This is a genomic window from Streptococcus infantis ATCC 700779 (assembly GCF_000187465.1).
Lineage (GTDB): Bacteria > Bacillota > Bacilli > Lactobacillales > Streptococcaceae > Streptococcus > Streptococcus infantis.
Map to the genome: position 1 here is coordinate 68,195 of NZ_GL732439.1, position 56,344 is coordinate 124,538.

Below are 56,344 nucleotides of genomic sequence, written 5' to 3' on the forward strand. Positions count from 1 at the left end.
ATAAGCGGGTGTAGTTTAGTGGTAAAACTACAGCCTTCCAAGCTGTTGTCGCGAGTTCGATTCTCGTCACCCGCTTTGAACTTTGTTCAATTACCAAGTTTTTAACTTGGGCGCGTAGCTCAGGTGGTTAGAGCGCACGCCTGATAAGCGTGAGGTCGGTGGTTCGAGTCCACTCGTGCCCATTTTTATAAATATGGTCCGTTGGTCAAGGGGTTAAGACACCGCCTTTTCACGGCGGTAACACGGGTTCGAATCCCGTACGGACTATTTTGTTGGAGGATTACCCAAGTCCGGCTGAAGGGAACGGTCTTGAAAACCGTCAGGCGTGTAAAAGCGTGCGTGGGTTCGAATCCCACATCCTCCTTTATTTATTATTAACGCGGGATGGAGCAGCTCGGTAGCTCGTCGGGCTCATAACCCGAAGGTCGTAGGTTCAAATCCTGCTCCCGCAATATTTGGCTCGGTAGCTCAGTTGGTAGAGCAATGGATTGAAGCTCCATGTGTCGGCGGTTCGATTCCGTCTCGCGCCATTTCTTATATAACACGGAAGGGTAGCGAAGAGGCTAAACGCGGCGGACTGTAAATCCGCTCCTTCGGGTTCGGGGGTTCGAATCCCTCCCCTTCCATCTTATACGGGCATAGTTTAAAGGTAGAACTAAGGTCTCCAAAACCTTCAGTGTGGGTTCAATTCCTACTGCCCGTGTTAAACGTTATGGCGGGTGTGGTGAAGTGGTTAACACATCAGATTGTGGCTCTGACATTCGGGGGTTCGATTCCCCTCACTCGCCTATTTTATATTATTGGGGTATAGCCAAGCGGTAAGGCAAGGGACTTTGACTCCCTCATGCGTTGGTTCGAATCCAGCTACCCCAGTTACTATTTGCCGGCGTGGCGGAATTGGCAGACGCGCTGGACTCAAAATCCAGTGTCCGCAAGGACGTGCCGGTTCGACCCCGGCCGCCGGTATAGTAATAAAGACAAGGTTTTCGGACCTTGTCTTTTTTTCTTTGTTGTGTGTCGAGTTACCAATTTTTTCCATTTTAAAATAAATCATCAAGTTTATTAGCCAATGTTTTCTGTTTGCTAGGGTACAAATGAGAATAAGTATCAATTGTTGTTGTAATAGATGCGTGTCCTAATCTTTCTTTGACAACAAGATAATCTTCTCCTTGATTTATAAGTAATGATGCATGAGAGTGTCTCAAATCATGAATTCTTATTTTCTTTAAATCTTTATCCCTTTCTAGTATTTGCTTAAACTTCTTATCAATCATATTTTTTGTAATTGTTATTGGTGTACTCTGTATTATTTGTAGTTCTTCAGTATTTTTCGTAAATTCCTCAAGTTTTTCTTTTTGTTTTACTTTCCAATCTTTTAGCATTTCTGCTAATTTCTGATTTATTGTTATATTTCTAGTTCCTGATCGTGTTTTTGTTGTATTAATGTAGCTTGTATTATTGACAAAGTATACCGTTTTGGTAACGTATATTGTATTTGTTAAAAGATCTATATCATTCCAGTTCAATGCGAGGATTTCTCCCATTCTCATCCCAGTAAAGAAAGCAATCACGAAAAACAGGTCATAGCTTATTTCATCATCTTGAATAAGTTCTCTAAATCTCGTGAATTCTTCTATACTCCAAAATTTGATATTAGGCTTCCTAATTGGTAATTTTCTCAGATTCTCAACAGGATTTTTATCAATGAGGGATTTTCTTATACCAGTATCAAAAATTTTTTTAAGTAGAATTAGAATTTTATTAATTGTATTGTAACTTAATGTTTCATTTTCATTTTGTTTTTTAGGTTTTGTTTTTAGGTATTCACGAAATTCGAATATATGGTCATACGTTAATTTATTTAAATTTGTATCTTTAAAATAAGGCTTAATATGACGCTCATAATTGTTTCTTTGTGTACTTGTATAGCTTATTTTTCTGCCATTTTTCAGATCATCTTCTTCAAGTAAGTCGAATAACATATCTGTTGTCACTACAAAGTCAAATTGTTTTTCTTTCAATTCTACAATTCGAATATGTTGTTCTAGCTCTAGGGCTTCCTTTTTAGATTTTAATCCTTTCCGAATGATACGTATTCTTTTTTGTGTGACTGGGTGGAATCCATTAGAAACATCAACGGTCCATTTACCACTTTTAGTTTTACGAATAGTCATTCATTATGCTTCTTTCTGGAGTTCAATTCCTAATAGTTCTTCAGCGACACTGGCTGGAATTGTACCAATACGTTTGTTATCATAGATGTTAAAACCACGATTCACTAATAGTAATTTGCCAGTATGGATAATCTTTCTTGCAGTTCCTGGAGCAAATCCAAGTTCGATAAGGTCATCTTTTGTTACAGTTTTAATCATGTGATCTCCTTTTCTAATTAGATTAAGTAAGGGGAGGATTAACTCCCCTTGTCTGATACTTATTTTTGTTTTACATCTACTAGATGGATTGCATCCGCCTTGTAATACATTGTCGTGCTAATCATAGTAGCTTGTAAATTGTCAAATGTAACTGGTACCTCGTCCATTGCTTGGATATAGTCATTATCAACTAAGGCATCTGGATTGTCTACTGAGACTTGGGTTGATTTCTTTTTGAATTGTCCATCCTTGATTGTTACATTGTATTTCCAACCAATGATTTTATCGGTATTAAAACGTCTTTCGCTACCATCTCGGTTTTTGATAATTTCTCCGTTTGCATCTGCTCGGACTTCCGTTTCAAATTTTGGAATGACTTCATCCAATTCAAATTTTGTTCCAATGTTATTAAAATTCCAGTCATTTTGTGAAAGCATTTTTGCCATAGTTAATTTCTCCTTTTAATATTTTCTTTTATTGTAGGGATCAAATCCTCTCTTTTAAAGAGGATTGCCCTTTCTATTAATCCACTTGCTAAATCTGGTGGATATTCCATATTGTTGAGTGCGAGATAGTTAGATTTCTCATACTCATGCAGTAAATTATTGTCGTATAGAAATTTATACGCTTTTAGAATAGCCCCAGAACCTTTATAGGTAAACCATTCTAATTTTTGTTCTAGTTCTGTTTTTGGTTTTGAAATAATGATAGAGACAGGTTTTGAGTGACCTAAAAACTTTTCCCAAGCTCTCAAAGGTTTTGAGAAGTGACTATCACTATAGAACCTCACTTTTTCTTTGAGATATCCCTTGGTAAAGTTGAGAAGATCTATTTCCGAATGCAACCATTCTTGAATGAAGTAGTGAGCTTTTTCTTTCCTAAGTTCTAACTCAGTTCTTATCCAATTTTCTATATACCGCTTGCTGATGCCGAGCTTCTCAGCTCGTTCTAAGCGTTTATCGTAAATTCTAAGTCTTTCATCATCATTGGGTTTTCTCAAATATAAGGTTTGACCGATTGTTTCATCTCCGTAGGTATTGTAGTAAGTGCTTTTTCCATATATAAAGCGTTTCTTCTGACAAATCTTTAGAAGCTGATTAGGAGTGAAGTAGGGTGTTTCATTAAAATCATCTATTGCAATATCAATTCGTCTTACTGAAAACTGATTGTAATTGTAGTAGAGGTTGTTCAGAAACTGTCTTTCGGACAGACTATTTGGATCTAATACCATATCTCTAAAGAACTCGAGTGCCTGTCCTGACATGACAAGCATGTAGGACGACTCTTTCGCTCCATAGTAGATACGGATATTCCCATGATGAAGCTGGCTATCATAGTTATAGTATTTAAGGCTCCCTTTATTCTCAATAAATAGGTCATAATCAAGAAATAGAATGTCTTCGATTATTTCTCTTGGCGAAAATTCAGTCTTATCAAACTGAATTTGAATCCAGTCAAATACAGAACGTAAATGTTCATTTTTTGCCATAGATTTTGATTCAACTTTTTGCCTAATTTTGCCACTCTTAAAATCTCCGAAACCCTTGGAAATACTGAATTCTTTCGATGGTACACCTAACTTGCAGAGGGTGGTGTTACTACACACCCTTTCGGTCAAAAATGATCCGTCCGCATCTACGCTCGTTTTCGGCTTTCTGCCTCATGGCTCAGCCGAAAATTCGCTATTAGCCGAACCTATTTTTTGACCTCTTCTGAACAAACCCTAGTAAGCCGGTTTGCATCGACTCTTCAATATCTTGGATTTTCTTTTTTAGATTGGCATTCTCATTTTTTATCAGTCGTATTTCTCGCTTAAATTCCTGTTTTAAGGCGCTCAGTTCATCATAGAGCTCATCTATTACTTGGTTTAGGAGTTCTTGTTCATTGTCTGCTAGACTCCCAAATACGGCTTGTATAGCCTCTTTTAGACCTATTTCAAGTTTTAGGTTAGCTAACTTTTGAAATTGTCTAAGGTCTTCGTCTGTAAAGTCATAGGCAAGTGTATAACTTAATTGATGAGTTCTTGGATTTCTACTGATAGGAATTTTAATTTTCTTAAATTCCTTGCCACTTATCTCTTTAATCAGTTGGATCCAATTTTTAAGAGTAGAGGTAGAGTTTAGGCCAGAAATTTGATTGACTAACTCTTTATTGGTCATCTTTTTGTGAAACCTCCGAAATTTTTTTGTGCAACTGAGGAGTTTTCTGTGGTATAATTGTTACATAATATGTTTTGATCTTGGAACGAACGGCACATTTGTTTCAAGATTTTTTTATTTTGTCGAATCTTACCTCCTTTATTAAAATTTTTAAAATCGACTACTAATTACATACGCTTTTACCCCCTTTTATGCTATAATATTCTCAATGGAATATTTAATTTCAAAATAAATATTCCTTATGGAATAATTCTATTTTATACCGTTTAGAATATTTTGTCAAGAAAAAATATACGAATAAGAATATCTATAGGAGAATTATGTATACAGAGGATTATAAATTTTCAGAGAGGTTAAAAACTCTCAGAAAATCAAAAAAGTTAACTCAAGTACAAATATCGGAATTAATTGGAGTTCAACAAGGGACATATTCTCGGTGGGAGAATGGAACGTTAGAACCAGGATTAGAATTCGTTGTGAAATTAGCAAATATCTTTGGTACTACTACAGATTATTTGCTGGGACAAAAACCTTATTCAATTATCAGTAGTTTACCTCTAGAACAATTAGATCTTACCAATATTGCAAACTTTTCAAAGGATGAGTTTGATATTTTGAAACATTCAATAGCAGTTTCGGTGGCAAGAAATAAAATAAAGGCAACAGAACTAAAAGATAGAGTTATAGAAAAAAATCAGTTGTCAGAAAAAGATGCAGAACTTTTGAATAAGATTTTTGAAGAAGTTAAAACTTATTGGGAAAAATAGAAGGACGCTAGTCTTCAAAATTTCCTCCCAAAATGTGTCTAAAATATTAACGGAATTCCATATAAAGAGGTTTATGATTATTTTAATGCAGATTGATGGTTTGTTTTTTAGATTTTAAATTCACCATAGGTGCTAGTATTATTTATCATAATGCTTGACACCGCTTTTAAGTGGGAGTACAATAATATTGAGGGCAGGATGGCTTATCTCTTTTATTTAGGAGGTGTCCAATATGCAAATCTATTTTATTTATTCTATTTTCTTTCTATTATCACTTGTAGTTCTAGCTTATCTTATTAAGTTACTCATTGCTCATTTAAAAAGAAACTAAGTAACATTTTGCCCAAATAGTAGTTATTTGGGCTACTTGGGTAAGGAACTGAAAAAACGATTGGAAGCCAAGGGAATAGACTTTTTGACGCCGATTCGTAAAAATATGAAAGGAGCAGCTGAGCACAACAATCCTGCTATCCTGGCAATCCGAAGGACCATCGAAACTCGGATCTCTGTCCTAAATGCATTGTTTAACATTGAACATCCGCTTGCTCGCTCTTTAGCAGGTTTGCAATTAGAGATCGAACGGGCTATTTTGGTCTATAATTTAGGATTTTTTATCAACTAGCAACACGGGTATTATATATGATAGATTTTGATTTTAAAGGAGGATTTATGAATTTGAAAGGTATAATCTTCGATATGGATGGAGTTATAGTTGATACGGAGTACCAAGATTTTCTAATACAGAAAGATTTTATCAAACACCTTAATCCAAAATCTAGTTACGAAGATTCTGAGCTATTGGTATTAGTTGGTAAATCATATTTTAATCTTTATAGGCTTTTACAGCAATTTATTGGGAAACAATATGATATAAAAACTATAGAAAAAGAATATGCTTCTTTTAGTGATGAGAGATATGAAAAAATTGATTATTCTTTACTTTTTAGAAAAGAAATTCTAAAAATTATTGACTATGCATTGAAAAACGGAATCAAATTAGCTGTAGCATCATCATCAAAATATGAGCATATTAATGAAGTTTTAGAAAGGTGTGACATAAAAAAATATTTTGATGTCATCGTTAGCGGAGAGAATTTTGTAGAAAGTAAGCCAAATCCGTCTATCTATTTAACAACGCTACATAAGTTAGAATTGCAAGCAGAACAATGTATTGCAATTGAAGATTCATACTCTGGAATTGAATCTTCAACTAGCGCCGGAATTGCAACTATTGGTTATTATGATAGCCGATTACCATTTTTTAATGACAAAGCGCAATGGAAAGTTGAAAATATGAAAGAAGTTTTACAAATAATAGAATCACAGAGTCTTTGAGTTGAAAGGCGATGAGGTTCTTGAGGACGTTAGAAAGAAATAAACTTGTTTCATAACGAAATTTAAGGTAACAGCGAACCGCTGAGTGTGTAGCTTTGTTGGTAAAAACGTAAATATTTTTGAGCGAAAGGTATTATGAAGTCACTGGAAACAGTGGCTTTTTGATATTAGTAGGGATGTATTATAGTAACCAATCAAGTTGAGATAGTTGCTTTGATACTAATACATTTTATTTTAATAATGAAGTTTATTACTATAGACACTTGATAGATATGTAAACTAACTACGATACCTCTAATTTTTAACGGACTATAGTTTAATTTGTTTTTTCTGTACTTGATAAGCGAAATCGAATCCCAAGGAAGTCCTTGAACTACCAAACTCCGTATCAAGTTTTTCTGAGTCAGGTGAAATTGTCTAGCTTAATTTGACAAATGAGATAACTAAGAAATAAGATTATCGACTCACTATTTATGGAAGTAGTTATTTAAGTGAGAAAGATGAGTTACAAAAAAGTTACCAAAATTTGAAAAAAGAGTCTATTTTGCAAGATTTAAAAGTCGCTATTTTACTGATGAAGTAAAAAATATTGGTATTACAGCGAAACACAAAAAAGAATACAGGACAAACAAATTCCTGTATTCTTAAAATAACTTAGAGCAGCTTTAACAAAACATCGACTAATATGATTATAGTGCAAATTATTTTTCCGATTTTTTCATGTTGCTTGAACAATTTTTCAGAGAAAAGAATCAATACAAGCGCAACACACATCAACACAGTGCTTAAAGTTTGAGTAGTTATGGTACATACTCCTTTCGTTATTTTGTTGATCCAGTAAATAAGTTGAATAGTAATTATCTAATTTTCAAACATATCCATCTGCCCTGGTAAAGCCTTTGTTCTTTGATTATTAATCGGTATCTCTATCTATCTTTATTATAGCACAAATATCCTTATTAAACCGATAAATGCAATTTTTTTATAGACTGCTACTATTTACTTTATTTTCTCCTGAAATTGAGTTTTTACCTGGTATTGTTTTACTTCCGATTAGAGATAACAAATTTATCAATGAATAGTAAGTTATATAATGCAAGTACAAATCCCCAGGAACTACCCTGAAGAGAAAATTCTTGATGATTAAGAGGAAGAAACTCCTGGTTTCCTATATGGATGCATATCAAAATAACAAATAGAATCCAAAATAAATCAGTCCATTTATATTTTGAAAAATATTTTTTTTGCAATTTTTTTAGCATAAGAACACCTTCTTTCTTTACTACATTTTTATTATACAATAAAATGTAAGCGGATACAAATAAAAAGGAGGATTGATCTTATGAATGAAAAAAACGTACATATTTTATTTGTGCAAGTATTATTATTTCATCTATAATTTTGGGACTCTTTATTTATAAAGGAATTTATGACGGATTTAACGTTTTGGGTCAATTTATACACGATGGCCTCAGGATAATTAGTAGTAATATTAGTAATACTAGTAGTATTAGGTAGTTAATAGTAATAGAATTTAAATAAAAAACGGGAATTTAGTGAATGCTGATTGCCGTTTTTCCATATGTTTAAGGCGGTAACAATATGCTTAATGTGAAAATTTTTTATATATTTTTCTTTTTGATCTTTGTCGAAACTACAGGCTTGTTGTTGTTGAAAAACGGTCTTGAAAGAGGTTATTTAGATACAGGAGCTATCATCCTTGCAGTTTTTTCATTTGCTTTCTACAACCTATGTTCATTCGGTTGGGTCTACTTTACAATAAAAAACCATAAAAAATAAATAGGACAAATTGGAGGCTAACACCTCCGATTTTTTTGTATGCAGACCTCGAATTTTCGTTTTTTCATGCAAAAATAGCGCATTCTCGTTGCTGACACAGCAATTCTGAGAGTTTTTCAGAACATTTTGCGACCTATCAACTATGAAGAATCCTTAAAAAATAAAATAATTGTCTCACTGTTTATGGAAGTAGTTATTTAAGGGAGAAAGATGAGTTACCAAAAAGTTACAAAAATTTGAAAAATGAGTCTATTTTGCAAGATTCAAAAGGCTTAAAACCCTATTAAATCAAGGTTGTAAGATTTAAATAATGTAGTTATTGAACTCAAAATCCAGTGTCCGCAAGGACGTGCCGGTTCGACCCCGGCCGCCGGTATAGTAATAAAGACAAGGTTTTCGGACCTTTTTTTTTATTTTTCTTTCTTTTTTTCTAAATTTTATTTTAAACCTCAATGTTCACTATTACTTTACTATATATTTACTAAATCTTAATTTATTTCATTATAAATTTAACTATAATAGGTCTATACCATTTACAAATTACACAGAAAGGTTTATAATGTAATTGACATAATAAATATTAGAAAAATGAATTACGGAGGTTATCATTATGCCTAAATATATTAAAGCGGATCAATTTTTCTATCCTCATGGTGTTCGCCGTGGCGGTTTTCTAGAACTAGTTGATGGTAAATTTGGTAAGCATGTGGATCAAGTATCTGAGGACGCAGAAATTATTGACTATACTGGTTATAGTATTGCTCCTGGTCTTGTTGACACACATATTCACGGATTTGGTGGGGTTGATGTTATGGATAATAACATCGAAGGTACTCTTCATACAATGAGTGAAGGTCTTCTTAGTACAGGTGTTACAAGCTTTTTACCAACAACTTTGACATCTTCATATGAGCAGTTATTAGCAGTAACTGAAAACATTGGGGCTCGTTACCAAGAAGCTACTGGTGCTAAGATTCGTGGTATTTATTTTGAAGGTCCATACTTTACTGAGGAATTTAAAGGAGCTCAAAACCCTGCTTACATGAAAGATCCTCGCATGGATGAATTTCGTGCTTGGCAGAAGGCTGCTAATGGTCTTCTAAATAAAATTGCCCTTGCACCTGAACGTGAAGGTGTTGAGGATTTTGTACGTACGGTTACTGGTGAAGGTGTAACTGTTGCTTTAGGTCACTCAAATGCAACTTTTGATCAGGCTAAGAAGGCTGTTGACGCTGGTGCAAGTGTTTGGGTTCATGCTTATAATGGTATGCGTGGGTTAACTCACCGTGAGCTTGGTATGGTTGGTGCTATGTATGAATTGCCACATACTTATGCTGAATTGATATGTGATGGGCATCACGTTGATCCCAAGGCCTGTGACATCCTACTTAAACAAAAAGGTACTGAAAATATTGCTCTTATCACTGACTGTATGACAGCGGGTGGTTTGCAGGATGGTGACTACATGCTAGGAGAATTCCCAGTTGTGGTTGCAAATGGTACTGCACGTCTCAAATCTACTGGGAACTTGGCAGGTTCTATTCTCAAACTTAAAGACGGTTTGAAAAATGTTGTTGAATGGGGTATTGCAAATCCACATGAAGCAGTTATGATGGCCAGTCTCAACCCAGCAAAATCAGTTCATATTGATGACGTTTGTGGACAAATCCGTGAAGGCTACGATGCTGACTTTATCGTTCTTGATAAGGATTTGGAATTGGTAGCAACTTACCTTGATGGTGAAAAACGTTATCAAGCATAATCTCTAAAGTAGAAACTAGTTTAGTTTCTACTTTTTTTAATTTAGTTTGTTAATTTCTTCACATATTACTTGATTTTATTTATGAAAAGGCTTACAATTATGATATAAACAATACAAATAAAAAAACGGAGGTAAGCTTTATGAAAGCCTATACTTATGTTAAACCAGGACTTGCTTCATTTGTTGATGTTGACAAACCAGTTATTCGCAAGCCAACTGACGCTATTGTGCGTATTGTAAAAACTACTATTTGTGGAACAGATCTTCATATTATCAAAGGAGATGTCCCTGCATGTAAGAGTGGAACTATCCTTGGACATGAAGGAATCGGGATTGTAGAGGAAGTTGGAGCAGGCGTTTCAAACTTCAAAAAAGGAGATAAGGTTTTGATTTCTTGTGTTTGTGCCTGTGGTAAATGCTACTACTGTAAAAAGGGAATCTATGCCCACTGTGAAGACGAAGGAGGTTGGATTTTTGGACATTTGATCGACGGTATGCAAGCAGAATATCTTCGTGTTCCTCATGCTGATAATACTCTCTATCACACTCCAGCTGATTTGTCTGATGAAGCCTTGGTTATGTTATCTGATATCCTACCAACTGGTTATGAAATTGGTGTCTTAAAAGGAAAAGTAGAGCCTGGTTGTAGTGTGGCAATCATTGGTTCAGGTCCAGTTGGTTTAGCAGCTCTATTGACTGCTCAATTCTATTCACCTGCTAAATTGATCATGGTAGACCTAGATGATAACCGTTTGGATACTGCAGTTTCTTTCGGTGCTACTCATAAGATTAATTCTTCAGACCCTGAAAAAGCAATTCAAGAAATTTATGATTTAACAGATGGTAGAGGTGTAGATGTTGCTATAGAAGCTGTTGGTATTCCTGAAACGTTTGATCTCTGCCAAAAGATTATCGGTGTAGATGGAACAGTAGCCAACTGTGGTGTGCATGGTAAGCCAGTTCAGTTTGATTTGGATACTCTATGGATTCGTAACATTAACGTAACTACCGGTTTGGTTTCTACCAACACAACTCCTCAGCTTTTGAAAGCTTTAGAAAGCCATAAAATTGAACCAGAAAAATTGGTAACTCATTACTTCAAACTAAGTGAAATTGAAAAGGCCTATGAGGTATTTGGTAAGGCTGCAGATCATCATGCGATTAAGGTTATCATTGAAAACGATATTTCAGAAGGTTAATCGAATTTGAATCCAGTTATTCTTTTTAGAATAGCTGGATTTTTTGAAAATATTAGATAATTCGTGAAAGCAAGCAAATTTCTTTCATTGTTCTTAAAATTTCGCTATAATATACGATACAAAGGAAATGAAACTATGTATCGAGTTATAGAAATGTACGGGGATTTTGAACCTTGGTGGTTCATAGAAGGATGGGAAGAAGACGTCATCAGTAGTAAGAAATTTGAAAATTACTATGATGCCTTGAAGTATTATAAATCTTGCTGGTTTGAACTGGAAAAGAAAATTCCACTATATAAAAGTCGAGGAGACTTAATGACCATATTTTGGAATCCGGAGGATAAGCGTTGGTGTGAGGAATGTGATGAATTTCTGCAGCAATATCATTCCTTGGCTTTACTGGAAGATGGTCAAGTTATACCAGTTGAAAAATTCAGACCGGGTTATGAAAAACAAACTGGTTTAGAAATCCACCGGACATGTCGCATCAAAAAAGATGGAACAACTTTTTAATAAAGTTGTTCTTTTTTTGTATTTTCTTCGAATAATAAACTGAGGAGGAAATATGGTACAAGCACTTGCACAAGAATTGATTAGTCTCGCAAAAAAGGATGGAGCTCAGGATATCTATTTTATTCCCAAGGACAAGGGTTATGAGTTGCATATGCGAATAGGTGATGAAAGGCGTTTGATTAATAGCTATGACTTTGAAAAGTTGGGCGCAGTTATTAGTCATTTTAAATTTATTGCGGGGATGAATGTTGGAGAAAAGCGTCGTAGTCAGCTTGGGTCCTGTGATTATCAGCATGATGGCAAGGTTTCTTCACTACGCTTATCGACGGTAGGAGATTATCGTGGTCATGAGAGTTTAGTTATTCGCCTTTTGCACGATGAAGAACAAGAGTTGCGCTTCTGGTTTCAAGACCTTAAGGAACTGGAAAAGGGCTTTAGACAACGCGGCCTTTATCTATTTGCAGGACCTGTAGGAAGTGGTAAAACTACCTTAATGCATGAATTAGCTAAGTCATTGTTTAAGGGACAACAAGTCATGTCCATTGAGGACCCAGTCGAGATTAAGCAAGAAGAGATGCTGCAATTACAACTCAATGAAGCTATTGGACTGAGTTATGAAAATTTGATAAAACTTTCTTTGCGACACCGCCCAGATCTTTTAATCATTGGAGAAATTCGGGATAGCGAGACAGCCCGTGCTGTTGTAAGAGCGAGCTTAACGGGAGCTACAGTGTTTTCGACCATACATGCAAAGAGTATTCGTGGGGTCTATGAGCGTCTTTTAGAACTTGGTGTCAGTGAAGATGAACTCGCAGTTGTTTTACAAGGTGTTTGCTACCAGAGACTAATCGGGGGAGGAGGAATTATTGATTTTGCAAACCAAAATTATTCAGAACACCAGGCAGAAAAGTGGAATGAGCAAATTGATCAGCTTCTTAAAGACGGACATATCACTGCCCTTCAAGCTGAAGCGGAGAAAATTAGCTACCAGTAAGCAGAAGAAAATTATCACTCTCTTTAACAATTTGTTTTCTAGTGGTTTTCACTTGGTAGAAATCATTTCCTTTCTTGATAGAAGTCTTTTGTTGGAGAAGGAATATGTTTCACAGATGCGCCTAGGACTATCGAAAGGAAAATCTTTCTCGGAAATGATGGGGAATTTAGGTTTTTCGAGTGCGATTGTCACTCAACTTTCATTGGCTGAAGTTCATGGAAATCTCCATTTGAGTTTGGGGAAAATTGAAGAATATTTGGATAATCTTGCTAAGGTCAAGAAGAAGTTAATTGAAGTTGCGACCTACCCACTTATTTTGCTAGCTTTCTTACTGCTCATAATGTTGGGGTTGCGAAGTTATCTCTTGCCCCAACTGGATAGTAGTAACATAGCTACCTTAGTGATTAGTAACCTGCCACAGATTTTTCTTGGGCTTGTTCTATCGTTAGGTCTACTATCTTTAACAGGTCTGATTTTCTACAGGAAATCTAAGAAGATACAAGTCTTTTCTTGTCTGGCTAGAATCCCCTTTCTAGGTATGTTTGTTCAGTATTATCTAACTGCCTATTATGCTCGAGAATGGGGCAATATGATTGGACAAGGTTTAGAGTTGGCACAGATTTTCCAGATGATGCAGGATCAAGGAGATCCTCTTTTTAAGGAAATTGGATACGATTTAGATCAATCTTTGCAAAATGGGCATGAATTTTCTAAGGTTGTTCAGATCTATCCCTTCTTTAGAAAGGAGTTGGGATTAATCATTGAATATGGAGAAGTTAAATCCAAGTTGGGAAGCGAATTGGAAATTTATGCGGAAAAAACCTGGGAATCCTTCTTTACCCGAGTCAATCGGACCATGAACCTTGTTCAACCACTGGTCTTTATTTTTGTAGCACTGCTAATCGTTTTATTGTACGCAGCCATGTTGCTGCCAATGTATCAAAATATGGAGGTAAATTTTTAGATGAAAAAAATGATGAAATTAAAGGAAACGAAGGCAAAAGCTTTCACTCTGGTAGAAATGTTGGTGGTGTTGCTTATCATTAGCGTCCTACTTTTGCTTTTTGTGCCAAATCTGACTAAGCAAAAGGATGCAGTCAATGATAAGGGGAAAGCAGCTGTCGTCAAGGTGGTAGAAAGCCAAGCAGAACTGTATAGTCTGGATAAAAATGAAGATGCTAGTCTAAGCAAATTACAGGCAGATGGACGTATCACTGCTGAGCAAGCAAAAGCCTATAAGGAATATCATGCAAAACAAAAGACAAGTCAAACAGTTTCGGATTAGGGCTTTTACTATGCTAGAAAGTTTATTGGTCTTAGGAATAGTTAGCCTGTTAGCCTTGGGTTTGTCAAGTTCAGTTAAATCAACTTTTGCAGCTGTGGAAGAACAGATTTTCTTTATGGAGTTTGAGGAACTTTATCGAGAAACCCAGAAGCGAAGTCTGGCTAGTCAGCAAAAGATGAACTTAATGCTAGAAGAGAGAAGTATTGGAAATGGCTATCAGAAATTGGCTATTCCTAAAGGAGTTCAACTGCAGTCAAATCAGTCAATTACCTTTGATAAGGCTGGAGGGAATTCGTCTCTAGCTAGCGTGAGATTTCAAACAAGGAAAGAAGTGGTTCGCTACCAACTATATCTAGGAAATGGAAAGATTAAACGTATTCAAGAAGCAAAAAATTAAGGCGGTTATTCTACTGGAAGCAGTGTTTTCACTCGCAATTTTTGCTAGTATTGCAACCCTCTTGCTGGGACAGATTCAAGAAAGTAGAAAAAGAGAAGTAGAACTTCTAAAACAAGAAGAAGTTTTGCGAGTGGCTCGTATGGCTTTGCAGACTGGACAAAAGCAGTTAACTGTCAATGGCCTTACGGTTCATGTTGTCTCGAATGAGCAAGGTTTGGAGGTATACCATGGAACGGAGAAATTACTGGCGATTCAAGACAAGTAGGGTCAGAGCTTTTACACTTTTAGAATCCTTGGTTGCCCTTATCGTTATTAGTGGTAGCTTACTCCTCTTTCAAGCTATGAGTCAGCTCTTGGTTTCAGAGGTTCGCTACCAGCAGAGAAGTGAGCAAAAAGAGTGGCTCTTATTTGTGGATCAGCTGGAAGCAGAGCTGAATCGAGCCCAATTTGAAAAAGTGGAGAATGATAGGCTTTACCTTAGACAGGAAGGTAAACCCATTTCCATGGGTAAATCAAAGTCAAATGATTTCCGGAAAACAGATGCTAGTGGACGTGGTTATCAACCCATGGTCTACGGTCTAAAATCAGCTCGAATTTACCAAGAAGGTCAAGTAGTTCATTTCCATTTTCATTTTGATAAGGGACTAGAGAGGGAATTTATCTATCGTGTTGAAAAAGAAAAAAGTTAGAGCAGGAGTTCTCCTATACGCTATCACTATTGCTGGAATTTTTAGCCTTTTGTTGCAGTTTTATCTAAATCGTCAACTAGCACATCATCAGGATTATGCCTTAAATAAAGAAAAACTTCTTGCATTTGCTATGGCTAAGAGAACCTATGAAAAAGCTACTTCTGAAAATGGAGAGCAGTCATTTAATGTAGGGAAGTCAACTTATCGAAATGACGAAAAATTCTTCACAACGACTATTGACACAGGAAAAAATAAGTTTGAATTTCACTTTTCTCCTTTAAAAAAGACCGGTCAAAAGTCTGAGAAAACAGAAAACAAGCCCAAAGAAGGAAATGAGGAGAAAAAAGAAGAAGGGGGCAAAAAAGAGACTGCTAGATCTTCAAAATTAGCACCTTCAAAGAACGGCACAGAGTAGTTTGGACGAGGTTTTTACCTGAAATCATGCTATAATAGATACATATGGAGGACCAAAAATGGCAAGTGTAAAATTGTATCTAGTGCGTCATGGGAAAACAATGTTTAATACGATTGGGCGTGCTCAAGGCTGGAGTGATACTCCTTTAACAGCTGAAGGTGAGCGAGGTATTCACGAATTGGGAATTGGTTTGCGTGAATCAGGCTTAAGCTTCGAACGTGCTTATTCAAGTGACTCAGGGCGGACCATTCAGACTATGGGAATTATCCTTGAGGAACTAGGTTTAACAGGGCAAATTCCTTATCGGATGGATAAGCGAATCCGTGAATGGTGCTTTGGTAGTTTTGATGGTGCTTATGATGGGGACTTATTTATGGGGATTATTCCTCGTATCTTTAATGTCGATCATGTGCATCGTTTGTCCTATGCGGAGCTAGCTGAGGGTCTGGTAGAAGTAGACACAGCAGGTTGGGCTGAAGGCTGGGAAAAACTAAGTGGTCGTATCTGGGAAGGTTTTGAAGCCATTGCCAAGGAAATGGAAGCTAATGGGGGAGGAAATGCTCTCGTTGTCAGTCATGGAATGACAATTGGAACTATTGTTTACCTCATTAACGGCATGCATCCACATGGTCTTGATAACGGAAGTGTGACGATTCTTGAGTACGAAGATGGTCAGTTTTCAGTAAAAATTGTTGGGGACTGTAGCTACCGTGAAATTGGACGAGTTAAGCTAGACGAGCAAGATAGTTCAGAACAATAAAATTCAGCACTAAATTTAGAAGAATTTTTAAAGGATTGATAGAATGCTAATGTCGTGCTTGCACAAGCTTCTGAGAGCTGAGTGCTTTGACAATAGCATTCTTTTTTGTTAGAATAGTATCAACATGAAAGCATAAGAAGGGACTGACAGAACTGTCGTCCCCTTTTGTCTATCTTATAAGGGGGAAATATGCTGTTTCAGAAAATAAAAGCCTATAAATGGCAGGCCCTGACTTCCTTGGTCATGACAGGTCTAATGGTAACGAGTTCACTCTTGCAACCACGTTATTTGCAGGAGGTTTTAGAGGCACTGTTAACGGGTGATAATGAAGCTATTTATACTATCGGTTTTTGGTTAATTCTTGTTGCCTTGATTGGTTTGGTTGCAGGTGGGATCAATGTAGTGTTAGCAGCTTACATTGCTCAAGGAGTTTCGTCTGACTTACGTGAAGATGCCTTTCGTAAGATTCAAACTTTTTCATACGCCAATATTGAGAAGTTTAATGCAGGGAACCTCGTTGTGCGTATGACCAACGATATCAACCAGATTCAAAACGTCGTTATGATGACCTTCCAAATCCTCTTTCGACTACCGATTTTATTTATCGGTTCCTTTATTCTAGCAGTTGTCACCCTACCTTCTCTGTGGTGGGTGCTAGTTCTCATGGTCGTTCTGATTGTTGCCATAATGGGTTTTATGATGGGAGTTGTGGGACCGCGCTTTGCAAAATTCCAGACCTTACTAGAGCGTATCAATGCCATTGCTAAAGAAAATTTGCGTGGTGTGCGCGTGGTTAAGTCTTTTGTCCGAGAAAAAGATCAGTTTGATAAATTTACGCAGGTGTCAGATGAATTGTTGGGAGAAAACCTTTATATCGGTTATGCCTTTTCTGTTATGCAACCTGCAATGATGTTGATTTCTTACGGGGCTGTTTTTCTCTCAATCTGGCTTGTAGCAGGTATGGCAGAGTCAGATCCATCAGTAGTTGGTTCCATTGCTTCCTTTGTGAACTATCTGAGTCAGATTATCTTTACCATCGTCATGGTTGGTTTTTTGGGGAATTCAGTCACTCGTGCCATGATTTCCTTCCGTCGTATTCGTGAAATCCTTGATACAGAACCAGCTATGACTTTCAATGATGTGGAAGATGAAGAATTGGAAGGAAGTCTCAGTTTTGAAAATGTTACCTTTACCTATCCAAATGATGAAGAACCTATCCTAAAAGATGTATCCTTCGATATCGCAGCTGGTGAAATGGTTGGGGTTGTCGGAGCAACTGGTGCAGGGAAATCAACCTTGGCTCAGTTGATTCCACGATTATTTGATCCTCAGCAAGGTTCAATCAAGATTGGTGGAAAGGACATTCGAACAGTTAGTGAAGGGACGCTTCGTAAGACAGTTTCTATCGTCCTACAAAAAGCCATTCTCTTTAGTGGAACCATCGCAGATAATCTCAGACAAGGTAAGGGAGATGCGACAGTTTCAGAAATGGAGCGCGCAGCTCGCATCGCCCAGGCCAGTGAATTTATTAGTCGTATGGACTTGGCCTTTGAGAGTCCGGTTGAGGAACGTGGGACTAACTTTTCTGGTGGACAAAAACAAAGAATGTCTATTGCGCGTGGGATTGTCAGCAATCCTCGTATCTTGATTTTTGATGATTCAACCTCTGCCCTTGATGCCAAATCGGAACGTTTGGTTCAAGAAGCCCTCAACAAGGATTTGAAGGGGACGACTACGATTATCATCGCACAAAAGATTAGCTCTGTTGTTCATGCTGATAAAATTTTAGTGCTTGACCAAGGTCGCTTGATTGGTCAAGGCAAACACGCTGACTTGGTTGCAACAAACCCAGTTTATCGTGAAATTTACGAAACGCAAAAAGGAAAGGAGGAGTAGGATGAAGACATTTGAATTCTTTTGGAACTATTTTAGAGTTTATAAGATATCTTTTGTCGTTGTTATTGCTATGATTATCATTGCAACGATTGCACAAGCCCTCTTTCCAGTATTTGCAGGTCAAACAGTCACGGAACTAGCTAATTTAGTTATAGCTTATCAAAATGGAAATCCTGATATGGTTTGGCAAAGTCTATTAGGACTCTTGATTAATCTTGCTTATATTTTGATTGTGCTCGTGGTGTCGAGTCTTATCTATATGGTTTTGATGAGCCGTATTATTGCCGAATCGACAAATGAGATGCGTAAGGGACTTTTTGGCAAGCTTTCTCGCTTGACTGTTTCCTTCTTTGACCGCCATCAAGATGGTGATATCCTGTCACGTTTTACCAGTGATTTGGATAACATCCTACAGGCTTTCAACGAAAGTCTGGTGTCTGTTATGACCAATATTGCCCTTTATATTGGTTTGTTGATTGTCATGTTCGCAAAAAATGTGACCTTGGCTTTGATTACGATTGCTAGCACTCCGATAGCTGTCATCATGTTGATTGTCATTTTAAAATTGGCAAGAAAATACACCAACCTCCAACAAAAGGAAGTTGGGAAGCTCAATGCTTATATGGATGAGAGTATTTCGGGTCAGAAAGCCGTTATTGTTCAAGGCATTCAAGAAGATGTAATCGCTGGTTTTGTCGAGCAAAACGAGCGTGTTCGAAAAGCAACCTTTAAGGGAAGAATGTTTTCAGGAATTCTCTTTCCTGTCATGAACGGAATGAGCTTGGTCAACACAGCAGTAGTTATTTTTATCGGTTCAGCTGTCTTACTGAATGATCAGAATATCGAGACAGCAACTGCTCTGGGTTTGATTGTCATGTTTACACAGTTTTCTCAGCAATATTACCAACCCATTATCCAATTGGCAGCGAGCTGGGGAAGTTTGCAACTGGCCTTTACAGGTGCAGAACGTATCCAAGAAATGTTTGATGCAGAAGAAGAGATTCGTCCTCAAGATGCTCCAGTTTTCACAGAATTGCGAGAGGGTGTAGAGATTCGCAAGGTAGACTTCTCCTACCTGCCAGGGAAACCGATTCTAAAAGATGTCAGCATTTCAGCTCCAAAAGGGAAAATGATTGCGGTTGTTGGTCCGACAGGTTCGGGGAAAACGACCATCATGAACTTAATCAATCGTTTTTATGATGTGGATGCAGGTGGTATCAGCTTTGATGGAACAGATATTCGCGAGTTTGATTTGGATAGCTTGCGAAGCAAGGTGGGAATTGTCTTACAGGATTCAGTTTTATTTAGCGGAACTATTCGTGACAATATTCGATTTGGAGTACCGGACGCTAGTCAGGAGATGGTAGAAGCAGCTGCTAAGGCTACGCATATCCATGAATATATCGAAAGTCTGCCAGACAAGTATGATACATTGATTGATGATGACCAGAGTGTCTTCTCGACCGGTCAGAAGCAGTTGATTTCTATTGCTCGTACCTTGATGACAGATCCACAGGTCTTAATCTTGGATGAGGCAACATCAAACGTTGATACTGTAACAGAAAGTAAGATTCAAAATGCCATGGAAGCTATCGTGGCAGGAAGAACTAGTTTTGTAATTGCCCATCGCTTAAAAACCATTCTCAATGCAGATCAGATTATTGTCCTTAAGGACGGTGAAGTTATTGAGCAAGGAAACCATCATGAATTACTCAAGCTTGGAGGCTTTTACTCCGAACTTTATCACAATCAATTTGTCTTTGAATAAGCAAAAAAGTTGTCCTGATTTTGGGCAACTTTTTCTGATAAAAAAATTTTATCACGGACTTAAAAAATACATATTAGACAGGAGTGGGCAAGGATGATAAGATAAGATTATCAATGGACAAGGAAAGGAAATCAGTGATGGCAAGAACAGTTGTTGGAGTAGCGGCAAACCTATGTCCTGTGGACGCAGAAGGAAAAAATATTCATTCATCAGTCTCTTGTAAATTTGCTGAGAGTATTCGTCAGGTTGGCGGACTTCCTTTGGTCATTCCGGTTGGTGATGAGTCGGTGGTCCATGACTATGTAGAAATGATTGATAAACTCATCTTGACTGGGGGACAAAATGTTCATCCTCAGTTTTATGGTGAGGAAAAAACAATTGATAGCGACGACTATAACCTAACTCGCGACGAGTTTGAGCTAGCTCTTCTACAAGAAGCCTTGCGTCAGAACAAGCCAATCTTAGCCATTTGCCGTGGTGTTCAGCTTGTCAACGTTGCCTTTGGTGGGACACTCAATCAGGATATTGAAGGTCATTGGCAAGGCCTACCTTTTGGGACTTCACATTCTATTGAGACAGTGGATGGCAGTGTTGTATCTAAATTGTTTGGCAAAGAAAGTCAGATTAATTCAGTGCATCGTCAGAGCATTAAAAATCTGGCACCCAATTTCCGTGTGACGGCTGTGGATCCACGTGATCAAACTGTTGAAGCAATCGAATCTATCGATGAACACCGTATTATTGGTCTCCAGTGGCATCCAGAATTCTTGGTCAATGAAGAAGATGGCAACTTAGAATTATTTGAGTATTTATTGAATGAACTATAACGACTAGAATCCTAGTCGTTTTATTATTCGTAGGGTTTGATGCCTCAAGTTTTTAAATTTTGTAAGATTCTATGCAAACGTTTGAATTGTGATAAAAATTGGAAATTTTTAGTATAAAAACTTGAAAAAATTGTTAGTAAGCGTTATGATAGAAAAGAAGAAATTTTGGAGGAATACTATGTCACATATTAAATTTGATTATTCAAAAGTATTAGACAAATTTGTTGCACCACATGAAGTGGAATACATGCAAGCACAAGTTACAGCGGCAGACGAATTGATCCGTAAAGGAACTGGTGCTGGTAGCGACTTCTTGGGTTGGTTGGACCTTCCTGAAAACTATGACCGCGAAGAATTTGACCGCATCTTGAAAGCTGCTGAACAAATCAAATCAGACAGCGATGTTTTGGTGGTTATCGGTATCGGTGGATCATACCTTGGAGCAAAAGCTGCCATTGACTTCTTGAACCACCACTTTGCAAACTTGCAAACAAAAGAAGAACGTAAAGCACCACAAATCCTTTACGCTGGGAACTCAATCTCATCTACTTACCTTGCTGACTTGGTAGAGTACGTTTCAGATAAAGATTTCTCAGTAAACGTGATTTCTAAATCAGGTACAACAACTGAACCAGCGATTGCTTTCCGTGTCTTCAAAGAACTTTTGGTTAAGAAATACGGACAAGAAGAAGCTAACAAACGTATCTACGCAACAACTGACCGCCAAAAAGGTGCTGTTAAGGTTGAAGCAGATGCTAACGGTTGGGAAACATTTGTGGTTCCAGATGATATCGGTGGACGCTTCTCAGTATTGACAGCAGTTGGATTGCTTCCAATCGCTGCGTCAGGTGCAGACATCAAAGCCCTTATGGAAGGAGCTAACGCAGCTCGTAAAGACTATACTTCAGATAAAATTTCTGAAAACGAAGCTTACCAATATGCAGCTGTTCGTAATATCCTTTACCGTAAAGGTTATGCAACTGAAATTTTGGTAAACTATGAGCCATCCCTTCAATACTTCTCAGAATGGTGGAAACAATTGGCTGGTGAGTCAGAAGGGAAAGACCAAAAAGGGATTTACCCAACTTCAGCTAACTTCTCAACAGACTTGCACTCATTGGGTCAATTTATCCAAGAAGGAACTCGTATCATGTTTGAAACAGTTGTCCGTGTTGACAAACCTCGTAAGAACGTGATTATCCCTACTTTGGAAGAAGACCTTGACGGACTTGGCTACCTTCAAGGAAAAGACGTTGACTTCGTTAACAAAAAAGCAACTGACGGTGTTCTTCTTGCCCACACTGACGGTGACGTACCAAACATGTACGTAACTCTTCCTGAGCAAGATGCCTTCACTCTTGGTTACACAATCTACTTCTTCGAATTGGCAATTGCCCTTTCAGGTTACTTGAATGCCATCAACCCATTTGACCAACCAGGTGTTGAAGCATACAAACGCAACATGTTTGCCCTTCTTGGTAAACCAGGATTTGAAGAATTGAGCAAAGAACTTAACGCTCGTCTATAATAGAATAAAAAGAGTGGTAAAACCACTCTTTTTGCTTTTTCTCGAAAAGAGAAATTGGACTCTGGCAAGACTTGTGATATAATATAGAGAGCAAAAAGGCAGACGCCTAGAGACTTTATAGGAGAAGATATGTCAAAAGATATTCGTGTGCGTTATGCACCAAGTCCAACAGGACTATTACACATCGGTAATGCTCGTACAGCATTGTTTAACTACTTGTATGCACGCCACCATGGTGGAACTTTTATCATCCGTATCGAAGATACTGACCGCAAACGTCATGTCGAAGACGGAGAACGTTCACAGCTTGAAAACCTTCGTTGGTTAGGCATGGACTGGGATGAAAGTCCAGAGACTCATGAAAACTACCGCCAGTCTGAGCGTTTGGAACTCTATCAAAAATATATCGACCAACTCTTAGCTGAAGGAAAAGCCTACAAATCTTACGTTACAGAAGAAGAATTAGCAGCAGAACGTGAACGTCAAGAAGCAGCAGGTGAAACACCTCGTTACATTAACGAATACCTTGGTATGAGCCAAGAAGAAAAAGCAGCTTATATCGCTGAACGTGAAGCGGCAGGCATCATCCCAACGGTTCGTTTGGTTGTTAATGAGTCTGGTATTTACAAGTGGCATGATATGGTCAAAGGTAATATCGAATTTGAAGGTGGCAATATCGGTGGTGACTGGGTTATCCAAAAGAAAGATGGCTACCCAACTTACAATTTTGCCGTTGTCATTGATGACCACGACATGCAAATTTCTCACGTTATCCGTGGAGATGACCACATTGCCAATACACCAAAACAGCTCATGGTCTATGAAGCACTTGGATGGGAAGCACCAGAATTCGGTCACATGACCTTAATCATCAACTCTGAAACTGGTAAGAAGTTGTCTAAACGTGACACTAATACCCTTCAATTTATCGAAGATTACCGTAAGAAAGGGTACCTTCCAGAAGCAGTCTTTAACTTCATCGCCCTTCTTGGATGGAATCCTGGAGGGGAAGATGAAATCTTCTCTCGTCAAGAACTCATTAACCTCTTTGATGAAAACCGTCTCAGCAAGTCTCCAGCAGCCTTCGACCAGAAGAAAATGGACTGGATGAGTAATGAGTACATTAAGAATGCGGATCTTGAGACTATCTTTGAAATGGCCAAACCATTCCTCGAAGAAGCGGGACGTTTGACAGACAAGGCTGAGAAATTGGTGGAGCTCTACAAACCACAAATGAAGTCAGTGGACGAAATTGTTCCATTGACAGACCTTTTCTTCTCAGACTTCCCAGAATTGACAGAAGCTGAGCGAGAAGTCATGGCTGGCGAAACTGTTCCGACTGTACTTGAGGCTTTCAAAGCGAAACTTGAAGCCATGTCAGACGATGAGTTTGTGGTAGAAAATATCTTCCCACAAATCAAAGCGGTCCAAAAGGAAACTGGTATCAAAGGGAAAAATCTCTTCATGCCAATCCGTATCGCTGTTTCAGGTGAAATGCATGGTCCAGAATTGCCAGATACCATTTACTTGCTTGGACGTGAAAAATCCATCCAACACATCGAAAAAATGTTGGCAGAAATCGCAAAATAGCATACAAAAAGAGCTTAAATATTAAGCTCTTTTTATATGTATACTTGTTTGAAAATGCAAAGATTTTAGTGTATAATATGAATTGACAGGGCAAGGAAATAAGTTGGTGAGATGGTATTTTTACAACTAGACTCGGCTTAGTCTAACATTATTCCTAATGTTGGTCAGTCTACTTATTTTTTCTTTGCGTTTTGCTGAATGGAAGCAGAAATTCTTTTGTTCATGCAGTTACCATCCCTTACAATGACTTTGTTTTCGATCACCAGAGTTTCTCTACAAAGATTTTGGTCCAATTTGTCCAGCTTTTTAGAGAAGTATATCTACTCTTTCTTCTCCAAAAATAGAAAGAAATCGACTTTGCTCTGTTACCTTGCATAATGCAAGGTTTTTTTGTGGAATAGTACTGAGAAATTTACGATTTCGTTTTTGAGTGGTATAATATTAACTATCCTGATGAATAGAGGAACTCGAATGAAAGAATTTAACAAATCAATAAAATTAGAGCATGTGGCTTATGATATCCGTGGTCCAGTTTTGGAAGAAGCTATGCGCATGCGCGCAAATGGAGAAAAAATTCTTCGTTTGAATACAGGGAACCCAGCTGAGTTTGGGTTTACAGCTCCAGATGAGGTTATCCACGACTTGATTATGAATGCCCGTGATAGTGAAGGCTATTCAGATTCAAAAGGTATCTTTTCAGCTCGTAAGGCCATCATGCAGTATTGCCAACTAAAGAAATTCCCCAATGTGGATATTGATGATATCTACCTTGGAAATGGGGTTAGTGAGCTAATCGTTATGTCTATGCAAGGGCTTTTGGATAACGGCGATGAAGTCTTGGTTCCTATGCCTGACTATCCTCTTTGGACTGCTGCAGTTAGCTTGGCTGGAGGAAATGCCGTTCACTACGTCTGTGATGAAGAAGCGGAATGGTATCCAGACCTAGATGACATTAAGTCTAAAATTAGTTCCAATACTAAGGCTATTGTTTTGATCAATCCGAATAACCCAACGGGGGCTCTCTATCCTAAAGAACTCTTACTAGATATCATCGAGATTGCTCGTCAAAATGACTTGATTATTTTTGCGGATGAAATCTACGACCGTATGGTTATGGATGGCAATGTCCACACACCAGTCGCAAGTTTGGCTCCAGACCTTTTCTGTGTCAGCATGAATGGTCTGTCTAAATCTCACCGTATCGCTGGTTTCCGTGTAGGTTGGATGGTCTTGTCTGGACCTAAACATCACGTAAAAGGCTACATTGAAGGTCTCAACATGCTTTCAAACATGCGACTTTGTTCGAATGTGCTTGCTCAACAGGTTGTTCAAACTTCACTAGGTGGTCACCAGTCAGTGGATGAGTTGCTTCTTCCTGGTGGTCGTATCTATGAACAAAGAAACTTTATTTATAATGCTATTCAAGATATCCCTGGTTTATCAGCTGTTAAGCCAAAAGCGGGTCTTTATATCTTCCCTAAAATCGACCGCAATATGTACCGTATCGATGACGATGAACAATTTGTCCTTAATTTCTTGAAACAAGAAAAAGTGCTTTTGGTACATGGACGTGGCTTTAACTGGAAAGAGCCAGATCACTTCCGTATCGTTTATCTACCACGTGTCGATGAGTTGGCCCAAATACAGGAAAAGATGACTCGCTTCTTGAAGCAGTATCGTAGATAAGGCTTTCATAGCAAAAAAGCTGGAAACATTTGTCAGAGCTATTGACAAATACGTAAGAATCAGATAGAATAGTAAAGTATGTTTAGTAACTGATCACTTTATAGCCGGCTAAACGAATACAAAATCTATGAGGAGGTATTCATCGTGAAACGTACTTATCAACCAAGTAAACTTCGTCGTGCGCGCAAACACGGATTCCGTAACCGTATGTCAACTAAAAACGGTCGTCGCGTATTGGCAGCTCGTCGTCGTAAAAGACGCAAAGTTTTGGCTGCATAATCCAAACAAATGAAACAAAGAAGTCAGTAGGAACTCGAGCCTACTGATTTTTCTTTTATCTAAAAGATAGAATTTTCTAAAGTTATTGATTGAGAATAAACATTTTAGAAGACGTCTTGAAAAAATCACATATAGAAAAAGCTCAAGATCAGAAGATAATTTCTCTGATTTTGAGCTTTTCTTTATTCTTTCAAATGATAAGAGTAGCTAGCAATAACGACATCTTCGTGCCATCTGAGAGCATATTTTAATTTAAGGCTCATTTGATTGTGGAGGATATTTTGCCAAGGTTTGTTAGGGATAAATTGGGGTACTAGAACTGTAACCGTGTAGTTCTTTTTCTTGGCTTCTTGAGAAATCTTTCGAACATATCGAACTGTAGGTGTGATAATATCGCGATAGCTGGTATTAATGTTTTTAAGAGTAATATTTGGGAAGTAGTCGGCAAATTCTTGGAGGATTTCTTGGTCTTTTTCCTCAGTTTCCTTGGTGGAAATGTGCATGGCCAAAACTTCATCTCCAATGCTTTGAGCGTAGTTAATAGCACCAACGCTTACTCGAGTAACATTTCCCACTAAGACAAGGACGACATTGCCGTCGTAGGTTTTCTTTTGAATTCCTTCATAAAGTCGAAGTTGTTTGGCTACTTTTTGGTAATGACTGTGGATGGACAAAAAGAGGAAGGTTAAGACTAGGATAATTGGGAAGAATGGCCAGATATCTCCAAGTCTAAAGAGAAGTAGAATAAGGACGATAGCGTAACAAATGATGGCACCAAGGATATTTGCAAAGGCAGATTTTAAGAAATGAGAGCCTTTTTCTTTTTTCCAGTGGCGAATCATCCCTGTTTGAGAAAGTGCAAAAGGAACGAAAACTCCAATTGTATAGAGAGGGATCAAGCGTTCTGTATTTCCGTTAAAAATGAGCAGAAGAATCATAGCGCCAAAGGCTAGTGTTAAGATACCGTTTGAGTAACCTAGGCGGTCTCCCTTCTCCATAAAGAGATGGGGCATGTACTTGTTCTTGGCCATATTGTAAGCTAACATCGGAAAGGCCGAAAAACCAGTATTTGCAGCGACGGCTAGGATTAAGGCTGTTGAAAATTGGAAGAGATAATAAACAATCTGACCAAGAGCTGAATTCCCTAAAATTCCTTTAGCCATTTGTGAAAGGATTGTTTCTCCGTGTTGAGGTGTAATCCCCATCCAGTAGTTTAAGAAGGTAATCCCTGCAAATAGAAATCCAAGAATCAGAGACATGATGGTCAGTGTCTGAGCAGCGTTCTTCTCTTTGGGAGTTTTGAAAAACGGAACAGCATTTGAGATAGCTTCAACTCCAGTTAGTGAAGCCGAACCGCTGGTGAAGGCTCTTAAAATCAGGACAATTGAGAGACTTGGGACAGTTTGACCAATTGCAGAAGTTGCATGATAGCTGAGAGAACCTGTCAATAGTTGGAAAATACCAAACAATAAGAGGAAGACCGTACTAAAGATAAAGAGATAGACAGGGATCATCAGCGAACTAGCAGATTCCCTCAAGCCTCGCAGATTCAAAAGCATGAGTAAACAGACCAGAAAAATAGAAATGTGGAGGTTGTAGGGATGGAGAGCAGGAAGTGCTGCTGTAATCGCATCAGCACCTGCAGCCACGGATACGGCTACTGTTAGCATATAGTCTACAAGCAAACTTCCCCCAGCAATCAAACCGAGCTCAGGAGAAAGATTTTCTCGTGTTACCATATAGGCACCCCCACCTTGAGGGTAGGCGTGAATGATTTGTCGGTAAGAAATGGTTAGACTAGCAAGTAGCAAGAGGACAAAAATGCCGATAGGGAGACTCCACCAAATAGCAAGGGGAGAAAGACTAGCCAAGACAAGGACGACCTGCTCAGGTCCATAGGCGATAGATGAAAGGGCATCGCTTGAGAGCATTGCAAGTGCCTGTGTTTTTCCAAGTAGCCCTCCTTCGCCTTCAGTTAAGGACTTAAGGGGACGACCAATAAAGGTATATTTTAGTTTTGTAAACATTTTCTTTCCTTTTCTGAAAATTTCAACAAGAGTTATTATACTGCTATGAAAAAAAGTCGTCAAGAAAAAATGAATGATTTCAAAATATTTTTTCCTATAAGGATGAGACTAGTTTTTTTGGTATAATAGAAGGTAGAAAAAACGAGGAAATATAAATGATTTTTGATACTCATACCCACTTGAATGTGGAAGAATTTTTGGGACGCGAAGAAGAAGAACTTGCCTTAGCGGCTGAAATGGGTGTAACTCGGATGAATATTGTTGGTTTTGATAAACCGACTATTGAGCGTGCTCTTGAACTAGTGGACAAGTATGACCAACTCTATGCGACGATTGGCTGGCATCCAACGGAAGCAGGGACATACACAGAGGAAGTGGAGTCTTACTTGCTAGAAAAACTAAAACATCCAAAAGTTGTTGCCTTGGGTGAGATTGGTTTGGACTACCACTGGATGACGGCATCTAAGGAAGTTCAAGAAAAGGTTTTTCGTCGTCAGATTCAGCTATCTAAGGAATTAGATTTACCTTTTGTGATTCACACCCGTGATGCGCTCGAAGATACCTATGAAATTATTAAGAGTGAGGGAGTTGGTCCACGTGGCGGCATCATGCACTCCTTCTCAGGTTCTCTAGAGTGGGCTGAGAAGTTTGTGGAGCTTGGTATGACAATTTCCTTTTCTGGAGTAGTGACTTTCAAGAAGGCGACAGATATTCAGGAAGCGGCCAAAGAGTTGCCTTTGGATAAGATTTTGGTAGAGACAGATGCACCTTATTTAGCCCCAGTACCCAAGCGTGGTCGTGAAAACAAGATAGCTTACACGCGCTATGTAGTAGACTTTATTGCGGACTTGCGTGGCATGACGACAGAAGAATTAGCTGCTGCGACAAGTACCAATGCAGAAGGCATCTTTGGATTGGAACGTAAATCATGAAAGAGAAAATTTCCCAAGTCATCGTAGTTGAAGGACGCGATGATACGGCCAATCTCAAACGTTATTTTGATGTGGAGACCTATGAGACTCGTGGCTCAGCTATCAATGAGCAGGATCTCGAACGAATCCAACGTCTACACCAACGTTATGGGGTGATTGTCTTTACAGATCCTGATTTTAACGGGGAACGCATTCGTCGGATGATTATGACGGCCATTCCGACAGTTCAGCACGCCTTTCTCAAACGTGATGAGGCAGTGCCAAAATCTAAGACCAAGGGACGTTCTCTAGGAATTGAGCATGCTAGCTACGAAGACTTGAAGGCAGCACTAGAACAAGTAACTGAACAGTTTGAAGTAGAAAGCGACTTTGATATTAGCCGTAGCGACTTGATTCGCCTTGGTTTTCTAGCCGGAGCAGATAGCCGAAAACGCAGAGAATATCTTGGAGAAAGTCTTCGTATCGGTTATTCCAATGGGAAACAACTCCTTAAACGTTTAGAGTTATTCGGTATAAGTCTAGCTGAAGTTGAAGAAGCTATGAAATCGTATGAGAATTGAGAAACTCCCCCAAAATGTAGAGGGAATGTGATACAATAGAAGTAAGCATATACGGTTTAATCAGGCTTGGTAGCAAGTATTAGAAAAGTGACTCCATAGGATTTGTGCTGAGTGGAGATAATGAGGAAAAGTTATGGGAATCTTTGATTTTTTAAAAAAGACAGAAGAAACAAAAACAACTGAAACAACTGAATCCAATAAGGAAGCAGAAGAGTCTAAAAACAATGCATGTGTGGGAGTTTTGGACTTTCTCCCAATGAAAGAAACGAATCAATTATTGATCGTTGGGAGTCTAGAAGGTAGTATCAAGGTTGGAGATCAGTTGCAATTTTGCAATCCCGACCAAGGAATGGAAAGTCTTGGTACTGTAGAGGTTAAAAAGCTTAGCAGTCAAAACAAAGATGCAGATAGTCTAACTGATGAAGTTCTTGCCCATCTAGTGGTTGATAGGGTTCCTTCTTTGGATAAATTGAAAAAAGGAAGTGTGCTTTTTAGTTCAGGTGTTGAGGAAGAGCAAAAATTATCTAGCTATTCAGATGCTCTTTATCGTGCTTTTGTAGCCATCCAAGAGGGTCAGTTAACAAATGAAGACTATTTGGCAGCTAGTCTTGATGATAGCGTAGAGATTTTACGTCTCTTTTTATGGAAATGCCGTCAAAATCAAGAAACTGAAAGTGAAGAAAGCTATCAAGCCAACACTCGTAAGTTGGAACGTCTAGCGGAAATCGTCAAAGACAAGTTGTTAGCAGCAGATTCGATTTACGCAGTTTATTCGGAAAAAACAGGCGAACCTTACCTCTTTTCAACTACTTATGATAGAGGTGAGGAAGGTTATCTGTGTACTGATCCCATGATTATGCTTTTGACACCATCTTGGTATCGCCAATTCAAGGAAACCATTGACAGCCGACCAAACTCAGTCGTAAAACTGATTGAAAATACGGAAGATAAAAAAGAAATTGAGAATTTTCTTGGGACAGCCTTTTATTTAGACGGTGCTTTAGGTGCTTTCTTTAATAGTAAGGAAGTAAGCATCAGTGCCTCAGCCTTGGTTCAAAAACCAGATTTTTCTGATTTACCAGAAATACAAGTGCCTGTCATGAATCCTGACCTGGTAAGATGGATGCTCTTGATGGGGCAGATGGACCAACCGACTACAGAAGAGCAAGAACTAGTTTATGGACTTTACTACAAGTTCTTCTCTATGGCTATGCCTAAAGCAAAATTCTTGCTTCCATTAGATGCAGCATCAGGATTCCCAGAGGATAATTCAGAAGGGAACTCCTTTGTCTTGAAAAAAGATTCTAGTTTCAACATTCCAGTTAAAGAAGGAAAAGATGGGCGAAACTCTGTTCCAGTATTTACAGATTGGAAACGTCTGCGAATGGTTTTTGATGAAAAGTGGAATGGCATGATAGAAGAAGCTGGAGGTATGATTGAAGGCTTTGACTATGCCATTAACCCAACGGAATACTATGAAGCAGGTGCTTATGTTAGCCTAACAGCTTTTAGAGACATGCAAAAGCTTAGTGAGGAACAAGAAGGAAGAGCTCAAGATTAGAAAGTTCTTTAATATTAGAAAAGAGAATAAATGAGAATTGCAGATTATAGCGTGACCAAGGCGGTGCTGGAGCGTCACGGTTTTACCTTTAAAAAATCCTTCGGGCAAAATTTCTTGACCGATACCAATATCCTTCAAAAGATTGTGGATACGGCTGAAGTTGATGACCAGGTCAATGTTATTGAAATTGGTCCAGGGATTGGTGCCTTGACTGAATTTTTAGCTGAGCGCGCAGCTGAAGTCATGGCCTTTGAGATTGACCACCGTTTGGTACCGATTTTAGCAGATACCTTGCGTGATTTTGACAATGTGACCGTAGTCAACGAGGACATTCTAAAAGTTGACCTAGCGCAACATATCCAGAATTTTAAAAATCCTAACCTGCCTATTAAGGTAGTAGCCAACTTGCCTTACTATATCACGACGCCTATTCTCATGCACTTGATCGAGAGTGGCATTCCTTTTAGTGAGTTTGTGGTCATGATGCAAAAAGAAGTGGCAGATCGTATCTCTGCTAAGCCAAATACCAAGGCTTACGGTAGCTTGTCCATTGCAGTTCAGTATTATATGACGGCCAAGGTTGCCTTTATCGTGCCTCGTACAGTATTTGTGCCAGCGCCAAACGTGGACTCAGCTATCTTGAAAATGGTGCGCCGTCCAGAGCCAGCTGTAGCAGTGGAAGACGAGAACTTCTTCTTTAAGGTTTCCAAGGCTAGTTTCACCCATCGTCGTAAAACCTTGTGGAACAACTTGACAGGTTACTTTGGAAAGACTGAGGAAATCAAGGACAAGCTGACTAAGGCTTTGGACCAGGCTGGACTAGTACCAAGTGTACGTGGTGAAGCTCTAAGCTTGGCAGAATTTGCCAGTCTAGCAGATGCGCTTAAAGGACAAGGACTCTAGGATGCAGGGACAAATCATTAAAGCCTTGGCTGGCTTCTACTATGTGGAGAGTGATGGTCAGATTTATCAGACACGTGCGCGTGGGAATTTTCGTAAAAAAGGCCATACACCCTATGTTGGAGATTGGGTAGAATTTTCTGCAGAGGAGAACTCAGAAGGCTATATATTGGAAATTCATGAACGAAAAAATAGTCTGGTTCGTCCACCCATTGTCAATATTGACCAAGCCGTTGTCATTATGTCCGTCAAGGAACCTGATTTTAATAGCAATTTGCTGGATCGCTTCTTGGTTCTTTTAGAGCATAAGGACATTCATCCTATCGTCTATATTTCCAAGATGGACTTACTGGAAGATGGGGGAGAACTGGATTTTTACGAGCAGACCTATGGTGCTATTGGTTACGATTTTGTGACTAGTAAAGAGGAACTCTTGCCCCTGTTGACAGGCAAAGTGACAGTCTTTATGGGGCAGACAGGTGTTGGGAAGTCAACCCTGCTTAATAAAATTGCACCTGACCTCAATCTTGAAACAGGAGAAATCTCAGACAGTCTAGGTCGTGGTCGCCATACTACTCGAGCTGTTAGTTTTTACAATCTCAATGGTGGCAAAATCGCAGATACACCAGGTTTTTCGTCGCTAGATTATGAAGTATCAAGTGCTGAAGAGCTGAACCAGGCCTTTCCAGAGATTGCTAGTGTCAGTCGAGACTGTAAGTTCCGTACTTGTACGCATACTCATGAGCCATCTTGTGCAGTGAAACCAGCAGTAGAAGAGGGCAACATTGCAAACTTCCGTTTCGACAACTATCTGCAATTCCTCAGTGAGATTGAAAATCGCAGAGAAACCTATAAAAAAGTCAGCAAAAAAATTCCAAAATAAGGAGAAACCTATGTCTCAATACAAGATTGCTCCGTCAATTCTGGCAGCAGATTATGCCAACTTTGAACGTGAAATTAAACGCCTAGAAGCAACTGGGGCAGAATACGCCCATATCGATATCATGGATGGTCAATTTGTACCTCAGATCAGCTTTGGTGCAGGTGTAGTCGAAAGTCTTCGACCTCATAGTAAGATGGTCTTTGACTGCCACTTGATGGTATCAAATCCCGAACATCATTTAGAGGATTTTGCGCGTGCAGGAGCTGACATCATCAGCATCCATGTTGAAGCGACACCTCATATCCATGGAGCTCTTCAAAAGATTCGTTCTCTCGGTGTTAAACCTTCGGTTGTCATTAACCCTGGAACACCTGTTGAGGCGATTAAACATGTCCTTCACTTAGTTGACCAAGTATTGGTCATGACGGTTAATCCTGGATTTGGTGGGCAAGCTTTTCTACCTGAAACTATGGACAAGGTTCGTGAGTTGGTTGCCCTTCGTGAGGAAAAAGGCTTGAAATTTGAAATCGAAGTCGATGGTGGTATTGATGACCAGACCATTGCTCAAGCCAAAGAAGCTGGTGCAACAGTTTTTGTAGCGGGATCTTATGTCTTTAAGGGAGATGTCAATGAACGAGTGCAAGCTCTCAGAAATCAACTGGACTAAAGCTGCAGTTTTTGCAGGGGGAGACCGCGGCCACTACCGGACAGATTTTGACTATTTTGTCGGTGTGGATCGAGGCTCACTCTGGGTATTGGAAGAAGAACTTCCTCTTGCTTTAGCAGTTGGGGATTTTGATTCTGTGACTGTAGAAGAAAGTCAGTTGATTCAAGAACGTGCCCAGAACTTTGTCCAAGCTCAGCCAGAGAAGGATGATACCGATCTGGAACTAGCACTGTTAACGATTTTTGAAAAAAATCCTCAGGCTCAGGTGACCATTTTTGGTGCCCTAGGAGGTCGCATCGACCATATGCTGGCTAATGTCTTTCTGCCTAGCAATCCCAAATTAGCACCCTATATGCGTCAAATAGAGATTGAGGATGGGCAAAACTTGATTGCCTATTGTCCAGAAGGTACCAGTCAACTAGAGCCACGTTCGGACTACGATTATCTGGCCTTTATGCCGGTTCGGGATAGCCAGTTGACTATTCTTGGTGCCAAGTATGAACTGACAGAGGAGAATTTTTTCTTTAAGAAAGTTTACGCTTCTAACGAATATATAGATAGGGAAGTTTCGGTGACTTGCCCAGATGGCTATGTGGTTGTACTGCATAGCAAGGACAGGAGATAGGATGGAGATTATATTACTACTGTTACTAATTGCTAACCTAGCCGGCCTCTTTCTTATTTGGCAAAGGCAGGATAGGCAGGAGAAATACCTGACCAAAAGTTTAGAAGACCAGGCAGATAACCTTTCAGATCAGTTAGATTATAGATTTGAGCAAGCCAGACAGTCTAGTCAGCTGGACCAAAAAAATCTTGAAGTGGCTGTTAGCGACCGTTTGCAGGAGGTACGAATCGAATTGCACCAAGGTCTGACCCAGGTTCGACAGGAGATGAATGAAAACCTCCTCCAAACCAGAGATAAGACTGACCAACGACTACAGGCCTTGCAGGAGTCAAATGAGCAACGCTTGGAACAGATGCGCCAAACGGTTGAGGAAAAGTTAGAAAAGACTTTGCAGACACGCTTGCAAGCGTCTTTCGAGACAGTTTCAAAGCAACTGGAATCTGTCAATCGCAGTCTTGGAGAAATGCAGACGGTTGCCCGTGATGTCGGCGCTCTTAATAAGGTCTTATCTGGTACAAAAACTAGAGGAATTCTAGGAGAATTGCAACTGGGGCAGATTATCGAAGATATCATGACACCTGCTCAGTATGAACGAGAATTTGCAACGGTTGAAAATTCGAGTGAGCGAGTCGAGTACGCCATCAAGTTGCCTGGACAAGGTGACCAAGAATATGTCTATCTACCGATTGATTCTAAGTTTCCACTGGCAGATTATTACCGCTTAGAAGAGGCTTATGAAGCAGGTGACAAGGACGAGATTGAGCGCTGTCGTAAGTCTCTCCTAGCAAGCGTCAAGCGTTTTGCTAAGGATATTAAGAGTAAGTACCTGGCGCCACCTCGGACAACCAATTTTGGAGTTCTGTTTGTTCCGACAGAAGGTCTTTACTCAGAAATCGTTAGAAATCCGATTTTCTTTGATGGTTTGAGACGGGAGGAGCAGATTATCGTAGCTGGACCAAGTACCTTGTCAGCCCTTCTTAACTCCCTATCTGTTGGCTTCAAAACTCTAAATATCCAAAAGAGTGCTGACCATATTAGTCAAACTCTAGCCAACGTCAAAACCGAATTTGGCAAGTTTGGTGGTATTCTGGTTAAAGCGCAAAAACACCTCCAACATGCCACTGGTAATATTGATGAATTGTTAAACCGACGTACTTCAGCTATTGAGCGAACTCTCCGACATATTGAATTGTCAGAAGGTGAGCCTATGCTTGATTTGCTCCAGTTCCAAGAAGATGAGGAAGAATATGAAGATTAGTCACATGAAAAAAGATGAACTGTTCGAGGGCTTTTACCTGATCAAATCAGCCGATCTGAGACAGACGCGTGCTGGGAAAAATTACCTAGCTTTCACCTTCCAAGATGATAGTGGGGAAATCGAAGGAAAGCTCTGGGATGCCCAACCTCATAACGTTGAGGCCTTTACTGCAGGAAAAGTTGTCCACATGCAAGGGCGTCGTGAAGTTTACAACAACACTCCACAGGTAAATCAAATCACCCTTCGCTTACCTCAGCCTGGCGAACCCAATGACCCAGCAGACTTCAAGATCAAATCACCAGTGGATGTTAAAGAAATCCGTGAGTATATGGCACAGATGATTTTCAAGATTGAAAATCCCATCTGGCAACGAATCGTTCGGGCCCTCTATACCAAATATGATAAAGAATTTTATTCTTATCCAGCTGCAAAAACCAACCACCATGCCTTTGAAACAGGGCTTGCTTATCATACAGCGACTATGGTTCGTTTAGCAGAGGCAATTGCAGATGTCTACCCACAACTCAATAAGAGCTTGCTTTATGCGGGAATTATGCTTCATGACCTGGCTAAGGTTATTGAGTTAACAGGTCCGGACCAGACAGAGTATACAGTGAGAGGAAATCTTATCGGCCATATCGCCTTGATTGATAGCGAGATTACCAAAGCGGTTATGGAACTTGGTATTGATGATACTCGAGAAGAAGTGGTGCTTCTGCGCCATGTGATTCTCAGCCACCATGGATTACTCGAGTATGGTAGTCCTGTTCGTCCTCGTGTGATGGAAGCTGAAATTATTCATATGATTGATAATTTGGATGCGAGTATGATGATGATGTCAACAGCTCTGTCTCTTGTTGATGAGGGTGAAATGACCAATAAAGTCTTCGCAATGGACAATCGTTCCTTCTACAAGCCAAAATTAGACTAGAAACTAAAAAAATGAGCTTTATTTAGATAATAAAGTTCGTTTTTTTTGCTTTAGTGTGTTATAATGAGAAAAAGACTAATTAAAAAGAATGGTGAATAACTAATGAAATTAAGAAGAAGTGATCGGATGGTTGTTATTTCCAATTATTTGATTAACAATCCATACAAATTAACCAGTCTCAATACCTTTGCGGAAAAGTATGAATCTGCCAAATCTTCTATTTCAGAAGATATTGTCATTATTAAGCGCGCCTTTGAAGAAATTGAAATCGGCCATATTCAAACGGTGACAGGTGCTGGTGGTGGGGTTATTTTCACACCATCTATCTCTACCCTTGAGTCCAAAACAATCATCCAAGAGCTTCGCGATAAACTTTCAGAGAGTGACCGCATTCTGCCAGGAGGCTACATTTATTTGTCTGATCTCCTTAGTACTCCGGCTATTTTAAAAAATATCGGTCGCATTATTGCCAAGAGCTTTATGGACCAAAAGATTGATGCTGTTATGACGGTAGCGACCAAAGGGGTTCCGCTTGCAAATGCAGTAGCAAATGTTCTCAACGTACCTTTTGTCATTGTCCGTCGTGACTTGAAAATCACAGAAGGTTCAACTGTGAGTGTTAACTATGTTTCAGGTTCTAGCGACCGTATTGAAAAAATGTTCCTTTCAAAACGTAGCCTTAAGGCAGGAAGCCGTGTCCTGATTGTTGATGACTTCTTGAAAGGCGGAGGAACGATTAACGGTATGATTAGCCTTTTAACAGAGTTTGATTCTGAGTTAGCTGGTGTAGCTGTCTTTGCTGATAATGCTCAGGAAGATCGTGAACAGCAGTTTGACTACAAATCACTCTTAAAAGTTACCAATATTGATGTGAAGAACCAACAAATTGAAGTTGAAGTTGGGAATATCTTCGAAACAGAAAAATAAGAGAGAATAAGATGCTTAAAGGTTGGAACTTTCGTCCCAGCCTTTCTTTGATAATGAATATGAAGGAGCCCTATGAAGACGCCATTTATTAAACGTGAAGACTTAGAAAAGATTGTTGAAGAGTTTCCAACTCCATTCCATCTCTACGATGAAAAAGGTATTCGCGAGAAAGCACGCGCAGTTAATGAAGCTTTCTCTTGGAATAAAGGCTTTAAAGAATACTTCGCAGTTAAGGCAACCCCAACTCCAGCTATCTTGAAGATTTTGCAAGAAGAAGGATGTGGAGTGGATTGTTCTAGTTATGTAGAACTCTTAATGAGTCACAAGCTTGGGTTTACAGGGGCGGAGATGATGTTTTCATCAAACAATACACCAGACCAAGAGTACGCCTATGCCCGTGAATTAGGGGCGACTATCAACTTGGATGCCTTTGAAGATATCGACCATTTAGAGTGCGCTGCGGGGATTCCTGAGATTATCTCTTGCCGTTACAATCCTGGTGGCGTATTTGAACTAGGAACGGATATTATGGATAATCCTGGTGAAGCTAAGTTCGGGATGACAAAGGAACAGCTCTTTGAAGCCTTTGCTATCTTGAAAGAAAAGGGAGCAAAAACTTTTGGGATTCATTCCTTTCTAGCTTCTAATACAGTGACTCACCTCTACTATCCAGAATTAGCACGTCAGCTTTTTGAACTGGCTGTAGAAATCAAGGAAAAGTTAGGTATTTCGCTGGACTTCATTAATCTTTCTGGAGGAATCGGGGTCAACTATCGTCCGGACCAGGAGCCAAATGATATTGCTTTAATTGGTGAGGGGGTTCGTCGGGTTTATGAAGAAGTTCTTACGCCAGCAGGTCTTGGTCAAGTTAAGATTTTTACAGAACTAGGACGCTTTATGTTGGCGCCTCATGGAATTCTAGTGACTAAAGTAACCCATAAAAAGAAAACCTACCGAACTTATCTCGGAGTAGATGCATCAGCTGTCAATCTTATGAGACCGGCTATGTATGGAGCCTATCACCACATCACCAATATGATGAATCCTGGCGGTCAGACGGAAGTAGTTGATGTTGTTGGCTCTCTTTGTGAAAACAACGACAAATTTGCGGTTAATCGTGAACTACCTCAAACAGAAATTGGTGACCTACTAGTGATTCATGATACAGGTGCTCATGGCTTCTCTATGGGCTACCAGTACAATGCCAAACTTCGTTCAGCAGAAATCCTCTATACAGAGGACGGGGGTGCACGGCTAATCCGTAGAGCAGAGCGACCTGAGGACTATTTTGCAACTCTCTATGGCTTCGACTTTGACAAAGATTAGAAAAATTTTTGAAAATCATGAAAGTTGAAAGTGAAAAACAGTTTGTTTTCTAAAAAATAGACAAAATCTATTGTTTTTCCTTTCAAGCGTGATATAATAAAATTATAAAACGGTTTCAAGGAAGGTGACGTGATGTCTGAAGAAACAATTGACTATGGACAAGTGACAGGAATGGTGCATTCGACAGAGAGTTTTGGGGCGGTAGATGGCCCTGGGATTCGTTTTATTGTCTTTTTGCAGGGCTGTCAGATGCGTTGCCAATATTGCCATAACCCTGACACATGGGCGATGGAAACCAATAAATCTCGTGTACGAACAGTAGATGATGTTCTAGAAGAAGCGCTTCGTTATCGTGGTTTCTGGGGAGACAAGGGAGGTATCACAGTCAGTGGAGGAGAAGCTCTCTTGCAGATTGATTTCCTAATTGCTCTCTTTACAAAAGCAAAAGAAAAAGGAATCCACTGTACCTTGGATACTTGTGCCCTTCCATTCCGTAATAAGCCACGTTATCTAGAGAAATTCAACAAACTCATGGCTGTGACAGACTTGGTTCTTCTTGATATCAAGGAAATCAACGAAGCACAGCACAAGATTGTAACCAGTCAAACCAATAAAAATATCTTGGCATGTGCTCAGTACTTGTCAGATATTGGGAAACCTGTTTGGATTCGTCACGTTCTTGTGCCTGGATTGACAGACCGTGATGAAGATTTGATTGAGCTTGGTAAGTTCGTAAAAACTCTTAAAAACGTTGATAAGTTTGAAATCCTACCCTACCACACTATGGGAGAATTCAAATGGCGCGAGCTTGGCATTCCGTATTCACTTGAAGGGGTTAAACCTCCAACAGCAGATCGTGTCAAAAATGCTAAGGAATTGATGGATACAGAAAGCTATCAAGATTACATGAAACGTGTACATGGATAAAAAGAAGCCTGATGGGAACATCGGGCTTTTCTGATATAAAAAAGGCTTAGCTCGAATGCTAAGCCTTTTATTTTTTATCTAGAATGTTGTTTTCCAGAATTGCGTTTTTTGTTTTTCTTTTTATTAGAAGTTGAGATAACTGCTACTGATTCAGGAGTTACATCTTTGCGAGTAGCTGAAGTTTTACTTGCTTTTGGTGGGTTCTTAGCCAGTTCTTCACGTACTTTTTTACGAAGTTTTGGACGAATGATGTAGTTGACGATGAATTGTTGAAGGATCATCATGAAACCACCGACAACCCAGTAAAGCGTAACGCTGGCTGGTGAGAAGATTGAGAACATGACAATCATCATTGGACTCATGTAAATCATCTTCTTGAGTTGTTCTCTTTGAGTCTCGTCTTCAACTCCGTGTAGCGAAAGGAGGGATTGGACATAGTAGAGAATACCCGCGAAGGCGATAAGGATCCAACTTGGAGAACCAAGTGCGATTCCTAAGAAGCTAGCTTCAGAAACACCTTCTGTATGTTGAGCTGCAAAGTAGATTGCTGAGAAGAAAGGCATTTGAATGAGGAGAGGGAAACATCCTACTCCGCCAAACATGCTGATACCGTGCTCTTTTTGAGCAGCAAAGAGAGCTTGTTGGGCTTCCAGTTTTTCTTCTTGTGTTTCTGCTTCCTTGAGACGAGTTTGGTGTGGTTCAAGGACATGTTTGAGGGCATTCATCTTTTCAGAATGAAGCGTTGCCTTCCATGATTGGTAGATACCAAGTGGCAAGATAATCAAGCGGACGATAATGGTTACGATAATAATAGCGACCCCGAAGCCTAGTCCTTTATCAGTGGCGAAGTACTTGATAGCTTCTCCCATCGGGGCACCCAAGAAATCCCAAACGGGACCAGTTGGCAGACCTGTCACTTTGTCAACCTGAACGCAGCCTGTCAAGACTAATAGCATAGCCACTCCCATGATAGAGAGGGCGATTCTTTTAATTGATTTCACTGTTTTAATTCCTTCTTAAAAATGATACCTTTCTATTCTACTGTTTTTTTTGAAAATATACAATAGTTCTAGAGACCTAATTTGCTACTTTGAAATCTGAATAAGATGGAAAGTTACTCATTTGCACATCTAGGTAGGTTACTTTAGAGAATGGGGTAGGGCCTTTTCGAATCTCTTGGATGAACTTAGCCATGATGGCAGAAGACTCAGCCTGAGCTAGAATTTCAACGGTTCCGTCGTCGTTATTCCAGACACGACCCGTAATGCCACCTAGTTCTAGAGCCAGACTATAGACACCCCAGCGAAAGCCCACTCCCTGGACGCGACCTTGGGCGATCATTTTAACCTTTTGCATACCAAACCTCCTTGATTGTGTTATAATATTTCTATGACTATTATAACCTCTAAAGCCAATTCTGTGGTGAAAAATACCAAGAAATTGCATCAAAAAAAATATCGAAAATCTTCTTATTTAATTGAGGGATGGCATTTGTTTGAAGAGGCTGTTCAGGCTGGTGCAAAGATTGAGAAAATTTTTGCTCTAGTAGAGTATGGAGATAAACTCGTAGATTATCCTCAGACAGTCTTTGTGGCTGAAGAAATCTTGCTTGATTTGGCAGATTCACAAACTCCTCAGGGCATTGTAGCCATTGTTCAAAAGGAAGAAGAGCAGTTGCCGGATTTGAGCCAAGGGAAATATCTTTTCTTGGAAGACGTGCAGGATCCTGGAAATGTTGGCACAATAATCCGAACGGCAGATGCAGCAGGTTTTTCTGGAGTCATCGTTTCAAGCAAGTCAGCAGATATATATAGCTTGAAGACTCTCCGATCCATGCAGGGAAGTCATTTTCATTTGCCGATTTATCGGATGCCTGTTGAAACATTTGTTGAAGAGGCTAAAAAGAATCACTTGCCCATTCTAGCCACCACCTTGTCTCAAAATTCTAAAGATTATCGTGAACTGGATCGGTTAGAGGATTTTGCCTTGGTTATGGGAAATGAAGGGCAGGGCATTAGTCCATTCATGACAGATCAGGCAGACCAACTGGTTCACATCAGCATGAAAGGGCAGGCAGAGAGTCTCAACGTCGCCATCGCGGCAGGGATACTCATGTTTTATTTGAGTTAAAATAGTTTATTTTTGTTATAATCAGTAAAAAGATTTCATAAGGAGAAAAAGATATGAATCAAACAATTATTCAAGAACATTCTGGTTTGAATCAATTTTATGCAAAAGTTTATGCTTTTGTAGGAATTGGGATTGCCTTATCTGCAATTGTTTCAGCCTTGATGTTAACAACCTTTCAAGATCTTCTTGTTCAGTTAATGATTAACGCCCGTATATGGCTAATCGTAACAGGAATTGTAGAAGTAGCTCTAGTGATTTTTGCGAGTGGTTTAGCGGTAAAGAATAGTCCAGCAACCTTTCCAATATTTCTGCTCTACTCAGCGATCAATGGTTTTTCATTAAGCTTCATTGTGTCGCTCTATCTTCCTGGGACAGTTTTGACAGCCTTTATCTCCAGTGCAGCCCTCTTCTTTGTGATGGCTATCGTAGGAGTAGTCATTAAAAAGGATTTGAGTGGAATCGGTCGTGCTTTGATTGCAGCCCTATTTGGTCTGATACTCGCCATGGTTGTCAATATTTTCTTAAATAGTGACCTAATGGATTACATTATTAGTATTGTTATGGTGCTTGTTTTTGCAGGTCTCATTGCTTGGGATAATCAAAAAATTCGTTATGTTTACGAAGAGTCAGATGGTCAGGTAGCTACAGGCTGGGCAATTTCTTTAGCACTTAGCCTCTACCTCGACTTTATCAACCTCTTTCTTAGCTTCCTACGTATCTTTGGAAGAGACGATTAATACTTTTAGAGCTCGAATGAGCTCTTTTTTAATTTTTACTTTCATTTTTATTAACAAAAAGGTATAATCTTTTTATTATTCAAAAGGAGGAACGTATGAAGAAAAGTTTTATCCATCAGCAAGAAGAGATTTCCTTTGTAAAAAATACCTTTACCCAATATTTAAAAGATAAGTTAGAAGTAGTAGAAGTGCAAGGACCAATCTTGAGTAAGGTTGGTGATGGTATGCAGGACAACCTTTCAGGGATTGAACATCCAGTTTCAGTTAAGGTTTTGCAGATTCCTAATGAAACCTATGAAGTGGTGCATTCACTTGCTAAGTGGAAACGCCATACCTTGGCTCGTTTTGGTTTTGGTGAAGGAGAAGGCCTCTTTGTTCACATGAAGGCTCTTCGTCCGGATGAAGATTCGCTAGATGCGACTCACTCGGTTTATGTAGACCAATGGGACTGGGAAAAAGTTATTCCAAATGGACAGCGGAATCTAGCCTACCTCAAGGAAACCGTTGAAAAGATTTATAAGGCCATTCGTTTAACAGAGCTGGCAGTCGAAGCCCGCTATGATATTGAGTCAATCTTGCCCAAACAGATTACCTTTATCCACACAGAAGAATTGGTAGAACGCTACCCAGACTTAACTCCAAAAGAACGTGAAAATGCTATCTGTAAGGAATTCGGGGCAGTCTTCTTGATTGGTATCGGTGGTGTATTGTCAGATGGAAAACCTCATGACGGACGTGCGCCGGACTATGATGACTGGACAACAGAATCTGAAAATGGCTACAAGGGTCTAAATGGAGATATCCTTGTTTGGAATGATAATTTGGGTGCAGCCTTTGAATTGTCTTCAATGGGGATTCGTGTCGATGAAGACACTCTTCGTCGTCAGGTAGCTATTACAGGAGATGAAGACCGCTTATCTCTTGAATGGCATAAGGCTCTCTTGAATGGACTCTTCCCATTGACAATCGGTGGAGGAATCGGGCAATCTCGTATGGCCATGTTCTTACTTCGTAAGAAGCACATCGGTGAAGTTCAAACCAGTGTTTGGCCACAAGAAGTCAGAGATACTTACGAGAATATTCTTTAATCAATCGAACCGAGAGGTTCGATTTTCTTATTTCATCAGAATTTGGTATAATATACCTTATGAAAATCGTATCAGGAATCTACGGAGGACGTCCTTTAAAGACCTTGGACGGGAAAACAACGAGGCCGACATCGGACAAGGTCCGCGGAGCTATTTTCAATATGATTGGCCCCTACTTTGAAGGAGGGCGTGTGCTAGATCTCTATGCTGGTAGTGGGGGGTTATCCATTGAAGCAGTTTCAAGAGGGATGTCGAGCGCTGTCCTAGTTGAGAAGGATCGCCGAGCACAGATTATTGTGGCAGAAAATATCCGGATGACCAAGGAGACCTCTAAATTTCAATTATTGAAAATGGAATCCAGTCGTGCATTAGAGCAAGTGGATGGTGTCTTTGATCTCATCTTTTTGGACCCTCCCTATGCCAAGGAGCAAATCGTATCCGACATTGAAAAAATGGCGGAGAGAAATCTTTTCTCAGAAGATGTCATGGTGGTCTGCGAGACCGATAAATCAGTAGAGCTTCCAGAAGAAATCGCCTGTTTGGGTATCTGGAAGGAAAAAATATATGGGATTAGTAAGGTGACGGTTTATGTCAGATAGAATTGGCCTATTCACAGGTTCTTTTGATCCAATGACAAATGGGCATATGGATCTCATTGAGCGTGCAAGTAAGCTCTTTGATAAATTGTATGTGGGAATTTTTTATAATCCACACAAAAATGGATTTTTACCGATAGAAAGTCGGCTAGAGACGGTTGAAAAAGCGGTGAGACACCTAAAAAATGTCCAGGTCATATCCTCTCATGATGAATTAGTCGTTGATGTTGCGAGAAAACTGGGTGTCCATGTTCTTGTTCGTGGTTTGCGTAACGCTGCGGATCTTCAGTATGAAGCCAGTTTTGATTTTTACAACCATCAATTAGCAGGAGAGATTGAGACAATCTATCTCCATAGTCGCCCAGAGCATGTTTACATCAGCTCTTCAGCTGTGAGAGAACTATTGAAGTTTGAACAAGATATTAGCAAGTATGTACCAAATGTAGTCTTGGAGGAGTTAAAGAATGAAGAAAAAAACTAGATGGCCCATATATTTAATCATCGGGCTCATTATCACTTTTATAGCTTTTACGGTACCACTTCCTTATTATATTGAGGTGCCAGGGACTTCAGAAGATATTCGAAAGGTTTTACAAGTCAATAACCAATCTGACCAAGAAGAAGGTTCTTACCAATTTGTGACGGTAGGAGTTAAACACGCCAGAATGGTGGACTTGGTTTATGCTTGGCTAACACCTTTTACGGATATTCGTAGTGCCAAAGAAATGACAGGTGGTTCTTCAGATGCAGAATTTATGCGAATCAACCAATTTTACATGGAAACTTCGCAAAATATGGCCAAATATCAAGGTCTGAAGGCGGCGGGCAAGGAAATAGAACTCAAATACCTGGGAGTCTATGTTTTGACCGTAACAGATAACTCAACCTTCAAGGGTATCCTCAATATTGCCGACACAGTAACAGCTGTCAATGATAAGACTTTTGAGAGTTCTAAGGAGATGGTCGACTACGTCAATTCTCAAACTCTAGGCGACAAGGTTAAGGTTACTTATCAAGAAGATGGGAAAGTCAAAACCGCTGAAGGAAAAATCATTACTCTGGAAAATGGGAAAAACGGTATTGGAATTGGGTTGATTGACCGCACAGAAGTGTCAAGTGATGTGCCAATCAAGTTTTCAACTGCTGGCATTGGTGGTCCGAGTGCTGGAATGATGTTTAGTTTATCCATCTATACGCAAATTGCAGATCCAACTCTTCGAAATGGACGTATCATTGCTGGTACAGGAAGTATCGACAGAGATGGAAATGTTGGTGATATTGGTGGAATTGACAAAAAGGTTGTTGCTGCTGCAAAAAAAGGAGCTACTGTGTTCTTTGCTCCTAACAATCCAGTAACTGAAGAAGCTAAAAAGGCCAATCCTAATGCTAAAAGCAATTATGACACGGCTGTAGAAGCTGCTGAAATGATTAAAACAGACATGAAGATTGTTCCTGTAAAAACACTTCAGGATGCAATTGATTACTTGAAAAACAACCCATAAAATATAGTGCAAGTCCATAGACTAGCGTAGAAAAAGAGAAGATGGTATAATAGGCAGATGATTCAATTGTTTTTTACCCTCAGTAGTCATATGTTTTTTGTCTACCTAGTTTTTCAACTTTTGAAAGATTTAGTCAAATGGGATCAAATTTTGAAGGTGACCAAGGACAATGCGAGGAAGGTACGACTTTTGGTAGTATTGTGTAGTATCGGTTTAGGATATCTAATCAGTTCTTTTTTCCTAAATCTCTACCAATTATGGCAAGAAGCTGTACGTGACCTGCTATAATTTATATGTTTCAGGGATTATAATAAGCAGATGTTTAGGTAGTTAACAAAAACATTGGGAGAATTAAATATAATGGATATTGTAATTTTATTGTTAATAACGCTATTAATTTATTTGTTGCCCCAAAATAAGGAATATCTAAGTGTTGAATCTACATCAGGGCTTAGAGGTTTCCTTGCTTTAGGTATCATATTTCATCATTTATCACCATTGGTTAAATCTGGCGAAGAATTTTCTAATTTTTCATATATGGGGACCTATATCGTTTCTATATTTTTCTTTTTATCTGCATACGGGTTGTATGTTCAAAACGAAAGTAGGGAAAATTATCTGGATAATTTTTTAGTAAAAAGACTCTCCAAAATTATAGTTCCATTTTTTATTATATCTTTGATTTATATATTTTATAGATTTGTAAATGGTCAATTAATAGATTTAAATTTTTTTATTAATTTATTTAAACAAGGAAGTACTATTATATATAATGGTTGGTTTGTCGACATTATAATTTTAATGTATATATTTTTTTATATATCGTTTAAGCTTTTTCAAAATAAGTTCTTATCAATTGTTCTCAATACAATATTTATAACCTGTTACATCTGCTTGGCTATAAAATTAGGTTATAATTTCTGGTGGTATAATAGCGCTCTTGCCTTCGCTATTGGCCTAATATGGGCTAAAAATCAAAATAAAATTGATAGAGTTTTAGAAAAATATTACTTTATCGTAATTATTTTAGTCACTGTGTTACTCTTTGTTTCACATAAATACGATATTTTACTTAAGTATTTACACTTAGAAGATAGTTATAGTTATGCACTAGCTGCTAATTTAGATAATATTATTTTTACAATCTATTTTATTATAGTTTTTTTGAAAAAAATAAATTTTTCAAATGTCTATTTAACTTTAATAGGTCGTATATCGTTTGAATTATATATGATACATGGATTAGTAATTTCTATGTTAGGAAAAATATTTGTATCATCTAGAGTAAACGATGTACTATTCACATTATTTGTGTTAATAGTTAGTCTGATTTTTGCTTGGATTATTAATAAAATAATTAATGTGATTATCCAAAAAGTAAGTCCATTATAAAATCAATAGTAAAGGAAAATATTTATGGAAAAAATTGTAGTTCGAGGTGGCGATAATCGCCTTGTCGGAAGTGTTACAATTGAGGGCGCGAAAAATGCAGTTTTGCCACTACTTGCGGCGACAATTTTAGCAAGCGAAGGAAAAACAGTTTTAAAAAATGTCCCTATCCTATCGGATGTCTTTACCATGAACCAAGTAGTTCGTGGATTAAATGCGAAAGTTAATTTTGATCAAGATGCACACATTGTTGAAGTGGATGCGACAGATGATATCACAGAAGAAGCTCCCTATAAGTATGTCAGCAAGATGCGTGCTTCTATTGTAGTCTTGGGTCCAATCCTGGCTAGGGTTGGTCACGCTAAAGTTTCGATGCCAGGTGGTTGTACGATCGGTAGTCGTCCGATTGACCTTCACCTTAAAGGTTTGGAAGCAATGGGGGCTAAGATTACCCAAACAGCTGGCTATATCGAAGCTAAGGCAGAACGCTTGCATGGAGCCCATATCTATATGGACTTTCCTAGTGTTGGGGCAACCCAAAACTTGATGATGGCTGCAACGCTAGCTGATGGTGTAACTGTTATCGAAAATGCTGCGCGTGAACCTGAAATTGTAGACTTGGCTGTCCTCTTGAATAAAATGGGAGCTAAGGTCAAAGGTGCGGGAACAGAGAGCATTACCATCACTGGTGTTAAAAACTTGCATGGTGCAACCCATAACGTTGTTCAAGACCGCATCGAAGCAGGGACATTCATGGTTGCTGCTGCAATGACAGGTGGAGATGTCCTGATTCAAGATGCTATCTGGGAACACAACCGTCCCTTGTTGGCGAAATTACAAGAAATGGGTGTTGAAGTCATCGACGAAGATGAAGGAATCCGCATCCGTTCTCAACGAGACAAACTAAAAGCAGTTCATGTCAAGACCTTACCACATCCAGGGTTTCCTACGGACATGCAGGCGCAGTTTACTGCTCTTATGACGGTTGCTCAAGGAGAATCAACTATGGTTGAGACAGTCTTTGAGAATCGTTTCCAACATCTAGAGGAAATGCGTCGCATGGGCTTGCATTCTGAGATTATCCGTGACACTGCTCGTATTGTTGGCGGGCAACCTCTCCAAGGGGCAGAAGTGCTGTCTACGGACCTTCGTGCCAGTGCAGCCTTGATATTGACAGGCTTAGTGGCCGAGGGTGAGACTGTTGTTGGAAAACTTGTCCATCTGGATAGAGGTTATTATCGTTTTCATGAAAAGTTAGCTCAGTTAGGAGCTAATATTGAACGGGTAAGTGTGGAAGCTGATGAAGATGAAGATGAATAAAGAAGTATCTTATGTGCTGCGTCGATTTCTTTTAGTCATCATTGTTTTACTTTTAGGTGTCTTAGCACTTGGAATTGGCTTGATGATTGGCTACGGTATCTTAGGCAAGGGCCAAGATCCATGGGCGATTTTAGCTCCAGAAAAGTGGCATAAGTTAATTGCGAAATTTACAGGGAAATAGGCTGGGTGACCAGCCTTTTTCTAGGAAGTGAAATGAAGGAGAAAGTATGAACAAAAAAACAAGGCAGGCCCTAATTGGCCTCTTGCTCTTTTTGCTCTTGTCAGCAGGAAGCTACTATATTAAACAAATGCAGTCTTCCAACACTGCACCACAAACACGAGTAAAACAAAAATCCCAGTCGCTTGATACTCCAAGTCAAGAATTGGCAGAGAGTGTACTGACTGATTCGGTCAAAAAACAAATTAAGGGTACTCTTGAGTGGAATGGAGCAGGTGCCTTTATCATAAATGGGAACAAAACGAACTTAGATGCAAAGGTTTCAAGTAAACCCTATGCTGATAACAAGACAAAAACTGTAGGTGGGGAGACAGTTCCAACTGTGGCTAACGCCCTCATGTCAAAAGCGACAAGACAGTACAAAGACCGTGAAGAAACCGGGAATGGTTCGACTTCTTGGACCCCAGCAGGATGGCATCAAGTCAAAAACCTAAAAGGGACTTATAATCACGCTGTAGATAGAGGACATTTATTGGGCTATGCCTTGATTGGTGGTTTAGATGGTTTTGATGCATCTACTAGCAATCCCAAAAACATCGCTGTACAAACAGCTTGGGCCAACCAAGCACGCGCAGAAGATTCGACTGGACAAAACTACTATGAAAGTTTAGTTCGAAAGGCTTTGGATCAAAATAAGCGCGTGCGTTACCGTGTCACATTGCTCTACGCTACAGAAGAAGATTTGGTTCCTTCTGCATCTCAGATTGAAGCCAAATCATCTGATGGTGAATTGGAGTTTAACGTCGTAGTTCCTAACGTTCAAAAGGGAATTCAGTTAGATTACCGAACAGGAAAAGTAACTGTTACAAAGAACTAATAGATAGTCGGTCCCTTATTGTTTCGGTAGGGGATTTACTATAGAAATCACAATTTAATGTGTAGAAGTTGAAAAATATGGTATAATAGTCACAATTATACTTTTTAGGAGAAGGAAAATGGAAGACCCGAGCAGTCAGGATTTGTTACTGCAATTTGTATTATTAGTTGTTTTGACCTTTTTAAATGCTTTTTTCTCTGCTACAGAGATGGCTATGGTTTCTCTTAGTCGCTCACGTGTTGAACAAAAGGCTGAAGAGGGAGATAAACGCTATATCCGTTTGCTAAAGGTACTTGAAAAACCCAATCACTTTTTATCAACCATTCAAGTTGGTATTACTTTAATTACAATCTTGTCAGGGGCTAAACTAGCAGACTCTCTAGGACAATTGATAGCCTCATGGATGGGAAATAGCGAAACTGCGTATGCAGTAGCTTCTTTCTTATCACTTGCTTTTTTGACATATATTTCAATCGTTTTTGGCGAACTTTATCCTAAACGCATTGCTCTAAATCTTAAGGATGCCTTGGCAATCCGAACGGTACCATTTATTATTGCTATCGGTAAGATTGTGAGTCCCTTTGTTTGGTTGCTATCTGCATCAACCAATCTTTTGAGCCGTTTGACGCCGATGACATTTGACGATGCAGACGAAAAAATGACTCGTGATGAGATTGAGTACATGCTGACTAAAAGCGAAGAAACTTTGGATGCTGATGAAATCGAGATGTTGCAGGGGATTTTCTCACTGGATGAGCTTATGGCGCGTGAAGTCATGGTTCCTCGAACAGATGCCTTTATGGTAGATATCCAAGATGACACTCAGACCATTATCGAAAGTATCTTAAAACAAAACTTTTCTCGAATTCCTGTTTATGACGGCGATAAGGACAATGTCATTGGTTTGATTCATACAAAGAATCTGCTAAAAGCAGGGTTTACCGATGGTTTTGATAATATTGTATTGAGAAAGATATTACAGGAACCTCTATTTGTACCTGAAACCATTTTTGTGGACGATTTGTTAAAAGAACTGAGAAATTCACAAAGACAGATGGCTATTCTTCTTGATGAATACGGAGGAATGGCTGGTTTGGTAACACTTGAGGATCTCCTTGAAGAGATTGTTGGTGAGATTGATGATGAAACTGACCGTGCTGAAGTCTATGTTCATACTATCGGCGAGGACACTCATATTGTCCAAGGGACAATGAATTTGAACGATTTCAATGATTATTTTGATGTCGAGCTTGAAAGTGACAATGTAGATACCATTGCTGGTTATTATTTGACAGGTGTGGGAACTATTCCAACATCAGAAAAACTCAGTTATGAGTTAGATAGTGGCAACAAGCATATCACCTTGACAAATGACAAGGTCAAAAATGGTCGTGTCACCAAGCTTAAGGTTCAAATTCAAGAACTTGAATCAGAAGAAGAAACCGAATAAAACAAAAGCTTTATCAGAGAAAACTGATAAAGCTTTTTAAGTGCAAAAAAGAAAAGACTCCATTAGGAGTCTTCGTTTATATAGAGGCGGTAGACGGATTTGAACCGACGATCAAGCTTTTGCAGAGCCGTGCCTTACCACTTGGCTATACCGCCTTAACTTTTATTATTATACCTTGAAAATTGTTTCTCGTCAATAGTTTTCTTTTCTGAAAACATAAGATTCAAATGTTTAAAAAAACATGCGACAAAATATTCTGAAAATTCGTTTACTTTTTAAAAAAACTGTGGTATAATCTTCAATATCCACAATTTAAAACGAGGAGTTTATAAATATGAAAAAAAGTCGGATTCTTGCAGTAGCAGGTGTTGCCTTGCTTGCTACAGGTGTTCTTGCAGCTTGCGGTTCTTCAAAAACTTCTAATACTGAAGCGCCAAAAGCATATGGTTATGTATACACTGCTGATCCAGAAACATTGGACTACCTTATCTCTGGTAAACAAAGTACTAAAGTTGTCACTTCAAATGGTATTGATGGACTCTTTACAAATGACCAATATGGCAACTTGACTCCAGCATTAGCTGAAGACTGGTCAGTGTCTAAAGATGGATTGACATACACTTATAAGATTCGTAAAGGTGTAAAATGGCTCACATCTGATGGTGAAGAATATGCAGAAGTAACTGCTAATGACTTTGTTACAGGTTTGAAACACGCAGCTGATAAGAAATCAGAAGCATTGTATCTTGCCCAAGATTCTGTAAAAGGTTTGGCAGATTATGTGGCTGGAAACTCAACTGACTTTTCAACTGTTGGTGTAAAAGCTGTTGATGATTACACTCTTCAATACACTTTGAATAAACCAGAGCCATACTGGAACTCTAAAATGTCTTACGCAATCTTCTGGCCTTTGAATGCAGAGTTTGAAAAATCAAAAGGCTCTGACTTTGGTAAGTCTACAGATCCAACATCATTGCTTTACAATGGACCTTTCTTGCTTAAAGGGTTGACGGCTAAGTCTTCTGTTGAGTTTGTGAAGAATGAGCAATATTGGGATAAAGATAATGTTCATTTAGATACTGTAACGCTTGCATTCTATGATGGTTCAGACCAAGAATCAATCGAACGTAACTTTACAAGTGGAGCATACAGTTACGCCCGACTCTTCCCAACAAGTTCAAATTATTCTAAAATCGCAGAAACATACAAAGACAATATTTACTATACTCCACAAGGAGCTGGTATTGCTGGTTTGGGTGTTAATATTGACCGTCAAAGCTATAAATATACATCAAAAACAACTGATGATGAAAAGACTTCTACTAAGAAAGCCCTTCTTAACAAAGACTTCCGTCAAGCTTTGAACTTTGCATTTGACCGTACAGCATACTCTGCTCAGATCAATGGTGAAGATGGAGCAGCCCTTGCTGTTCGTAATCTATTTGTAAAACCAGACTTTGTTTCTGCAGGTGAAAAAACATTTGGTGACTTGGTCACTGAGAAAGTTGTTTCTTACGGAGATGAGTGGAAAGATGTAAACTTTGCGGATGGCCAAGATGGTCTTTACAATGCTGATAAAGCGAAAGCAGAATTTGCTAAAGCTAAGAAGACTTTGGAAGCAGATGGCGTGAAATTCCCAATTCATTTGGATATTCCAGTTGACCAAACTGCTAAGAGCTACATTGCGCGTATTCAGTCCTTCAAACAATCTGTTGAAAAAGTTCTTGGTGAAGAAAATGTAGTCATCGATATTCAACAAGTAACAAAAGATGAATTATTTAACATCACTTACTATGCTCCGAATGCAGCTGCTGAAGACTGGGATCTTTCAGGTGCTGTTGGATGGAACCCAGACTATCAAGACCCATCAACTTACCTTGATATCTTGCAAACAAGTAACAGCGAGCAAACAAAGACTTACATGGGTTATGACAATCCATCAAATCCAGCAGTTGCCCAAGTTGGTTTGAAGGACTACGACAAGTTGCTTGAAGAAGCTGGTAATGAAACAAGTGATCTTAACAAACGTTATGAGAAATATGCAGCAGCTCAAGCTTGGTTGACAGATAGCTCACTCTTCCTTCCAGCTATGTCATCTTCAGGAGCAGCACCAGTTATTTCTCGTGTAGTGCCATTCTCAGCCTCTTACACTCAATCTGGTGATAAAGGTTCAGATGTTTACTTCAAATATCTTAAATTGCAAGCTAACACTGTAACTGCTAAAGAGTACAAAGAAGCTCGTGAAAAATGGCTCAAAGAAAAAGCTGAATCAAATGAAAAAGCTCAAAAAGAATTAGCGAGCCACGTGAAATAAATAATGCTCATCAGAACTTTCTCTCCAAAAGGAGAAGGTTCTTTTGGGATTTTAAAGGAAATAATATGAAAAAATATGTTTTTATGCGTATCTTGCGGTCGTTAGTTTCTATCTTTTTAGTAACGACCTTGATTTACACAATCATCTATACGATGGTTCCACGGAAGTTGATCTTCAAACAAGATACTAACTACAATAAAATTGCAACCACAGCTGATAAACGTGATAACTATGAAAATACCGTTTTTGAGCGTATGGGGTATATCGAATATTACGATACGAAAGAGTTGCAGGAAAAAGCTAGTAGCATTGACCCTTCTGTAACCGTTGATGCAAACGATACAAATAAAGCTATCTACGAAAAATATATCCAACAACTTGGTAACGGTTGGACTTTGGGTGTATTCACAGAGAGCGGACAATTCTATGCTACTCGTGAAATCCCTATTTTCGAGCGTGTGTTCAAATTCTATGCAAACTTGCTTGAAATTGACCATACAAACAAGATTCAAGACCCGGAAAATCCTAATTTAGAGCGTTATTTGCGATTTGAAAATGATCCGGCTATTGGATGGTCTCTAGTAGGTTCAGGGACTAAACATAAATACCTCTTGTACTTCAACAGTCAATTCCCATTTGTTCACCAAAACTTTGTCAACTTGAACTTAGGAGATTCTTACCCAACTTATGCCAATACTCCTGTTCTTCAAGTTATCACACAAGGTCAAGGACAAACCAAGACTTCAGAAGTTCAATTCCCAACAGGTAAGAAAACTTCATCAGTTAATATCTACTCAAGAACCTATAAATCTCCAAGTCAAGCAGATGCACGTGAAGTAGCAAACTATGGTAAGGATGATCCTTATACAGCTACTGAAAGCAATTATCAGTATCCTTCAATGATTGCAAGTTCTGCTATCACTGGTTTGATTGGTCTTTCGATTTCATACGCGATTGCAATTCCTCTTGGTTCAGCAATGGCTCGTTTCAAAAACACTTGGATTGATAGTTTCGCTACAGGGACTCTAACTTTCTTGTTGGCACTTCCAACGATTGCCTTAGTTTATATTATTCGTTTGATTGGTTCTTCAATTGGCTTCCCAGACTCATTCCCAATCTTGGGTGCCGGTGATTGGCGTTCTTATGTCCTTCCTGCCGTGATTCTGGGCTTGTTAGGAGCACCTACTATGGCAATTTGGATTCGCCGTTATATGATTGACTTGCAATCACAAGATTTCGTTCGTTTTGCTCGTGCAAAAGGTTTGTCTGAGAAAGAGATTTCTGATAAGCATATCTTTAAAAATGCTATGGTACCACTTGTTTCTGGTATTCCAGGTGCTATCATTGGTGTTATTGGTGGAGCAACTCTTACAGAAACAGTCTTCGCCTTCCCAGGTATGGGTAAAATGTTGATCGACTCTGTAAAGGCTTCAAACAATAATATGGTCGTTGGTCTCGTCTTTATCTTCACTTGCGTCTCAATCTTCTCAAACCTTATTGGTGATATTTGGATGACGATTATTGACCCACGTATTAAATTGACAGAGAAAGGAGGCAAATAATGTCTACAATTAGTAATGAAAAATTTCAGTTTGTAAAACGTGATGATTATGCCTCTGAAGCAATTGATGCTCCTGCCTATTCATACTGGGGTTCTGTCTTTAGACAGTTTTTGAAGAAAAAATCAACAGTCATCATGCTCGGTATCTTGATTGCCATTGTTTTGATGAGTTTCATTTACCCAATGTTCTCTGATTTTGACTTTAATGATGTAAGTAAGGTAAACGATTTTAGCGCTCGTTACATTAAGCCAAATGCTGAGCATTGGTTCGGAACAGACAGTAATGGTAAATCTCTCTTTGATGGTGTCTGGTTTGGAGCTCGTAACTCTATCCTGATTTCGGTTATTGCTACCTTTGTTAACCTTTTTATCGGTGTTGTCATCGGTGGAATTTGGGGGATCTCAAAATCAGTTGACCGTATCATGATGGAAGTCTACAACGTTATCAACAATATTCCATCACTTTTGATCGTTATTGTTTTGACTTACTCTATCGGGGCAGGGTTCTGGAACTTGATCTTTGCCATGAGTGTAACTACTTGGATTAGTGTTGCCCATTCAATTCGTATCCAAATGTTACGTTACCGTGATTTAGAGTATAACCTTGCTTCACGAACTTTGGGAACACCAAGTTACAAAATTATTGTAAAAAACATTATGCCACAATTGGTATCTGTTATTGTTACGAGTACGTCGCAAATGCTCCCAGCCTTTATCTCATATGAAGCTTTCCTTTCATTCTTTGGACTCGGATTGCCGATTACAGTTCCTAGCTTGGGGCGTTTGATTTCAGATTATTCTCAAAACGTAACAACCAATGCATACCTCTTCTGGATTCCATTGACTACATTGGTCTTGGTATCCTTGTCACTGTTCGTTGTTGGTCAAAACCTAGCAGATGCTAGTGATCCACGTACACATAGATAGGAGTAGACATGATAAAAGGAAAAAATGTAATTTTGACTGCTCAAGATATTGTCGTGGAATTTGACGTTCGTGACAAAATTTTGACCGCTATTCGCGGAGTTTCTCTTGAGTTGATTGAAGGAGAAGTTCTTGCCTTGGTTGGAGAATCTGGTTCGGGTAAATCAGTTTTGACAAAAACTTTTACAGGAATGTTAGAAGAAAACGGGCGTATCGCTCAGGGGAGCATCGATTACCGTGGACTAGATCTAACAGCACTTTCGTCTCACAAAGATTGGGAACAAATTCGTGGGGCAAAGATTGCAACGATTTTCCAGGATCCGATGACCAGTCTTGATCCAATTAAAACAATCGGAAGCCAAATTACTGAGGTTATCATTAAACACCAAGGGAAAACAGCAAAAGAAGCAAAAGAAATGGCTATTGACTACATGAATAAGGTTGGTATTCCTGATGCTGAAAAGCGTTTTGAGGAGTATCCATTCCAATATTCTGGAGGGATGCGTCAACGTATCGTTATCGCTATTGCTCTTGCATGTCGCCCAGATGTTTTGATCTGTGATGAGCCAACTACGGCCCTTGATGTTACCATTCAAGCTCAGATTATTGACTTGCTTAAGTCTCTTCAAAATGAATATCACTTTACAACAATCTTTATCACACACGACCTTGGTGTGGTAGCAAGTATTGCAGAGAAAGTTGCGGTTATGTATGCTGGTGAGATTGTTGAGTA

Annotated in this window: 58 protein-coding genes, 12 tRNA genes and 1 pseudogene (1 of these 71 only partly in view); 61 read left to right on the forward strand and 10 right to left on the reverse strand. The window is 39.1% G+C overall.

Annotated elements, in window-relative coordinates:
• Positions 1-4 precede the first annotated feature (4 nt).
• From HMPREF9423_RS02595 to HMPREF9423_RS02645, 11 genes are all read left to right on the forward strand, one after another.
• Positions 5-75 (forward strand) — tRNA-Gly (locus tag HMPREF9423_RS02595).
• 33 nt (positions 76-108) lie between these two features.
• A tRNA-Ile gene (locus tag HMPREF9423_RS02600) sits at positions 109-182 on the forward strand.
• A gap of 13 nt (positions 183-195) precedes the next feature.
• A tRNA-Glu gene (locus HMPREF9423_RS02605) sits at positions 196-267 on the forward strand.
• A gap of 7 nt (positions 268-274) precedes the next feature.
• A tRNA-Ser gene (locus HMPREF9423_RS02610) sits at positions 275-364 on the forward strand.
• A gap of 14 nt (positions 365-378) precedes the next feature.
• Positions 379-452: transfer RNA gene (locus HMPREF9423_RS02615), tRNA-Met, on the forward strand.
• Positions 453-457: 5 nt separating this feature from the next.
• A tRNA-Phe gene (locus HMPREF9423_RS02620) sits at positions 458-530 on the forward strand.
• A gap of 15 nt (positions 531-545) precedes the next feature.
• Positions 546-626 (forward strand) — tRNA-Tyr (locus HMPREF9423_RS02625).
• Between the two features lie 6 nt (positions 627-632).
• A tRNA-Trp gene (locus tag HMPREF9423_RS02630) sits at positions 633-703 on the forward strand.
• 12 nt (positions 704-715) lie between these two features.
• Positions 716-788 (forward strand) — tRNA-His (locus tag HMPREF9423_RS02635).
• 13 nt (positions 789-801) lie between these two features.
• Positions 802-873, forward strand: a tRNA-Gln gene (locus HMPREF9423_RS02640).
• 9 nt (positions 874-882) lie between these two features.
• Positions 883-966, forward strand: a tRNA-Leu gene (locus tag HMPREF9423_RS02645).
• Between the two features lie 74 nt (positions 967-1,040).
• On the opposite strand, the gene HMPREF9423_RS02650 is transcribed toward HMPREF9423_RS02645, so the two are convergent.
• The 5 genes from HMPREF9423_RS02650 to HMPREF9423_RS02670 all read right to left on the reverse strand — a co-directional run bounded on the left by HMPREF9423_RS02650 (position 1,041) and on the right by HMPREF9423_RS02670 (position 4,531).
• Entirely contained in the window at positions 1,041-2,174 is a 1,134-nt protein-coding gene (locus tag HMPREF9423_RS02650) for a tyrosine-type recombinase/integrase (protein WP_006147797.1), read from the reverse strand.
• 3 nt (positions 2,175-2,177) lie between these two features.
• Complete coding sequence (locus HMPREF9423_RS02655) at positions 2,178-2,372, reverse strand: DUF3173 domain-containing protein (protein ID WP_000598356.1); 195 nt, start codon at positions 2,370-2,372, stop codon at positions 2,178-2,180.
• Between the two features lie 59 nt (positions 2,373-2,431).
• Positions 2,432-2,818 carry a hypothetical protein gene (locus tag HMPREF9423_RS02660; RefSeq protein WP_001096843.1) on the reverse strand — a complete coding sequence of 129 codons (387 nt, stop codon included), beginning with the start codon at positions 2,816-2,818 and terminating at the stop codon, positions 2,432-2,434.
• A 2-nt stretch (positions 2,819-2,820) separates the two neighbouring features.
• Positions 2,821-3,861 carry a replication initiation factor domain-containing protein gene (locus tag HMPREF9423_RS02665; RefSeq protein ID WP_006155690.1) on the reverse strand — a complete coding sequence of 347 codons (1,041 nt, stop codon included), beginning with the start codon at positions 3,859-3,861 and terminating at the stop codon, positions 2,821-2,823.
• Positions 3,862-4,057: 196 nt separating this feature from the next.
• Positions 4,058-4,531: a hypothetical protein gene (locus tag HMPREF9423_RS02670; RefSeq protein ID WP_006147800.1), complete on the reverse strand. Its 474-nt coding sequence runs from the start codon at positions 4,529-4,531 to the stop codon at positions 4,058-4,060.
• 320 nt (positions 4,532-4,851) lie between these two features.
• On the opposite strand from HMPREF9423_RS02670, the gene HMPREF9423_RS02675 reads away from it, so the two are divergent.
• From HMPREF9423_RS02675 to HMPREF9423_RS12395, 4 genes and pseudogenes are all read left to right on the forward strand, one after another.
• On the forward strand, positions 4,852-5,298 hold the full coding sequence (locus HMPREF9423_RS02675; RefSeq protein ID WP_006147801.1) for a helix-turn-helix transcriptional regulator: 447 nt from the start codon (positions 4,852-4,854) through the stop codon (positions 5,296-5,298).
• A 358-nt stretch (positions 5,299-5,656) separates the two neighbouring features.
• The gene (locus HMPREF9423_RS02680) at positions 5,657-5,920 is read left to right on the forward strand and encodes a transposase (protein WP_006155666.1); all 264 of its coding nucleotides are present in this window, start codon (positions 5,657-5,659) and stop codon (positions 5,918-5,920) included.
• A gap of 47 nt (positions 5,921-5,967) precedes the next feature.
• Positions 5,968-6,633, forward strand: a complete 666-nt coding sequence (locus HMPREF9423_RS02685; RefSeq protein WP_003005418.1) for an HAD family hydrolase — start codon at positions 5,968-5,970, stop codon at positions 6,631-6,633.
• A 320-nt stretch (positions 6,634-6,953) separates the two neighbouring features.
• A pseudogene (locus HMPREF9423_RS12395) lies at positions 6,954-7,064 on the forward strand (IS30 family transposase); the annotation flags it as partial.
• A 612-nt stretch (positions 7,065-7,676) separates the two neighbouring features.
• On the opposite strand, the gene HMPREF9423_RS12765 reads toward HMPREF9423_RS12395, so the two are convergent.
• Entirely contained in the window at positions 7,677-7,883 is a 207-nt protein-coding gene (locus HMPREF9423_RS12765) for a hypothetical protein (protein ID WP_025170143.1), read from the reverse strand.
• Between the two features lie 1,160 nt (positions 7,884-9,043).
• Between HMPREF9423_RS12765 and nagA the strand changes: the two genes are divergently transcribed.
• The 18 genes from nagA to rpmH all read left to right on the forward strand — a co-directional run bounded on the left by nagA (position 9,044) and on the right by rpmH (position 26,021).
• The gene (gene nagA, locus HMPREF9423_RS02695) at positions 9,044-10,195 is read left to right on the forward strand and encodes an N-acetylglucosamine-6-phosphate deacetylase (RefSeq protein ID WP_006147805.1); all 1,152 of its coding nucleotides are present in this window, start codon (positions 9,044-9,046) and stop codon (positions 10,193-10,195) included.
• 140 nt (positions 10,196-10,335) lie between these two features.
• Positions 10,336-11,394 (forward strand): zinc-dependent alcohol dehydrogenase family protein, encoded by a 1,059-nt coding sequence (locus HMPREF9423_RS02700; RefSeq protein ID WP_006147806.1) that lies wholly within the window; start codon positions 10,336-10,338, stop codon positions 11,392-11,394.
• A 135-nt stretch (positions 11,395-11,529) separates the two neighbouring features.
• Positions 11,530-11,907 carry a DUF1033 family protein gene (locus HMPREF9423_RS02705; protein ID WP_006155677.1) on the forward strand — a complete coding sequence of 126 codons (378 nt, stop codon included), beginning with the start codon at positions 11,530-11,532 and terminating at the stop codon, positions 11,905-11,907.
• A 52-nt stretch (positions 11,908-11,959) separates the two neighbouring features.
• A complete protein-coding gene (comGA, locus tag HMPREF9423_RS02710) occupies positions 11,960-12,901 on the forward strand; it encodes a competence type IV pilus ATPase ComGA (protein WP_006147808.1) in 942 nt (313 codons plus the stop codon).
• Positions 12,822-13,865: a competence type IV pilus assembly protein ComGB gene (comGB, locus tag HMPREF9423_RS02715; RefSeq protein ID WP_080555134.1), complete on the forward strand. Its 1,044-nt coding sequence runs from the start codon at positions 12,822-12,824 to the stop codon at positions 13,863-13,865. Before comGA ends, comGB begins: the two co-directional genes overlap by 80 nt.
• Positions 13,866-14,186 (forward strand): competence type IV pilus major pilin ComGC, encoded by a 321-nt coding sequence (gene comGC, locus HMPREF9423_RS02720; protein WP_006147810.1) that lies wholly within the window; start codon positions 13,866-13,868, stop codon positions 14,184-14,186.
• Positions 14,149-14,583, forward strand: coding sequence for a competence type IV pilus minor pilin ComGD (gene comGD / locus HMPREF9423_RS02725; protein ID WP_006155689.1), 435 nt, complete (start codon positions 14,149-14,151; stop codon positions 14,581-14,583). The genes comGC and comGD overlap by 38 nt, the downstream gene beginning before the upstream one ends.
• A complete protein-coding gene (comGE, locus tag HMPREF9423_RS02730; RefSeq protein WP_006147812.1) occupies positions 14,546-14,848 on the forward strand; it encodes a competence type IV pilus minor pilin ComGE in 303 nt (100 codons plus the stop codon). The genes comGD and comGE overlap by 38 nt, the downstream gene beginning before the upstream one ends.
• Entirely contained in the window at positions 14,811-15,272 is a 462-nt protein-coding gene (comGF, locus tag HMPREF9423_RS02735) for a competence type IV pilus minor pilin ComGF (protein ID WP_006147813.1), read from the forward strand. Before comGE ends, comGF begins: the two co-directional genes overlap by 38 nt.
• Positions 15,250-15,687 carry a competence type IV pilus minor pilin ComGG gene (gene comGG, locus HMPREF9423_RS02740; RefSeq protein ID WP_006147814.1) on the forward strand — a complete coding sequence of 146 codons (438 nt, stop codon included), beginning with the start codon at positions 15,250-15,252 and terminating at the stop codon, positions 15,685-15,687. The genes comGF and comGG overlap by 23 nt, the downstream gene beginning before the upstream one ends.
• Before the next feature lie 58 nt (positions 15,688-15,745).
• Complete coding sequence (locus tag HMPREF9423_RS02745) at positions 15,746-16,447, forward strand: histidine phosphatase family protein (RefSeq protein ID WP_006147815.1); 702 nt, start codon at positions 15,746-15,748, stop codon at positions 16,445-16,447.
• A 189-nt stretch (positions 16,448-16,636) separates the two neighbouring features.
• A complete protein-coding gene (locus HMPREF9423_RS02750; RefSeq protein WP_006147816.1) occupies positions 16,637-18,343 on the forward strand; it encodes an ABC transporter ATP-binding protein in 1,707 nt (568 codons plus the stop codon).
• Between the two features lies 1 nt (position 18,344).
• Positions 18,345-20,111 carry an ABC transporter ATP-binding protein gene (locus HMPREF9423_RS02755; RefSeq protein ID WP_006147817.1) on the forward strand — a complete coding sequence of 589 codons (1,767 nt, stop codon included), beginning with the start codon at positions 18,345-18,347 and terminating at the stop codon, positions 20,109-20,111.
• Between the two features lie 137 nt (positions 20,112-20,248).
• Positions 20,249-20,938, forward strand: coding sequence for a gamma-glutamyl-gamma-aminobutyrate hydrolase family protein (locus tag HMPREF9423_RS02760; RefSeq protein ID WP_006155639.1), 690 nt, complete (start codon positions 20,249-20,251; stop codon positions 20,936-20,938).
• A 178-nt stretch (positions 20,939-21,116) separates the two neighbouring features.
• On the forward strand, positions 21,117-22,466 hold the full coding sequence (locus HMPREF9423_RS02765; protein ID WP_006155638.1) for a glucose-6-phosphate isomerase: 1,350 nt from the start codon (positions 21,117-21,119) through the stop codon (positions 22,464-22,466).
• 129 nt (positions 22,467-22,595) lie between these two features.
• Positions 22,596-24,056, forward strand: coding sequence for a glutamate--tRNA ligase (gltX, locus tag HMPREF9423_RS02770; protein WP_006147820.1), 1,461 nt, complete (start codon positions 22,596-22,598; stop codon positions 24,054-24,056).
• A gap of 471 nt (positions 24,057-24,527) precedes the next feature.
• Positions 24,528-25,742, forward strand: a complete 1,215-nt coding sequence (locus HMPREF9423_RS02775; RefSeq protein ID WP_004251584.1) for a pyridoxal phosphate-dependent aminotransferase — start codon at positions 24,528-24,530, stop codon at positions 25,740-25,742.
• Between the two features lie 144 nt (positions 25,743-25,886).
• On the forward strand, positions 25,887-26,021 hold the full coding sequence (gene rpmH / locus HMPREF9423_RS02780; protein WP_006147821.1) for a 50S ribosomal protein L34: 135 nt from the start codon (positions 25,887-25,889) through the stop codon (positions 26,019-26,021).
• A gap of 182 nt (positions 26,022-26,203) precedes the next feature.
• On the opposite strand, the gene HMPREF9423_RS02785 is transcribed toward rpmH, so the two are convergent.
• Positions 26,204-28,048 (reverse strand): APC family permease, encoded by a 1,845-nt coding sequence (locus HMPREF9423_RS02785; protein WP_006147822.1) that lies wholly within the window; start codon positions 28,046-28,048, stop codon positions 26,204-26,206.
• A 155-nt stretch (positions 28,049-28,203) separates the two neighbouring features.
• Between HMPREF9423_RS02785 and HMPREF9423_RS02790 the strand changes: the two genes are divergently transcribed.
• The 12 genes from HMPREF9423_RS02790 to pflA all read left to right on the forward strand — a co-directional run bounded on the left by HMPREF9423_RS02790 (position 28,204) and on the right by pflA (position 39,545).
• The gene (locus HMPREF9423_RS02790; RefSeq protein ID WP_006147823.1) at positions 28,204-28,980 is read left to right on the forward strand and encodes a TatD family hydrolase; all 777 of its coding nucleotides are present in this window, start codon (positions 28,204-28,206) and stop codon (positions 28,978-28,980) included.
• Positions 28,977-29,540, forward strand: a complete 564-nt coding sequence (rnmV, locus tag HMPREF9423_RS02795; protein ID WP_006147824.1) for a ribonuclease M5 — start codon at positions 28,977-28,979, stop codon at positions 29,538-29,540. Before HMPREF9423_RS02790 ends, rnmV begins: the two co-directional genes overlap by 4 nt.
• Positions 29,541-29,673: 133 nt before the next feature.
• A complete protein-coding gene (locus HMPREF9423_RS02800) occupies positions 29,674-31,101 on the forward strand; it encodes an SseB family protein (protein ID WP_006147825.1) in 1,428 nt (475 codons plus the stop codon).
• A 30-nt stretch (positions 31,102-31,131) separates the two neighbouring features.
• On the forward strand, positions 31,132-32,004 hold the full coding sequence (gene rsmA / locus HMPREF9423_RS02805; RefSeq protein ID WP_006147826.1) for a 16S rRNA (adenine(1518)-N(6)/adenine(1519)-N(6))-dimethyltransferase RsmA: 873 nt from the start codon (positions 31,132-31,134) through the stop codon (positions 32,002-32,004).
• A 1-nt stretch (position 32,005) separates the two neighbouring features.
• Positions 32,006-32,884, forward strand: a complete 879-nt coding sequence (gene rsgA, locus HMPREF9423_RS02810; protein WP_006147827.1) for a ribosome small subunit-dependent GTPase A — start codon at positions 32,006-32,008, stop codon at positions 32,882-32,884.
• A 10-nt stretch (positions 32,885-32,894) separates the two neighbouring features.
• Complete coding sequence (gene rpe / locus HMPREF9423_RS02815; protein WP_006155637.1) at positions 32,895-33,551, forward strand: ribulose-phosphate 3-epimerase; 657 nt, start codon at positions 32,895-32,897, stop codon at positions 33,549-33,551.
• Positions 33,514-34,176, forward strand: coding sequence for a thiamine diphosphokinase (locus tag HMPREF9423_RS02820; RefSeq protein WP_006147829.1), 663 nt, complete (start codon positions 33,514-33,516; stop codon positions 34,174-34,176). The genes rpe and HMPREF9423_RS02820 overlap by 38 nt, the downstream gene beginning before the upstream one ends.
• A 1-nt stretch (position 34,177) precedes the next feature.
• Positions 34,178-35,434, forward strand: a complete 1,257-nt coding sequence (locus HMPREF9423_RS02825; protein ID WP_006147830.1) for a DNA recombination protein RmuC — start codon at positions 34,178-34,180, stop codon at positions 35,432-35,434.
• Entirely contained in the window at positions 35,424-36,365 is a 942-nt protein-coding gene (locus tag HMPREF9423_RS02830; RefSeq protein WP_006155634.1) for a 3'-5' exoribonuclease YhaM family protein, read from the forward strand. Before HMPREF9423_RS02825 ends, HMPREF9423_RS02830 begins: the two co-directional genes overlap by 11 nt.
• A gap of 102 nt (positions 36,366-36,467) precedes the next feature.
• Positions 36,468-37,292 (forward strand): pur operon repressor, encoded by an 825-nt coding sequence (purR, locus tag HMPREF9423_RS02835; RefSeq protein ID WP_006147832.1) that lies wholly within the window; start codon positions 36,468-36,470, stop codon positions 37,290-37,292.
• Positions 37,293-37,364: 72 nt separating this feature from the next.
• A complete protein-coding gene (locus tag HMPREF9423_RS02840; protein ID WP_006147833.1) occupies positions 37,365-38,618 on the forward strand; it encodes a diaminopimelate decarboxylase in 1,254 nt (417 codons plus the stop codon).
• A 132-nt stretch (positions 38,619-38,750) separates the two neighbouring features.
• Positions 38,751-39,545 carry a pyruvate formate-lyase-activating protein gene (pflA, locus tag HMPREF9423_RS02845; RefSeq protein WP_004251620.1) on the forward strand — a complete coding sequence of 265 codons (795 nt, stop codon included), beginning with the start codon at positions 38,751-38,753 and terminating at the stop codon, positions 39,543-39,545.
• A 74-nt stretch (positions 39,546-39,619) separates the two neighbouring features.
• Here pflA and yidC read toward each other — a convergent pair whose 3' ends face one another.
• A complete protein-coding gene (yidC, locus tag HMPREF9423_RS02850) occupies positions 39,620-40,546 on the reverse strand; it encodes a membrane protein insertase YidC (protein WP_006147834.1) in 927 nt (308 codons plus the stop codon).
• Between the two features lie 76 nt (positions 40,547-40,622).
• Positions 40,623-40,901 carry an acylphosphatase gene (locus tag HMPREF9423_RS02855; RefSeq protein ID WP_001174500.1) on the reverse strand — a complete coding sequence of 93 codons (279 nt, stop codon included), beginning with the start codon at positions 40,899-40,901 and terminating at the stop codon, positions 40,623-40,625.
• A 33-nt stretch (positions 40,902-40,934) separates the two neighbouring features.
• Here HMPREF9423_RS02855 and HMPREF9423_RS02860 point away from each other — a divergent pair, with 33 nt between their 5' ends.
• The 12 genes from HMPREF9423_RS02860 (at position 40,935) to HMPREF9423_RS02915 (ending at position 50,812) form a co-directional block, all read left to right on the forward strand.
• Entirely contained in the window at positions 40,935-41,675 is a 741-nt protein-coding gene (locus tag HMPREF9423_RS02860; RefSeq protein WP_006147835.1) for a TrmH family RNA methyltransferase, read from the forward strand.
• Between the two features lie 53 nt (positions 41,676-41,728).
• Positions 41,729-42,412, forward strand: coding sequence for a Bax inhibitor-1/YccA family protein (locus tag HMPREF9423_RS02865; protein WP_006147836.1), 684 nt, complete (start codon positions 41,729-41,731; stop codon positions 42,410-42,412).
• Positions 42,413-42,507: 95 nt separating this feature from the next.
• Complete coding sequence (gene asnA / locus HMPREF9423_RS02870) at positions 42,508-43,500, forward strand: aspartate--ammonia ligase (RefSeq protein ID WP_006147837.1); 993 nt, start codon at positions 42,508-42,510, stop codon at positions 43,498-43,500.
• A gap of 59 nt (positions 43,501-43,559) precedes the next feature.
• Entirely contained in the window at positions 43,560-44,099 is a 540-nt protein-coding gene (gene rsmD / locus HMPREF9423_RS02875) for a 16S rRNA (guanine(966)-N(2))-methyltransferase RsmD (RefSeq protein ID WP_006147838.1), read from the forward strand.
• Positions 44,089-44,577: a pantetheine-phosphate adenylyltransferase gene (gene coaD, locus HMPREF9423_RS02880; RefSeq protein ID WP_006147839.1), complete on the forward strand. Its 489-nt coding sequence runs from the start codon at positions 44,089-44,091 to the stop codon at positions 44,575-44,577. The genes rsmD and coaD overlap by 11 nt, the downstream gene beginning before the upstream one ends.
• Entirely contained in the window at positions 44,561-45,598 is a 1,038-nt protein-coding gene (locus HMPREF9423_RS02885) for a SepM family pheromone-processing serine protease (RefSeq protein ID WP_006147840.1), read from the forward strand. The genes coaD and HMPREF9423_RS02885 overlap by 17 nt, the downstream gene beginning before the upstream one ends.
• A 57-nt stretch (positions 45,599-45,655) precedes the next feature.
• Positions 45,656-45,886, forward strand: a complete 231-nt coding sequence (locus HMPREF9423_RS02890; RefSeq protein WP_006147841.1) for a DUF1146 family protein — start codon at positions 45,656-45,658, stop codon at positions 45,884-45,886.
• A 72-nt stretch (positions 45,887-45,958) separates the two neighbouring features.
• Positions 45,959-46,990: an acyltransferase family protein gene (locus HMPREF9423_RS02895; RefSeq protein WP_006147842.1), complete on the forward strand. Its 1,032-nt coding sequence runs from the start codon at positions 45,959-45,961 to the stop codon at positions 46,988-46,990.
• Between the two features lie 24 nt (positions 46,991-47,014).
• Entirely contained in the window at positions 47,015-48,307 is a 1,293-nt protein-coding gene (murA, locus tag HMPREF9423_RS02900; RefSeq protein WP_006147843.1) for a UDP-N-acetylglucosamine 1-carboxyvinyltransferase, read from the forward strand.
• A complete protein-coding gene (locus tag HMPREF9423_RS02905; RefSeq protein WP_006155858.1) occupies positions 48,294-48,488 on the forward strand; it encodes a DNA-directed RNA polymerase subunit beta in 195 nt (64 codons plus the stop codon). The genes murA and HMPREF9423_RS02905 overlap by 14 nt, the downstream gene beginning before the upstream one ends.
• Before the next feature lie 46 nt (positions 48,489-48,534).
• On the forward strand, positions 48,535-49,362 hold the full coding sequence (locus HMPREF9423_RS02910) for a DNA/RNA non-specific endonuclease (RefSeq protein WP_006147845.1): 828 nt from the start codon (positions 48,535-48,537) through the stop codon (positions 49,360-49,362).
• Between the two features lie 118 nt (positions 49,363-49,480).
• Positions 49,481-50,812 carry a hemolysin family protein gene (locus HMPREF9423_RS02915; protein WP_006147846.1) on the forward strand — a complete coding sequence of 444 codons (1,332 nt, stop codon included), beginning with the start codon at positions 49,481-49,483 and terminating at the stop codon, positions 50,810-50,812.
• An 84-nt stretch (positions 50,813-50,896) separates the two neighbouring features.
• Here the strand turns inward: HMPREF9423_RS02915 and HMPREF9423_RS02920 are convergent.
• Positions 50,897-50,967: transfer RNA gene (locus HMPREF9423_RS02920), tRNA-Cys, on the reverse strand.
• A 179-nt stretch (positions 50,968-51,146) separates the two neighbouring features.
• Here HMPREF9423_RS02920 and HMPREF9423_RS02925 point away from each other — a divergent pair.
• The 4 genes from HMPREF9423_RS02925 to HMPREF9423_RS02940 form a co-directional block, all read left to right on the forward strand.
• Positions 51,147-53,126, forward strand: a complete 1,980-nt coding sequence (locus HMPREF9423_RS02925; RefSeq protein WP_006147847.1) for a peptide ABC transporter substrate-binding protein — start codon at positions 51,147-51,149, stop codon at positions 53,124-53,126.
• Between the two features lie 65 nt (positions 53,127-53,191).
• Positions 53,192-54,688, forward strand: a complete 1,497-nt coding sequence (locus HMPREF9423_RS02930; protein WP_006147848.1) for an ABC transporter permease — start codon at positions 53,192-53,194, stop codon at positions 54,686-54,688.
• Positions 54,688-55,614 (forward strand): oligopeptide ABC transporter permease OppC, encoded by a 927-nt coding sequence (gene oppC / locus HMPREF9423_RS02935; protein ID WP_006147849.1) that lies wholly within the window; start codon positions 54,688-54,690, stop codon positions 55,612-55,614. Before HMPREF9423_RS02930 ends, oppC begins: the two co-directional genes overlap by 1 nt.
• Positions 55,615-55,622: 8 nt before the next feature.
• Positions 55,623-56,344: the 5' portion of an ABC transporter ATP-binding protein gene (locus HMPREF9423_RS02940; protein ID WP_006147850.1), read on the forward strand. 346 nt of this gene lie beyond the right edge of the window; only the first 722 of its 1,068 coding nucleotides appear in the window; the start codon lies at positions 55,623-55,625; the stop codon falls past the right edge of the window.

What these genes read in the sequence shown, in the direction of transcription:
- HMPREF9423_RS02905 (WP_006155858.1), top strand. Translation starts at nt 48,294, where the DNA reads ATGAAGATGAATAAAGAAGTATCTTATGTGCTGCGTCGATTTCTTTTA.
- purR (WP_006147832.1), top strand. Translation starts at nt 36,468, where the DNA reads ATGAAATTAAGAAGAAGTGATCGGATGGTTGTTATTTCCAATTATTTG.
- asnA (WP_006147837.1), top strand. Translation starts at nt 42,508, where the DNA reads ATGAAGAAAAGTTTTATCCATCAGCAAGAAGAGATTTCCTTTGTAAAA.
- comGB (WP_080555134.1), top strand. Translation starts at nt 12,822, where the DNA reads ATGAGCAAATTGATCAGCTTCTTAAAGACGGACATATCACTGCCCTTC.
- HMPREF9423_RS02930 (WP_006147848.1), top strand. Translation starts at nt 53,192, where the DNA reads ATGAAAAAATATGTTTTTATGCGTATCTTGCGGTCGTTAGTTTCTATC.
- HMPREF9423_RS02775 (WP_004251584.1), top strand. Translation starts at nt 24,528, where the DNA reads ATGAAAGAATTTAACAAATCAATAAAATTAGAGCATGTGGCTTATGAT.
- HMPREF9423_RS02915 (WP_006147846.1), top strand. Translation starts at nt 49,481, where the DNA reads ATGGAAGACCCGAGCAGTCAGGATTTGTTACTGCAATTTGTATTATTA.
- rnmV (WP_006147824.1), top strand. Translation starts at nt 28,977, where the DNA reads ATGAAAGAGAAAATTTCCCAAGTCATCGTAGTTGAAGGACGCGATGAT.
- HMPREF9423_RS02820 (WP_006147829.1), top strand. Translation starts at nt 33,514, where the DNA reads ATGAACGAGTGCAAGCTCTCAGAAATCAACTGGACTAAAGCTGCAGTT.
- HMPREF9423_RS02855 (WP_001174500.1), bottom strand. Translation starts at nt 40,901, where the DNA reads ATGCAAAAGGTTAAAATGATCGCCCAAGGTCGCGTCCAGGGAGTGGGC.
- comGF (WP_006147813.1), top strand. Translation starts at nt 14,811, where the DNA reads ATGGAACGGAGAAATTACTGGCGATTCAAGACAAGTAGGGTCAGAGCT.
- HMPREF9423_RS02895 (WP_006147842.1), top strand. Translation starts at nt 45,959, where the DNA reads ATGGATATTGTAATTTTATTGTTAATAACGCTATTAATTTATTTGTTG.
- HMPREF9423_RS02670 (WP_006147800.1), bottom strand. Translation starts at nt 4,531, where the DNA reads ATGACCAATAAAGAGTTAGTCAATCAAATTTCTGGCCTAAACTCTACC.
- comGA (WP_006147808.1), top strand. Translation starts at nt 11,960, where the DNA reads ATGGTACAAGCACTTGCACAAGAATTGATTAGTCTCGCAAAAAAGGAT.
- nagA (WP_006147805.1), top strand. Translation starts at nt 9,044, where the DNA reads ATGCCTAAATATATTAAAGCGGATCAATTTTTCTATCCTCATGGTGTT.
- HMPREF9423_RS02790 (WP_006147823.1), top strand. Translation starts at nt 28,204, where the DNA reads ATGATTTTTGATACTCATACCCACTTGAATGTGGAAGAATTTTTGGGA.
- oppC (WP_006147849.1), top strand. Translation starts at nt 54,688, where the DNA reads ATGTCTACAATTAGTAATGAAAAATTTCAGTTTGTAAAACGTGATGAT.
- HMPREF9423_RS02825 (WP_006147830.1), top strand. Translation starts at nt 34,178, where the DNA reads ATGGAGATTATATTACTACTGTTACTAATTGCTAACCTAGCCGGCCTC.
- HMPREF9423_RS02765 (WP_006155638.1), top strand. Translation starts at nt 21,117, where the DNA reads ATGTCACATATTAAATTTGATTATTCAAAAGTATTAGACAAATTTGTT.
- comGE (WP_006147812.1), top strand. Translation starts at nt 14,546, where the DNA reads ATGGAAAGATTAAACGTATTCAAGAAGCAAAAAATTAAGGCGGTTATT.
- HMPREF9423_RS02925 (WP_006147847.1), top strand. Translation starts at nt 51,147, where the DNA reads ATGAAAAAAAGTCGGATTCTTGCAGTAGCAGGTGTTGCCTTGCTTGCT.
- rpe (WP_006155637.1), top strand. Translation starts at nt 32,895, where the DNA reads ATGTCTCAATACAAGATTGCTCCGTCAATTCTGGCAGCAGATTATGCC.
- coaD (WP_006147839.1), top strand. Translation starts at nt 44,089, where the DNA reads ATGTCAGATAGAATTGGCCTATTCACAGGTTCTTTTGATCCAATGACA.
- HMPREF9423_RS02650 (WP_006147797.1), bottom strand. Translation starts at nt 2,174, where the DNA reads ATGACTATTCGTAAAACTAAAAGTGGTAAATGGACCGTTGATGTTTCT.
- comGC (WP_006147810.1), top strand. Translation starts at nt 13,866, where the DNA reads ATGAAAAAAATGATGAAATTAAAGGAAACGAAGGCAAAAGCTTTCACT.
- HMPREF9423_RS02700 (WP_006147806.1), top strand. Translation starts at nt 10,336, where the DNA reads ATGAAAGCCTATACTTATGTTAAACCAGGACTTGCTTCATTTGTTGAT.
- HMPREF9423_RS02865 (WP_006147836.1), top strand. Translation starts at nt 41,729, where the DNA reads ATGAATCAAACAATTATTCAAGAACATTCTGGTTTGAATCAATTTTAT.
- HMPREF9423_RS02840 (WP_006147833.1), top strand. Translation starts at nt 37,365, where the DNA reads ATGAAGACGCCATTTATTAAACGTGAAGACTTAGAAAAGATTGTTGAA.
- HMPREF9423_RS02665 (WP_006155690.1), bottom strand. Translation starts at nt 3,861, where the DNA reads ATGGCAAAAAATGAACATTTACGTTCTGTATTTGACTGGATTCAAATT.
- rsmA (WP_006147826.1), top strand. Translation starts at nt 31,132, where the DNA reads ATGAGAATTGCAGATTATAGCGTGACCAAGGCGGTGCTGGAGCGTCAC.
- HMPREF9423_RS02830 (WP_006155634.1), top strand. Translation starts at nt 35,424, where the DNA reads ATGAAGATTAGTCACATGAAAAAAGATGAACTGTTCGAGGGCTTTTAC.
- comGD (WP_006155689.1), top strand. Translation starts at nt 14,149, where the DNA reads ATGCAAAACAAAAGACAAGTCAAACAGTTTCGGATTAGGGCTTTTACT.
- HMPREF9423_RS02885 (WP_006147840.1), top strand. Translation starts at nt 44,561, where the DNA reads ATGAAGAAAAAAACTAGATGGCCCATATATTTAATCATCGGGCTCATT.
- HMPREF9423_RS02660 (WP_001096843.1), bottom strand. Translation starts at nt 2,818, where the DNA reads ATGGCAAAAATGCTTTCACAAAATGACTGGAATTTTAATAACATTGGA.
- HMPREF9423_RS02745 (WP_006147815.1), top strand. Translation starts at nt 15,746, where the DNA reads ATGGCAAGTGTAAAATTGTATCTAGTGCGTCATGGGAAAACAATGTTT.
- gltX (WP_006147820.1), top strand. Translation starts at nt 22,596, where the DNA reads ATGTCAAAAGATATTCGTGTGCGTTATGCACCAAGTCCAACAGGACTA.
- murA (WP_006147843.1), top strand. Translation starts at nt 47,015, where the DNA reads ATGGAAAAAATTGTAGTTCGAGGTGGCGATAATCGCCTTGTCGGAAGT.
- pflA (WP_004251620.1), top strand. Translation starts at nt 38,751, where the DNA reads ATGTCTGAAGAAACAATTGACTATGGACAAGTGACAGGAATGGTGCAT.
- HMPREF9423_RS02785 (WP_006147822.1), bottom strand. Translation starts at nt 28,048, where the DNA reads ATGTTTACAAAACTAAAATATACCTTTATTGGTCGTCCCCTTAAGTCC.
- HMPREF9423_RS02685 (WP_003005418.1), top strand. Translation starts at nt 5,968, where the DNA reads ATGAATTTGAAAGGTATAATCTTCGATATGGATGGAGTTATAGTTGAT.
- HMPREF9423_RS02750 (WP_006147816.1), top strand. Translation starts at nt 16,637, where the DNA reads ATGCTGTTTCAGAAAATAAAAGCCTATAAATGGCAGGCCCTGACTTCC.
- HMPREF9423_RS02910 (WP_006147845.1), top strand. Translation starts at nt 48,535, where the DNA reads ATGAACAAAAAAACAAGGCAGGCCCTAATTGGCCTCTTGCTCTTTTTG.
- HMPREF9423_RS02890 (WP_006147841.1), top strand. Translation starts at nt 45,656, where the DNA reads ATGATTCAATTGTTTTTTACCCTCAGTAGTCATATGTTTTTTGTCTAC.
- HMPREF9423_RS02705 (WP_006155677.1), top strand. Translation starts at nt 11,530, where the DNA reads ATGTATCGAGTTATAGAAATGTACGGGGATTTTGAACCTTGGTGGTTC.
- HMPREF9423_RS02860 (WP_006147835.1), top strand. Translation starts at nt 40,935, where the DNA reads ATGACTATTATAACCTCTAAAGCCAATTCTGTGGTGAAAAATACCAAG.
- HMPREF9423_RS02755 (WP_006147817.1), top strand. Translation starts at nt 18,345, where the DNA reads ATGAAGACATTTGAATTCTTTTGGAACTATTTTAGAGTTTATAAGATA.
- HMPREF9423_RS02760 (WP_006155639.1), top strand. Translation starts at nt 20,249, where the DNA reads ATGGCAAGAACAGTTGTTGGAGTAGCGGCAAACCTATGTCCTGTGGAC.
- HMPREF9423_RS02800 (WP_006147825.1), top strand. Translation starts at nt 29,674, where the DNA reads ATGGGAATCTTTGATTTTTTAAAAAAGACAGAAGAAACAAAAACAACT.
- HMPREF9423_RS02655 (WP_000598356.1), bottom strand. Translation starts at nt 2,372, where the DNA reads ATGATTAAAACTGTAACAAAAGATGACCTTATCGAACTTGGATTTGCT.
- HMPREF9423_RS02675 (WP_006147801.1), top strand. Translation starts at nt 4,852, where the DNA reads ATGTATACAGAGGATTATAAATTTTCAGAGAGGTTAAAAACTCTCAGA.
- rsgA (WP_006147827.1), top strand. Translation starts at nt 32,006, where the DNA reads ATGCAGGGACAAATCATTAAAGCCTTGGCTGGCTTCTACTATGTGGAG.
- rsmD (WP_006147838.1), top strand. Translation starts at nt 43,560, where the DNA reads ATGAAAATCGTATCAGGAATCTACGGAGGACGTCCTTTAAAGACCTTG.